The organism is Halomonas sp. THAF5a (assembly GCF_009363755.1).
Classification (GTDB): Bacteria; Pseudomonadota; Gammaproteobacteria; order Pseudomonadales; family Halomonadaceae; genus Halomonas.
On record NZ_CP045417.1, the window covers coordinates 2,996,677 to 3,053,243 of the forward strand.

Annotated in this window: 51 protein-coding genes (2 of these 51 only partly in view); 16 read left to right on the top strand and 35 right to left on the bottom strand. The window is 69.7% G+C overall.

Annotation, left to right across the window (positions count from 1 at the left end; all coding sequences use genetic code 11):
• A protein-coding gene (locus FIU83_RS13575) for an arylesterase (RefSeq protein WP_152485372.1) crosses the window boundary here: on the top strand, positions 1–116 show its 3' end. 493 nt of this gene lie to the left of the window's left edge; the window shows 116 of its 609 coding nt (coding positions 494–609); its start codon lies off the left edge, out of view; it ends in the stop codon at positions 114–116.
• Here the strand turns inward: FIU83_RS13575 and FIU83_RS13580 are convergent.
• Both FIU83_RS13580 and FIU83_RS13585 read right to left on the bottom strand, forming a co-directional pair.
• Positions 107–1,012, bottom strand: coding sequence for a DMT family transporter (locus FIU83_RS13580; protein ID WP_253939476.1), 906 nt, complete (start codon positions 1,010–1,012; stop codon positions 107–109). The two genes, FIU83_RS13575 and FIU83_RS13580, sit on opposite strands and share 10 nt — an antisense overlap.
• The gene (locus FIU83_RS13585) at positions 1,009–1,278 is read right to left on the bottom strand and encodes a SelT/SelW/SelH family protein (protein WP_152484541.1); all 270 of its coding nucleotides are present in this window, start codon (positions 1,276–1,278) and stop codon (positions 1,009–1,011) included. Before FIU83_RS13585 ends, FIU83_RS13580 begins: the two co-directional genes overlap by 4 nt.
• Positions 1,279–1,518: 240 nt before the next feature.
• Here FIU83_RS13585 and FIU83_RS13590 point away from each other — a divergent pair, with 240 nt between their 5' ends.
• The 5 genes from FIU83_RS13590 (at position 1,519) to FIU83_RS13610 (ending at position 7,007) form a co-directional block, all read left to right on the top strand.
• Entirely contained in the window at positions 1,519–2,832 is a 1,314-nt protein-coding gene (locus FIU83_RS13590; RefSeq protein ID WP_152484542.1) for an MFS transporter, read from the top strand.
• A gap of 110 nt (positions 2,833–2,942) precedes the next feature.
• On the top strand, positions 2,943–3,377 hold the full coding sequence (locus tag FIU83_RS13595; protein ID WP_108445778.1) for a PAS domain S-box protein: 435 nt from the start codon (positions 2,943–2,945) through the stop codon (positions 3,375–3,377).
• 195 nt (positions 3,378–3,572) lie between these two features.
• Positions 3,573–3,797 carry a PA3496 family putative envelope integrity protein gene (locus FIU83_RS13600; protein WP_172976087.1) on the top strand — a complete coding sequence of 75 codons (225 nt, stop codon included), beginning with the start codon at positions 3,573–3,575 and terminating at the stop codon, positions 3,795–3,797.
• A gap of 89 nt (positions 3,798–3,886) precedes the next feature.
• A complete protein-coding gene (gene ettA / locus FIU83_RS13605) occupies positions 3,887–5,548 on the top strand; it encodes an energy-dependent translational throttle protein EttA (protein WP_152484544.1) in 1,662 nt (553 codons plus the stop codon).
• 130 nt (positions 5,549–5,678) lie between these two features.
• The gene (locus FIU83_RS13610; protein ID WP_152484545.1) at positions 5,679–7,007 is read left to right on the top strand and encodes a DUF2254 domain-containing protein; all 1,329 of its coding nucleotides are present in this window, start codon (positions 5,679–5,681) and stop codon (positions 7,005–7,007) included.
• Positions 7,008–7,017: 10 nt separating this feature from the next.
• Here FIU83_RS13610 and lpxL read toward each other — a convergent pair whose 3' ends face one another.
• From lpxL to FIU83_RS13700, 19 genes are all read right to left on the bottom strand, one after another.
• Positions 7,018–7,935, bottom strand: coding sequence for an LpxL/LpxP family Kdo(2)-lipid IV(A) lauroyl/palmitoleoyl acyltransferase (lpxL, locus tag FIU83_RS13615; RefSeq protein ID WP_152484546.1), 918 nt, complete (start codon positions 7,933–7,935; stop codon positions 7,018–7,020).
• A 21-nt stretch (positions 7,936–7,956) separates the two neighbouring features.
• Entirely contained in the window at positions 7,957–9,060 is a 1,104-nt protein-coding gene (gene alr / locus FIU83_RS13620) for an alanine racemase (protein ID WP_152484547.1), read from the bottom strand.
• A 169-nt stretch (positions 9,061–9,229) separates the two neighbouring features.
• Positions 9,230–10,243: an RNA polymerase sigma factor RpoS gene (rpoS, locus tag FIU83_RS13625; protein ID WP_152484548.1), complete on the bottom strand. Its 1,014-nt coding sequence runs from the start codon at positions 10,241–10,243 to the stop codon at positions 9,230–9,232.
• A gap of 124 nt (positions 10,244–10,367) precedes the next feature.
• Complete coding sequence (locus tag FIU83_RS13630; protein WP_152484549.1) at positions 10,368–11,510, bottom strand: peptidoglycan DD-metalloendopeptidase family protein; 1,143 nt, start codon at positions 11,508–11,510, stop codon at positions 10,368–10,370.
• A complete protein-coding gene (locus tag FIU83_RS13635; protein ID WP_152484550.1) occupies positions 11,503–12,507 on the bottom strand; it encodes a DUF368 domain-containing protein in 1,005 nt (334 codons plus the stop codon). The genes FIU83_RS13630 and FIU83_RS13635 overlap by 8 nt, the downstream gene beginning before the upstream one ends.
• 31 nt (positions 12,508–12,538) lie before the next feature.
• Positions 12,539–13,207, bottom strand: a complete 669-nt coding sequence (locus tag FIU83_RS13640) for a protein-L-isoaspartate(D-aspartate) O-methyltransferase (protein ID WP_152484551.1) — start codon at positions 13,205–13,207, stop codon at positions 12,539–12,541.
• Complete coding sequence (gene surE, locus FIU83_RS13645) at positions 13,194–13,940, bottom strand: 5'/3'-nucleotidase SurE (protein ID WP_152484552.1); 747 nt, start codon at positions 13,938–13,940, stop codon at positions 13,194–13,196. The genes FIU83_RS13640 and surE overlap by 14 nt, the downstream gene beginning before the upstream one ends.
• A complete protein-coding gene (gene truD, locus FIU83_RS13650; protein WP_152484553.1) occupies positions 13,940–15,055 on the bottom strand; it encodes a tRNA pseudouridine(13) synthase TruD in 1,116 nt (371 codons plus the stop codon). Before truD ends, surE begins: the two co-directional genes overlap by 1 nt.
• Positions 15,048–15,539, bottom strand: a complete 492-nt coding sequence (gene ispF, locus FIU83_RS13655) for a 2-C-methyl-D-erythritol 2,4-cyclodiphosphate synthase (protein WP_152485374.1) — start codon at positions 15,537–15,539, stop codon at positions 15,048–15,050. The genes truD and ispF overlap by 8 nt, the downstream gene beginning before the upstream one ends.
• A complete protein-coding gene (gene ispD, locus FIU83_RS17655; protein ID WP_301538562.1) occupies positions 15,539–16,291 on the bottom strand; it encodes a 2-C-methyl-D-erythritol 4-phosphate cytidylyltransferase in 753 nt (250 codons plus the stop codon). The genes ispF and ispD overlap by 1 nt, the downstream gene beginning before the upstream one ends.
• Positions 16,288–16,638 carry a cell division protein FtsB gene (gene ftsB / locus FIU83_RS17660; protein WP_253939477.1) on the bottom strand — a complete coding sequence of 117 codons (351 nt, stop codon included), beginning with the start codon at positions 16,636–16,638 and terminating at the stop codon, positions 16,288–16,290. Before ftsB ends, ispD begins: the two co-directional genes overlap by 4 nt.
• 189 nt (positions 16,639–16,827) lie before the next feature.
• Positions 16,828–17,934 (bottom strand): hypothetical protein, encoded by a 1,107-nt coding sequence (locus FIU83_RS13665; RefSeq protein ID WP_253939478.1) that lies wholly within the window; start codon positions 17,932–17,934, stop codon positions 16,828–16,830.
• A gap of 181 nt (positions 17,935–18,115) precedes the next feature.
• Positions 18,116–18,931: a hypothetical protein gene (locus tag FIU83_RS13670; RefSeq protein WP_152484555.1), complete on the bottom strand. Its 816-nt coding sequence runs from the start codon at positions 18,929–18,931 to the stop codon at positions 18,116–18,118.
• Between the two features lie 32 nt (positions 18,932–18,963).
• Positions 18,964–19,671, bottom strand: coding sequence for a C39 family peptidase (locus tag FIU83_RS13675; protein WP_152484556.1), 708 nt, complete (start codon positions 19,669–19,671; stop codon positions 18,964–18,966).
• Between the two features lie 70 nt (positions 19,672–19,741).
• Positions 19,742–20,629 (bottom strand): hypothetical protein, encoded by an 888-nt coding sequence (locus tag FIU83_RS13680; RefSeq protein ID WP_152484557.1) that lies wholly within the window; start codon positions 20,627–20,629, stop codon positions 19,742–19,744.
• 61 nt (positions 20,630–20,690) lie between these two features.
• Positions 20,691–21,434, bottom strand: coding sequence for a hypothetical protein (locus tag FIU83_RS13685; protein WP_152484558.1), 744 nt, complete (start codon positions 21,432–21,434; stop codon positions 20,691–20,693).
• 106 nt (positions 21,435–21,540) lie between these two features.
• Entirely contained in the window at positions 21,541–21,957 is a 417-nt protein-coding gene (locus FIU83_RS13690; RefSeq protein WP_152484559.1) for a hypothetical protein, read from the bottom strand.
• 892 nt (positions 21,958–22,849) lie between these two features.
• Positions 22,850–24,235 (bottom strand): sigma-54-dependent Fis family transcriptional regulator, encoded by a 1,386-nt coding sequence (locus FIU83_RS13695; protein WP_253939479.1) that lies wholly within the window; start codon positions 24,233–24,235, stop codon positions 22,850–22,852.
• Between the two features lie 209 nt (positions 24,236–24,444).
• Positions 24,445–25,578 (bottom strand): GNAT family N-acetyltransferase, encoded by a 1,134-nt coding sequence (locus FIU83_RS13700; protein WP_152484560.1) that lies wholly within the window; start codon positions 25,576–25,578, stop codon positions 24,445–24,447.
• Between the two features lie 111 nt (positions 25,579–25,689).
• Here FIU83_RS13700 and FIU83_RS13705 point away from each other — a divergent pair, with 111 nt between their 5' ends.
• The 5 genes from FIU83_RS13705 to FIU83_RS13725 all read left to right on the top strand — a co-directional run bounded on the left by FIU83_RS13705 (position 25,690) and on the right by FIU83_RS13725 (position 31,991).
• Complete coding sequence (locus FIU83_RS13705; RefSeq protein ID WP_152484561.1) at positions 25,690–27,084, top strand: aldehyde dehydrogenase family protein; 1,395 nt, start codon at positions 25,690–25,692, stop codon at positions 27,082–27,084.
• Positions 27,085–27,185: 101 nt separating this feature from the next.
• Positions 27,186–29,072, top strand: coding sequence for a phosphogluconate dehydratase (gene edd, locus FIU83_RS13710; protein WP_152484562.1), 1,887 nt, complete (start codon positions 27,186–27,188; stop codon positions 29,070–29,072).
• Entirely contained in the window at positions 29,073–30,041 is a 969-nt protein-coding gene (glk, locus tag FIU83_RS13715; RefSeq protein WP_152484563.1) for a glucokinase, read from the top strand.
• Between the two features lie 16 nt (positions 30,042–30,057).
• Positions 30,058–31,038 (top strand): D-hexose-6-phosphate mutarotase, encoded by a 981-nt coding sequence (locus FIU83_RS13720; protein WP_172976089.1) that lies wholly within the window; start codon positions 30,058–30,060, stop codon positions 31,036–31,038.
• Positions 31,035–31,991, top strand: coding sequence for a carbohydrate kinase (locus FIU83_RS13725; RefSeq protein WP_152484564.1), 957 nt, complete (start codon positions 31,035–31,037; stop codon positions 31,989–31,991). Before FIU83_RS13720 ends, FIU83_RS13725 begins: the two co-directional genes overlap by 4 nt.
• A gap of 101 nt (positions 31,992–32,092) precedes the next feature.
• Here FIU83_RS13725 and FIU83_RS13730 read toward each other — a convergent pair whose 3' ends face one another.
• From FIU83_RS13730 to cra, 10 genes are all read right to left on the bottom strand, one after another.
• Positions 32,093–33,568, bottom strand: coding sequence for a mannitol dehydrogenase family protein (locus tag FIU83_RS13730; RefSeq protein ID WP_152484565.1), 1,476 nt, complete (start codon positions 33,566–33,568; stop codon positions 32,093–32,095).
• Positions 33,569–33,665: 97 nt separating this feature from the next.
• Positions 33,666–34,298, bottom strand: a complete 633-nt coding sequence (locus tag FIU83_RS13735) for a nucleoside triphosphate hydrolase (protein ID WP_152485378.1) — start codon at positions 34,296–34,298, stop codon at positions 33,666–33,668.
• A gap of 121 nt (positions 34,299–34,419) precedes the next feature.
• Positions 34,420–35,106 carry an HAD family phosphatase gene (locus FIU83_RS13740; RefSeq protein WP_016856509.1) on the bottom strand — a complete coding sequence of 229 codons (687 nt, stop codon included), beginning with the start codon at positions 35,104–35,106 and terminating at the stop codon, positions 34,420–34,422.
• A gap of 10 nt (positions 35,107–35,116) precedes the next feature.
• The gene (locus FIU83_RS13745) at positions 35,117–36,262 is read right to left on the bottom strand and encodes an ABC transporter ATP-binding protein (protein ID WP_016856510.1); all 1,146 of its coding nucleotides are present in this window, start codon (positions 36,260–36,262) and stop codon (positions 35,117–35,119) included.
• A 104-nt stretch (positions 36,263–36,366) separates the two neighbouring features.
• Positions 36,367–37,245: a carbohydrate ABC transporter permease gene (locus FIU83_RS13750; protein ID WP_026068621.1), complete on the bottom strand. Its 879-nt coding sequence runs from the start codon at positions 37,243–37,245 to the stop codon at positions 36,367–36,369.
• 15 nt (positions 37,246–37,260) lie between these two features.
• On the bottom strand, positions 37,261–38,151 hold the full coding sequence (locus FIU83_RS13755; protein ID WP_026068622.1) for a carbohydrate ABC transporter permease: 891 nt from the start codon (positions 38,149–38,151) through the stop codon (positions 37,261–37,263).
• Between the two features lie 65 nt (positions 38,152–38,216).
• Positions 38,217–39,527, bottom strand: coding sequence for a sugar ABC transporter substrate-binding protein (locus tag FIU83_RS13760; RefSeq protein WP_152484566.1), 1,311 nt, complete (start codon positions 39,525–39,527; stop codon positions 38,217–38,219).
• Between the two features lie 241 nt (positions 39,528–39,768).
• Complete coding sequence (locus tag FIU83_RS13765) at positions 39,769–41,529, bottom strand: cytosine permease (RefSeq protein ID WP_152484567.1); 1,761 nt, start codon at positions 41,527–41,529, stop codon at positions 39,769–39,771.
• A 158-nt stretch (positions 41,530–41,687) separates the two neighbouring features.
• Positions 41,688–42,644, bottom strand: a complete 957-nt coding sequence (locus FIU83_RS13770; protein ID WP_152484568.1) for a sugar-binding transcriptional regulator — start codon at positions 42,642–42,644, stop codon at positions 41,688–41,690.
• Positions 42,645–42,680: 36 nt separating this feature from the next.
• Positions 42,681–43,694, bottom strand: a complete 1,014-nt coding sequence (gene cra / locus FIU83_RS13775; protein WP_152484569.1) for a catabolite repressor/activator — start codon at positions 43,692–43,694, stop codon at positions 42,681–42,683.
• A gap of 215 nt (positions 43,695–43,909) precedes the next feature.
• Between cra and ptsP the strand changes: the two genes are divergently transcribed.
• From ptsP to FIU83_RS13790, 3 genes are read left to right on the top strand one after another with little or no spacing between them, the layout of a single operon-like run.
• Positions 43,910–46,801 (top strand): phosphoenolpyruvate--protein phosphotransferase, encoded by a 2,892-nt coding sequence (ptsP, locus tag FIU83_RS13780; RefSeq protein WP_152484570.1) that lies wholly within the window; start codon positions 43,910–43,912, stop codon positions 46,799–46,801.
• Positions 46,801–47,775: a 1-phosphofructokinase gene (gene pfkB, locus FIU83_RS13785; protein WP_152484571.1), complete on the top strand. Its 975-nt coding sequence runs from the start codon at positions 46,801–46,803 to the stop codon at positions 47,773–47,775. Before ptsP ends, pfkB begins: the two co-directional genes overlap by 1 nt.
• A complete protein-coding gene (locus FIU83_RS13790; protein WP_152484572.1) occupies positions 47,772–49,535 on the top strand; it encodes a PTS fructose-like transporter subunit IIB in 1,764 nt (587 codons plus the stop codon). Before pfkB ends, FIU83_RS13790 begins: the two co-directional genes overlap by 4 nt.
• Positions 49,536–49,669: 134 nt before the next feature.
• Here the strand turns inward: FIU83_RS13790 and gap are convergent, their stop codons facing one another.
• A complete protein-coding gene (gene gap / locus FIU83_RS13795; RefSeq protein ID WP_152484573.1) occupies positions 49,670–50,692 on the bottom strand; it encodes a type I glyceraldehyde-3-phosphate dehydrogenase in 1,023 nt (340 codons plus the stop codon).
• 385 nt (positions 50,693–51,077) lie between these two features.
• Between gap and pyk the strand changes: the two genes are divergently transcribed.
• The gene (gene pyk, locus FIU83_RS13800) at positions 51,078–52,544 is read left to right on the top strand and encodes a pyruvate kinase (protein ID WP_152484574.1); all 1,467 of its coding nucleotides are present in this window, start codon (positions 51,078–51,080) and stop codon (positions 52,542–52,544) included.
• Between the two features lie 165 nt (positions 52,545–52,709).
• Positions 52,710–54,353, top strand: coding sequence for a glucose-6-phosphate isomerase (pgi, locus tag FIU83_RS13805; protein WP_253939480.1), 1,644 nt, complete (start codon positions 52,710–52,712; stop codon positions 54,351–54,353).
• Between the two features lie 185 nt (positions 54,354–54,538).
• Here the strand turns inward: pgi and FIU83_RS13810 are convergent, their stop codons facing one another.
• The 3 genes in view from FIU83_RS13810 to zwf are tightly spaced (at most 28 nt apart) and all read right to left on the bottom strand, a layout consistent with a single transcriptional unit that may run on beyond the window.
• Positions 54,539–55,201, bottom strand: coding sequence for a bifunctional 4-hydroxy-2-oxoglutarate aldolase/2-dehydro-3-deoxy-phosphogluconate aldolase (locus FIU83_RS13810; protein ID WP_152484575.1), 663 nt, complete (start codon positions 55,199–55,201; stop codon positions 54,539–54,541).
• Positions 55,202–55,229: 28 nt separating this feature from the next.
• Positions 55,230–55,907, bottom strand: a complete 678-nt coding sequence (gene pgl / locus FIU83_RS13815; protein WP_152484576.1) for a 6-phosphogluconolactonase — start codon at positions 55,905–55,907, stop codon at positions 55,230–55,232.
• A 1-nt stretch (position 55,908) separates the two neighbouring features.
• A protein-coding gene (gene zwf / locus FIU83_RS13820) for a glucose-6-phosphate dehydrogenase (RefSeq protein ID WP_152484577.1) crosses the window boundary here: on the bottom strand, positions 55,909–56,567 show its 3' portion. 853 nt of this gene lie beyond the right edge of the window; the window shows 659 of its 1,512 coding nt (coding positions 854–1,512); its start codon lies beyond the right edge, outside the window; its stop codon occupies positions 55,909–55,911.

Sequence of the window (56,567 nt, forward strand, 5' to 3'; positions counted from 1 at the left end):
ATGGCATCCACCCCACCGCCGAGGCCCAGCCGGTGATCCTCGCCAACGTCTGGCCGGCGCTCGCGCCGCTGCTCGAGGAGAACGGCGTGGCGCTGGCCGCGCTCGCTCAGGACTGAGGCGCCGGCACCGGGCTCTTCTGCCACTGCTGCAGCCCCAGGCCGCCCAGGATCAGCACCAGCCCCACCAGGGTGGAGGGCAGGATCGGCTCGCCCACCACCAGGTAGAGCAGCAGCAGCGAGACCGGCGGCGAGAGGAAGATCAGGTTCGAGACCTTCGCCGTGCGCGACACCCGGTGCACGGCGAGCTGCCAGAGCACGAAGGCGATGCCCATCTCGAAGAGCCCCACGTAGGCCCCCGCCCCGAGACCCGCCCAGCCGTGCCACTGGAGGCCGGGGCCGGCCAGCAGCAGGAGCGTCAGCACCGGCACGCCGACGCTGAAGTTCTGCCACTGGGCCACCAGCGGTGCCCGGTGATCCCTCGCGTTGAGCAGCCAGTAGAGCGCCCAGAGCAGCGTCGAGGCGAGCGCCAGGCCGACCCCGAGTGGATCCGCGAAGGCGACGTCGAACACCGCGCCGCGGGTGGCGATGACCCACACCCCGGCGTAGGCGATCAGCCCGGCGATCACGTCCATGCGGGTCAGGCGCTGGCCGAGCAGCGGCACGGCCAGGAAGGCCATGGCCAGCGCCCAGGTGTAGTTGAGCGCCATCGCCTCCTGGCCCGGCAGGCGGTCGTAGGCGGCGAAGAGCACCAGGTAGTAGGCCACCGGATTCATCAGCCCCGCCCAGGCCGCGGTGCGCCAGCCGCGCCTGAGCGCCTGGCCGAGCAGGCCCTGGCGCGCCACCAGCGCGCCCATCAGCGCCCAGGAGACCAGCGAGGCGAGCCACATCAGCTCCAGCGGTGTCATGTAGGCGAGCGCGACCTTGAAGGCGGTGGCCACGGTGGACCAGAGCGCCACCGCGCCCAGGCCGAAGAGCATCGCCTGGCGATCCGAGTGGGCGGTCGACGGGCTCATCGGTCGATGTGCCCGAGGTCGCGGTCGGGGTCGAGGCGGTCGCGCACCGCCTGCTTGAGCGACTTGACGTCGGGAAAGCCGCCGTCGCGCTTGCGCTCCCAGAGCGAGGCCTCGTCGAGGAAGATCTCGAAGTAACCGCCGTGGGAGGGGACCAGCTCGACCCCGTCGAGGGCCTCACCGAAGGTGGAGAGCAGCTCCTGGGCGTACCAGGCGCTGCGCAGCAGCCACTGGCACTGGGTGCAGTAGTGAATTCTGATACGTGACACGATCCTTCCCTGTCGCAACGCTGAGTATGGACACCTCATCCTAAGGCAAGCGTGCGGCACTGTCTGCGCCACCTGCCCTGCCACGCCAGGCCGCCTGCCGTTCGCGACCCGGCACGTTTGGCCCCGGGGCCAGGGTCCGGCCGATCCGACCGCCAGGACCTTCGATGCCTGCCCTCAGGGTGACAAGCGCCGGCGATGCCGCAACAATGTCGTATATTACCGACGGCGAAAGGAGCAAGCATGGCCGGCCCCGAGATCAGCCAGACCCGGCTCTATGAGTGGCTCACCGGCGACGACGACAGCCGGATGTGTCGGGACATTCCCGATGAGGCCTGCCAGGAGCAGCCGCGCAATTTCTTCCTGCACCTCAGCGCCTCGCTCGGCAACAAGCTGGCCGACGAACTCTCCAGCGCCCGGCTGGTGCTGCCCTGGCTCCTCGGGCTGATCGGCGCGCCGCTGTGGATGGTCGGCCTGCTGGTGCCGATCCGCGAGGCCGGCGCCCTGCTGCCCCAGGTGTTCATCGCCGGTTTCATTCGCCAGAAGCCCGAGCGCAAATGGGTCTGGGTGCTCGGCGGCGCCCTTCAGGCACTCGCCGCGGCCCTGCTGTCCCTGCTGGCCCTGTTCGGCAGCGGCGGGCTGGGCGGGGCGCTGGTGCTCGCCGTGCTGGTGGCGCTGTCGCTGGCCCGGGGCCTGTCGTCGATCGCCACCAAGGACGTGCTCGGCAAGACCATCGCCAAGCAGCGCCGCGGAACCCTGATGGGCTGGAGCGGCAGCGTGGCGGGAGGCGTCACCCTGGCCGCCGGCGGCGTACTGGTGCTGCTCGGTGACCGTCCGGGTGAGCTGGCCCTGGCCGCCCTGCTCGGCGTCGCCGCCCTGGGCTGGGCCGTCAATGCGCTCTGCGCGGCCCGCATCGAGGAGGTGCCCGGCGCCGTCGAGGGCGGCCAGAACGCCTGGGAGAGCATCCGGCAGGGCCTGCACCTGCTGCGCGACGACCGCGACTTCCTGCATTTCAACCTCGCCCGTGCCCTGCTGCTGGCCAGCGCCCTGGCGCTGCCCTATGTGGCGCTGCTCGGCCAGGAGCAGAGCGGCACCGAGCTCGGCGGGCTGGGCATCCTGATCGTCGTCTCGGGGGTCGCCGGCATGCTGGCGAGCCCGGTATGGGGCAAGCGGGCCGACGCCTCCAGCCGCCGGGTGATGCGCGATGGCGGCCTCGGCACCGCCGCCGGCTGCCTGCTCGGCGCGGCCTTCGCCTGGTGGCCGGCGGCCTGGAGCGAGACCGTCTGGCCCTACGCGCTGGTCTATGCGCTGCTGGTGATCGTCCACGCCGGCGTGCGGCTGGGGCGCAAGACCTACGTCGTCGACATGGCCGGGGCCGACAACCGGGCCCTCTATGTGGCACTCTCCAATACGCTGACCGGCGTGCTGATGCTGGCGCTGGGCGGCCTCGTCGGCCTGCTGGCCCAGTGGCTCGGCAGTGCCGGGCTGCTGGCCGTGCTGGCCCTGATGGGCCTGGCCGCCGCCGCGAGTGCCCAGCGCCTGCCCGACGTGGAGTGACCGGCGCGGCGCGCGTTGAAATCCGCCCGCCGGCTGGCCATGATATGGCAAATATTCCCCCCCGTGGCGCCTGGAGTGGCGACGCGGGCATCGCGACAGGAAGCCCCTGCATGAAACGATCCCCGTTGATCAGCCCGGAACTGCTGGAACGCATCGTCGATGCCTCGGAGGACGGCATCGTGGTCGCCGAGCAGGAGGGCGACGAGAACATCCTGATCTACGTCAACCAGGGGTTCGAGCGCCTCACCGGCTACAGCGCCGACGAGATCCTCTACCAGGACTGCCGCTTCCTGCAGAACGAGGACCGCGACCAGCCCGGGCTCGATGCCATCCGCCTCGCCCTCAAGGAGGGGCGCCCCTGCCGCGAGGTACTGCGCAACTACAGGAAGGACGGCACCCTCTTCTACAACGAGCTCTCCATCACCCCGGTGCACGACGAGGACGACAACCTCAACTACTACATCGGCGTGCAGAAGGACGTCACCGAGCGCGTCGAGGCGCAGCAGGAGCTCGAGCGGCTCAAGGCCGAACACGGCCTCTCCTGATCCCCGCCGGGCGTCCGCCCGCGGCCCGCGAAAAAACTCCCGCCAGGGGCTTGTTCTCCACCCGCCGTGACGATATATAGCCAGCAGGCAAGAGGCTTTGCCGCTGGCGCTTCCAGCTCCCTGCCGGAGACGCGAAGCGATCGATCGCTGTGCCGACGGCAGCGGCCGTCGGCCCGGGCCATGGGAGGAGATCGCATGAGCCATGAACCCCTTCTCGATACCCCCTTCGACGACGATCAGGACTACCTGAGCGCCGACAATGACGAACCCGCCCAGACGCGCCCGACGAGTCGTGCCGATGCCCTGCGGGCCCGCCGACGCGTGGAGGCGCTGATCGAGGAGCGCCGGCTGCAGCGCGCCATCGTCGACGACTGGTCCCTCGACGGCGGCTTCGAGGAAGAAGAAGAAGAGGAAGAGTAGCCCGCGCCAGCGCCCGCGGGGAGGCTGGCCTTTGCCGCCCCCGGGCTCTATCATCGTGCCACCGAAATCCCCCAACCAAGTGGCTCTACATGGCGCAATACGTCTACACCATGAACCGGGTGGGCAAGGTCGTGCCCCCCAAGAAGCAGATCCTCAAGGATATCTCGCTGTCGTTCTTCCCGGGCGCCAAGATCGGCGTGCTGGGCCTCAACGGCGCCGGCAAGTCGACGCTGCTGCGCATCATGGCCGGCGTCGACACCGAGTTCGAGGGTGAGGCGCGCCCCATGCCGGGCATCAACGTCGGCTACCTGCCCCAGGAGCCCGAGCTCGACGACGACAAGAACGTCCGCGAGACCGTGGAGGAGGCACTGGGCGAGGTCAAGGCCGCCCAGGAGCAGCTCGACGCCGTCTATGCCGCCTACGCCGAGCCGGACGCCGACTTCGACGCCCTGGCCGCCGAGCAGGCGCGCCTGGAGAACATCATCGAGGCCTCCGACGCCCACAACCTCGACCGCAAGCTCGAGGTCGCGGCCGAGGCCCTGCGCCTGCCCGCCTGGGACGCCCGCGTGGGCCACCTCTCCGGGGGCGAGCGCCGCCGCGTCGCGCTCTGCCGCCTGCTGCTCTCCAACCCGGACATGCTGCTGCTCGACGAGCCCACCAACCACCTGGACGCCGAGTCGGTAGCCTGGCTGGAGCGCTTCCTGCACGACTACAGCGGCACCGTGGTGGCGATCACCCACGACCGCTACTTCCTCGACAACGTGGCGGGCTGGATCCTCGAGCTCGACCGCGGCCAGGGCATCCCCTTCGAGGGCAACTACTCCGGCTGGCTGGAGGCCAAGGAGAAGCGCCTCGAGCAGGAGGCCAAGCAGGAGGCCTCGAAGAACAAGGCCATCAAGCAGGAGCTGGAGTGGGTGCGCTCCAACGCCAAGGGCCGCCAGGCCAAGAGCAAGGCGCGCCTCAACCGCTTCGAGGAGATGCAGTCCGGCGACTTCCAGAAGCGCAACGAGACCAACGAGATCTACATTCCGCCCGGTCCGCGCCTGGGCGACAAGGTCATCGAGTTCCACGACGTGGCCAAGGCCTTCGACGGCAAGCTGCTCTACGAGAACCTGGACTTCGCGGTGCCGCCCGGCGCCATCGTCGGCATCGTCGGCGGCAACGGCGCCGGCAAGTCGACGCTGTTCAAGCTGATCACCGGCCAGGAGCAGCCCGACCGCGGCGAGGTGGTGCGCGGCGAGACCGTGGACATCGCCTACGTCGAGCAGCTGCGCGACGCCCTCGACGACAAGCAGACGGTGTGGGAGGCGGTCTCCGACGGCCAGGATATCCTCAACATCAACGGCTATGAGGTCTCCTCGCGGGCCTACGTCGGTCGCTTCAACTTCAAGGGCAACGACCAGCAGAAGCGCCTGAACGAGCTCTCCGGCGGCGAGCGCGGGCGCCTGCAGCTGGCCCAGACCCTCAAGCAGGGCGCCAACGTGCTGCTGCTCGACGAGCCGTCCAACGACCTGGACATCGAGACCCTGCGCGCGCTGGAGGAGGCGCTGCTGGCCTTCCCCGGCTGCGCCCTGGTGATCTCCCACGACCGCTGGTTCCTCGACCGCATCGCGACCCACATCCTCGCCTTCGAGGGCGACTCCCACGTGGAGTTCTTCGCCGGCAACTACACCGAGTACGAGGCGGATCACAAGAAGCGCGTCGGCAACGACACGCCGCACCGCATGAAGTACAAGCGCATCGACGCCTGATCGACGCGCGACCGCGATCTCACCGCCCCCTCGCCCGCCGGCAGGGGGCGGTTTGCGTTGGGGACGATGCAGGGCTTGCTCCCGGCGCCCGGGCAGGCCATAAGGGGACTCGTCCCGCGAGGAGCCGCCCATGAAGCGCTCGATGATCTGGCCCCTGCGCCTGCTCAAGGCCTTCCGGCAGAGCATTGCCTACCTGCCCACCCTGCTGGCACTCGCCTACGGCCTGGCGAGCCTCGCCGCCCTGCTGCTGCCGATCTCCGACGAGCGGCTGCCGACCCTGCTCACGCTGCTCGGCCTCGAGGCCCCGGGGAACACCCGGGCGCTGCTCGCCGCCCTGCTCGGCGGCATGATCTCGCTGATGGTCTTCAGCTTCTCCATGGTGATGTCGGTGCTCTCCCAGGCCGGCGGGCAGTTCTCCCACAAGCTGGTCTTCGGGCTGATCTCGGAGCGGGCGCACCAGTGGGTGCTCGGCCACTACCTCGGCACCATCCTCTTCATCCTGATGCTGCTGATGGTGCCGGAGGTCGCCGAGGGCCAGGCGACCTGGCGCTCGCTGGCGATCTACCTGGCCTGCGCCATGGTCATCCACTGCCTGGCGCTGTTCGTCTACTTCATCCACAACGCCTCGATGTCGATCCAGATCGACGCCGTGGCCACCGACCTGCACCGCACCACGCTCTCCTCGATGCACGCCCTGCAGCGCCGCCAGCAGGGCCGGGAGTGGCGCCTGCTCGGCGATACCCCGCCCTCGAGGCATCCGTCCCATCCGGTGACCGCTCGCCGCGCCGGCTACCTGCAGAACGCCGACCTCGCCGCCCTGGCGGCGCTGGCGCGCCGGGTCGACGGCGTGGTGCACCTGCACTTCCGCTTCGGCGACTACGTGGTGGAGGGGCTGCCGATCCTGACGCTTCAATCCGCGAGCCCGCCCGAGACGGCCTGGTGCGAGGAGGCCCGCGCCGCCCTGGTCTACATGGAGGGGGAGGCGATCACCGAGCACCACGTGTTCGGCATGACCCAGCTGATGGAGATCGCCCTGAAGGCGCTCTCACCGGGCGTCAACGACCCCGGCACCGCCCGGCTCTGCCTGCATCGCCTGACCGACCTGCTGCGCCGGCGCCTCGAGTGGCAGCCCTGCAACGCGCGCTTCGATGACGACGGCCGCTGTCGGGTGACCTGGCAGGTGGAGGACTTCGAGAGCCTGCTCTATCGGCTCTTCCAGCCCATCCTGCACCACGGCCGGGACGACCTGAGCATCGGCCTGGGGGTGCTCAAGGCGCTGAAGACGCTGTCGCTGTTCGCCGAGCCCCGGGAGCTCGCGCTGCTGCAGGACCATGCCGACCGGGTGCTGGAGACCCTCGCCGAGGCGGTCCGCCATCCGCTGGACCGCGACTTCGTCTCGGCGCGCCTGGACGACGGCCTGCACCGGCTCCGGCTGCCGGCCGCCCTGCCCGGCGGCTGAGCCCGCGGCCTCAGTAGGGCTTGGCCTCGCCGCGCGGGCGGGTCTTGAAGCGCCGGTGCAGCCACAGGTACTGCTCCGGGTGGCGGCGGATCGCCGCCTCGATCACCGCGTTGATGCGGGTGGCATCGGCCACCTCGTCGCCGCAGGGGAAGTCCTCGAGGGGCGGCAGGTACTCCAGGGTGTAGGTGCGATCGTCCGGATTGCGGTGGTAGATCAGGGGTAGCACCGGCGCCCCGGTCATGCGCGCGATGCGTGCCGTCATGCGCACCGTGGCCGCCTGAACGCCGAAGAAGGGGGCGAAGACGCTGGCCTCGCGGCCGAAGTCCTGGTCCGGCGAGTACCAGACCGCATGGCCCTCCTTGATGCGGCGCACCACGCCGCGCAGGTCATGGCGCTCGATGATGGTATCGAAATAGCGCGCCCGGGCCCGCGCCATGAAGCGGTCGAACAACGGGTTGTCGTGGGGGCGCTGGACGGCATCGACGCGGAAGTAGAGCGCGTGCAGGGCGCCGCCCAGGTCGAGGGTGGAGAAGTGGATGCCGAGGATCAACGCGCCGCGGCCCTGGGCCTGGAGCCTTGCCATGTGCTCCTGCCCGCGGAAGGTCACCCGGTGGCGCAGGTGCTCGTGGTTCCGGCACCAGCCGGTGGCCGTCTCGACCAGGCCAATGCCGTTGGCGATGAAGCTCTCCCGCACCAGGGCGGCCTGCTGGTCGGCATCGCGCTCCGGGAAGCAGAGCCGGATATTGGTCTCGGTGATGTGTCGGCGGCGTCGGGCGAAGCGCCAGGCGGCGAGGCCGATGGCCTTGCCCACCGCGAGCTTCACCCGCCAGGGCAGCCAGGCCACCGCGTGCATGGCGCCGATGGCGAGCCAGGTCGGCCAGTAGCGCGGGTGGGCGAAGGAGGTCTGGGGGGTGTCGTCCGTGGACATGCGGCTTCCCTGGGGCGGCGATCAGTGCGCGCCATGATAGCGCCTGGGCACCCTCGGCAGCACCCCCGTGAGCAGGGTGTAGCTGATGGTGTCGCAGTGGCGGGCCACCTCGTCCACCGAGAGCACCTCGCCGCTGGCCGCCCGGCCCCAGAGCACCACCTCGCTGCCGATGTCGGCCTCGGGGAGATCGGTGAGGTCCACGGTGAGCATGTCCATGGAGACCTTGCCGGCGATCGCCGTGCGCCGGCCGTCGACCAGCACCGGGGTGCCGTCGACCGCGTGCCGGTCGTAGCCGTCGCCGTAGCCCGCCGCCACCACGCCGATCCGCGAGGGGCGCGACGCCCGCCAGCGCCCGCCGTAGCCCACCGGCTCGCCCGCGGCGATCTCGCGCACGGCGATGATCGCCGAGCGCAGGGTCATCACCGGAGCGAGTCGCCGGCTCACCGCGTTGGCGACCTCCAGCGGGTCGCTGCCGTAGAGCATCACCCCGGGGCGGTTCCAGGCGCCGTGGGCGGCGGGCCGGGACAGGGTGGCGGGCGAGTTGGCCAGGCAGGTGGGCGCGTCGAGCCGCGCCGCCAGCGCCGCCAGCAGCCCGAGCTGCCGCTCGAAGTAGGCCGGCTCCCGGGCGTCGGCGGTGGCGAAGTGGCTCATCAGGTGCAGGTCGCAGGCGTGGGCGGGTGCCGCGGCGAGCCGCGCCCAGGCCGCCTCGGCCCGCTCCGGCGGGAAGCCCAGCCGGTGCATGCCCGAGTCCACCTTGAGCCAGACCGGGATGGGGCGGGCCGGTCGGTAGGCGAGCAGCGCGTCTAGCTGCCACTCGCTGTGCACCGCCATCCACAGCCCCAGCGCCTCGACACGCTCGAGCTCGGCGGCCTCGAAGATGCCCTCGAGCAGCACGATGGGGGCGGTGATGCCCCCCTCGCGGAGCGTCTCGGCCTCCTCGAGGCAGGCCACGGCGAAGGCCGGCGCCAGGTCCTCGAGGGCGCGGGCGCAACGCAGCGCGCCGTGACCGTAGGCGTCGGCCTTGATCACGGCCACGGAGCGACTGCGGGGGGCCTGGTCACGGGCCAGGCGGTAGTTGTGACGCAGGGCGTCGAGGTCGATATCGGCAATCAGCGGCCGGGCCATGATCGGTATCCTGTCGCGTCGTGGGATAGACGATAATTATCCCTCAATCAGGCCGGGAGTTCATGGCAAAAGGCGCTGCATGGCGCCATGCAGCCAGACATTCCTCTGGCCGAATGGCGTAAGGGCAGTGAAATCGACTGGCCCGAATCGAACGCGGGCCGCCGGGGGATCACTCGAAGATGGCGTCCAGCGATAGACCCTGCTTGTCGAGCATGCGGCGCAGCTTCTTCAGGGCCTCCACCTGGATCTGGCGGACCCGCTCGCGGGTCAGGCCGATCTCCTCGCCGACCTGCTCGAGGGTCGCGGCCTCGTGGCCCCGCAGGCCGAAGCGGCGCACCACCACCTCCATCTGCTTCTCGGTGAGCTCCGCCAGCCACTCGTCGACATGCTGGCGAACGTCGCCGTCGACCAGGGTCGACTCGGGGCCCATGTCGTTGTCGTCGGCCAGGGTCTCGATCAGCGGCTTGTCGCTCTCGGTGCCCATCGGGTAGTCGACGGAGGAGACCCGCTCGTTGAGGCCCATCATCTTCTTGACGGTCTCCACCGGCTTGTCGAGATAGTCGGCGACCTCCTCGGCGGTGGCCTCATGGTCGAGCTTCTGGGTCAGCTCGCGGGCCGCCCGCAGGTAGATGTTGAGCTCCTTGACCACATGGATCGGCAGGCGAATCGTGCGGGTCTGGTTCATCAGGGCCCGCTCGATGGTCTGGCGGATCCACCAGGTGGCGTAGGTCGAGAATCGGAAGCCGCGCTCGGGGTCGAACTTCTCGACGGCGCGGATCAGGCCCAGGTTGCCCTCCTCGATGAGGTCGAGCAGGGTGAGGCCGCGGTTGAGATAGCGCCGGGCGATCTTCACCACCAGGCGCAGGTTGGACTCGATCATCCGCGAGCGGCCCAGCGGATCGCCCTTGCGGGCCAGCCGCCCGAAGTGAACCTCCTCCTCGGGCGTCAGCAGCGGCGAGAAGCCGATCTCGTTGAGATAGATCTGGGTGGCATCGAGGCTGTGCCGGTGATGGCGATCCTCGCGGCTCAGGGCCTTCTCGAAGGCGTCCTCATCACCGCTCAGGGTCTCCTCTTCCTCCTCGTCGATCTCCTCGCGTTCGTCCTCCGCCTCGACGGTGTCGTCGTCCGCCTCTTCGGCGGACGCCAGATTCACATCCTGAAGGTCCCGTTCAAGCATGCTCATCGATTTCTACCCCATGGTTGCGACCGGGCGCCGTAGGTCCAAGGCCGGACGATCGACGCACGAGATTATTATTGTTGAGTGTCCCGGACCCTCTGCCCTGGGTGATGGCCGCCGCCGACCGGGATCAGCGAGGCGGCAGATACTCCAGGGGATCCTGAGGCTGGCCGTCCTTGCGCACCTCGAAGTGCAGCCTGACATCCTCGGCATCGCTGTCACCCATGGTGGCGATGACCTCGCCGGCCTCGACCACGTCGTTCTCCTCGACGTGAAGGGCCTGATTGTGGGCGTAGGCGCTGAGGAACTGGTCGTTATGCTTGAGCAGGATCAGGTTGCCGTAGCCCCTGACACCGCTGCCCGCGTAGACCACGATCCCCGGCCCGGCTGCCTTGACAGACTGCCCCTTTTGCCCCGCGATATCAATGCCGGCGGTGATGCTGCTGCCCTCGCCGAAGCGTCCCACCACCTCGCCGGGTGCGGGCCACTGCCAGGGGACCTCGTCCACCGGGGTGTAGCGCCGCTCGTCGCTCGCCGGAGCGTCGGGCTCGCCGGCCACCGAGGCGCCCTCGTCGGCGGCCGCCGGGGCCTCGCCGCTCGGCTCGGACGGCGCCTGGGCGGCCTGCTCGGGCTCCTGCTCGGCGGCCGGCTCGGTGCCCTCGGCGGCCACCTGCCGGGACTCGGCATCCCGCTCGCGGCGTTCGGCCAGGTCGCGCTCGCTCAGCTCGCCATCCGCCCCGGGGCTGTCGTAGCTGTAGACCGGGCCCGGGCCCTGATCGGCACCCGATACGGCATCGGCGCTCTCCATGGCCGTCTGGCTGGGGCCCTGTGACGGATCGTCCTGCTGGCGATCGGCCGAGAGGCGCCGGTTGCGCTCGATGGCGCTCTCGTCGGGCATCAGCCAGTCGAGGTCCTCGCCGCTGGCCGAGGCCGCGCCGCCGAGGCCGGTGGCCACCACGCCGCCGCCCTGGGACTCGGCCTGGGCGGACGCCGCGGCGCCCGCTCCCTCGCCGCCGAGGGTCAGCGTCTGGCCGGGCTCGATGCGGTAGGGCGGGCCGATGCGGTTGAGGCGCGCCAGGTCGCGATAGTCCATGTCGTGGCGCCAGGCGATGCCATAGAGGGTATCCCCCGCCTCGACGGTGTACTGGGCCGGGCGCGTCTCCGCGCGGGCGGCCGAGAGGTCGCGGACCTGGACGGGACCGCTCGCGCCCTGCTGGGCGGCGCAGCCGGCCAGCGCCAGCGCCAGCCCGGAAATCAGAAATACCTTATGCATCGGAGCCTTCCTCCTTGTCAGCACCTTGTCGGGGGCCGGCGATCGCCGCGCGGCGGGCGACCGGCCGCGCGGCCTCGGCGGAACGGTTGGCCCAGGCGAGCAGCAGCACCAGGGCGGCACCGGCCAGCATCAGGGCGATCACCGCCAGCAGCTGGGCGGGCTCGCCGGTCAGCTCGGCGAAGTCGGCCGGGGTCAGATAGCGATAGTCGAGGGGGATCATCTGGCCCTCGGCGCCCAGCTGGTAGCGTACCAGTTCGCGCCACGGCCAGAGTACCGGCAGCGAGCCGATGATGAAGCCGACCAGCAGCTGCAGGGTCGGGGTATGGTGATGGCGCAACAGCCAGGAGAGCAGCCGCGAGAAGCCGAACAGGCCGACCAGGCAGCCCGCGCCGAACAGCGCCATCAGCCCCATGTCGAAGCCGCGGATCCCCTCCATCACCGTGCCGTAGAGCCCCATGGTCAGCAGCAGGAAGCTGCCCGAGACCCCGGGCAGCAGCAGCGCGCTGATGGCGATGGCGCCCCCCACCACCAGCACCAGGTCGGGATGGCCGAGCCCCGCGACCAGCGGCATCAGCGACGGCAACCCGTGGGCCAGCAGCAGGCCGACGGCCAGCGGCACCAGATGCCACCAGCGCCAGTCCTCCGGGTGGCGACTGACCACCACGGCGGAGGCCGCCACCAGGCCGAAGAAGAAGCCGTTGAGCAGCAGGGGGTAGTCGTCGATCAGCCAGACGACCAGGTGCGCCACGCTGAACAGGCTCAGCAGGATCCCGGCCAGCAGCGGCAGCAGGAAGGCCAGGTTGAGGTGCCGCGCCAGGCGCGCGAGCCCGCCCGTTCGCCACGCCACGAAGGCCCCCGGCCCGAACTGCTTGATGGTGTGGATCAGCTCCTCGTAGATGCCGGTGACGAAGGCGATGGTGCCGCCGGAGACGCCGGGGACGGCATCGGCGGCCCCCATGCCCGCGCCCCTGAAGAAGATTCCGAGATGACGCTTCACAGCCGTCTCCTTTCCACGAATGATGCCCTGCTCACCGGATGACGCCCTCGAGCAGGGGCACGAAGCGCACCGGCTCCAGCCGCTCGCTGGCGAAGCCGTCGCCGCGCCGGCGCACCCGGGTCAGCCACTGGCTGCCGTCGGGCTGGGCCAGGGGGGCGATCAGCACCCCCTCCTCGCCGAGCTGGGCGAGCAGCGGGCCGGGCAGCTCGCTGGCGCAGGCGGTCAGCAGGATGACGTCGAAGGGCGCCTCCTCCGACCAGCCGTGACCGCCATCGGCCAGGCGCAGCCGCACGTTGCTCGCCTCGAGCCCGCGCAGCCGCTCGGCGGCGCGGCGCTGCAGGGCATTGATCCGCTCCACGGACCAGAGTTCCGCGACCAGCCGCGACAGCACCAGGGTCTGGTAGCCGGAGCCGGTGCCGACCTCCAGCACCCGCGACGGCGCCTCCTGGATCACGAGCTCGGTCATCCGCGCCACCATCCAGGGCTGGGAGAGGGTCTGGCCGTGACCGATGGGCAGCGAGGAGTCCTCGTAGGCGCGGTGCGACAGCGCCTCGTCGAGGAAGAGGTGGCGCGGCTCTCGGGCCATGACCTCCAGCACGCGGCGGTCGCGCACCCCCTGGTTGGCCAGGCGGCGCACCATGCGATCGCGGGTGCGCTGCGATGTCATGCCGACACCGCGCAGCAGTTCAGATGAGGGCATCCAGCCAGTCCTGCACGTCGTCGCGCGCTGCATGCCGGGTCAGGTCGGTCTGCAGCGGCGTGATGGAAACATAGCCCGCCTCGACGGCGGCGAAGTCGGTGTCCGGGCCGTCGTCGGCGTTCTCGCCCGCGGCGGCGATCCAGTAGCGCAGCCGACCGCGGGGATCGCGCACCTCGAGGGGGCGGGCCGCCGGGCCGCGATGGCCCATGCGGGTGACTCGGAAGCCGCGCAGCTCCTCCCAGGGCAGGTCCGGCACGTTGACGTTGAGCAGGCTGCGCGGCGGCAGCGAGAGCCGGTCCGCCGCCCCCACCAGGCTCGCCGCGACCCGCCCGGCGGTCGCGAAGTGGCGCGAGCCGACCAGCGACATGGCGATGGCCGCCGTGCCCAGGGTGCGCCCTTCCATGGCGGCCGCCACGGTGCCGGAATAGAGCACGTCGTCGCCCAGGTTGCCGCCGTGGTTGATGCCCGAGATCACGAGGTCCGGCCGCTCGTCCCAGACGCCGTTGACGCCCAAGTAGACGCAGTCCGCCGGGGTGCCGTCGACGCTGTAGAAGCCGTTGTCGAGGGACGACAGCGACAGCGGCCGACTCAGGGTGAGCGAGTTGCTCGCCCCGCTCTTGTCGCGGTCGGGCGCCACCACCCGCAGCCTGGCGTAGGGCAGCAGGGCATCATAGAGGGCGCGCAGCCCCGGCGCATGAACGCCATCGTCGTTGGAAAGCAGCAGTCGGCGCATCAGGAGCTCCTGTCGGGGGACGCGGGATCGAGAGTCGGATGGGCGATCAGCTCGCGCAGCACGGCGGTGGCGAAGGCCCCCCGGGGCAGGCTGAACGAGAGCCACAGGGCGCCGTCGCAGCGGGCGAGCGACGGCTCGCCGAGACGCAGTCGCAGCGCCCGGCGCCCCAGGCGCACCCCGGCCCGCTCGAGGCCGTCGCAGAGATGCGGATAGCGCGCCATGACGGCGGCCTCCCGCGCACCCGCCTCGCCGGCGGCCCGGGAGTCGCCCGAGCCCCACAGCGCGCCGGCCGGGTGCAGGTCGAGGCGCGCGGCCCGCTCGCGTAGCTCGACGAGCCCCTCGGCCTCCTCCGGCGCGACGCCGAACTGGCTGGCGCTGCCGTCGAGCATCACCACCTCGCCGGGCAGCGGGGTCGCCCAGCTGCCGTCGCGGATCCGCGCGGCGAGCAGCTCGTTGAACAGGAAGCTGCGCGCCGCCGAGAGCAGCATGCCGTCGCGATCGTCGCGCTTGCGCCAGCCACGCGCCAGCACGCCCCGAGCGCGCTGCAGGTTGCGCCCGTGGGGGCCGAAGCGCTGGGGGCCGAAGTAGTTGGCGACCCCCTCCTGGCAGAGCCGCGCCCAGCGCGCCTCGAGGCCGGGGTCCTCGACCGCCGCGCCGGTGAGGCGCAGCGAGAAGCGGTTGGCGCGATGCACGCCGCGCTTGAGCTTGCGGGGATGGCGGGCCTGCTCGAGCACGTGGATGCCGCGCCCGGCGAGCCGCTCGACGAGCCCCTCGGGGGCCTCGCGGCCCGGCAGCTGCACCGAGAGCCACTGGCGGGTCACCGCCACGCGATCCTTCATGCCGGCATAGCCGACCGCCCGGGGGGAGGCCTCGCAGAGCCGCGCCAGCTCGCGCACCGCCATGGCGGTGGTCAGGTCGCGCTTCTCGACAAACAGCCACAGGTGCTCGCCCTCCCCCTCCGGGGCGAAGTCGAGGACCTCCTCGACCCTGAAGTCCTCGGGCGCGGCGCGGTAGTCGCCGGCCGGCGGCGGGCCGAGGGCGTCGTCCAGCACCCGCGGCCAGGCCAGCGGCCAGTCGATGGCGTCCTGGGCGTGCGTCGCCGTGGCCTCATGCATCGGCGCCGGCCCCCTCGCGCATCAGCAGCACCACCGCCTCGGCGGCGATGCCCTCGCCGCGGCCGGTGAAGCCGAGCCGCTCGGTGGTGGTGGCCTTGACGTTGACCGCCGCGGCCGCGACGCCGAGGTCCTCGGCGATGCGTTCGGCCATGGTGGCGACATGGGGGGCGAGCTTCGGCGCCTGGGCGAGCACCGTGGCGTCCAGGTTGCCGACCCGGTAGCCGGCCTCCCGGGCGAGGCCCGCCACATGGCGCAGCAGCGCCCGACTGTCGGCGCCGGCCCAGGCCGGGTCGGTGTCGGGGAAGTGGCGGCCGATGTCGCCGAGGCCGCAGGCGCCGAGCAGGGCGTCGCAGACCGCGTGCAGCAGCACGTCGCCGTCGGAGTGGGCCACGAAGCCGTGGTCGAAGGGCACGGCGACGCCGCCGATCATCAGGTGGTCGCCCTCGCCGAAGCGATGGACGTCGAAGCCATGGCCGATTCGCATCATGCGCTGTCTGCCCCCGCCGGGGGCACCTCGGGTGTCGATGAGGCGTCCTGGGCGGCCTGCCGCTGGGCCAGCAACACCAGCTCGGCCAGGGCCAGGTCCTCGGGATGAGTGATCTTGAGATTGTCGCGCCGTCCGGCGACCAGCCGCGGCGCCTGTCCGGCGGCCTCCACCGCCGAGGCCTCATCGGTGACGCGAGCGCCCCCGGCGAGGGCGTCATGGAGAGCCCGGCGCAGCGGACCGAAGCGGAAGCCCTGGGGGGTGAAGGCGTGCCAGAGCCCCTCCCGGGACTCGGTGGCGGCCACCCGCCCGGCGCCGTCGTCGCGCTTCATGGTATCGGCGACCGGCGCGGCCAGAAGCCCCCCCACGGGGTCGTCGGCCAGGGCGGCCACCAGGCGCTCGAGGTCCTCCACAGTGACGCAGGGCCGGGCCACGTCGTGGACCAGCACCAGGTCGTCGTCCGCGGCGTCCGGGGCGATGGCCGCCAGGGCCGCGATCACCGAGTCGACCCGCTCGGCGCCGCCGGGCGTTCGGCGCCAGTCGGCGAAGGGCACCCAGGCGGGGTCGAAGTGGGCGTCGTCCGGGTCCAGGCAGAGGCAGAGCCGCGCCTCGGGCAGGGCCTCGTGGAGCCGCGCCAGGGTACAGGCCAGCACCGGGCGGCCGGCCAGCGTGAGGTACTGCTTGGGGCGGTCGGCGCCCATCCGGCGTCCCTGCCCCGCCGCGGGCACCACGAGCCATGGTCGGTCGCTCACGGGCGCCCCTCCGTGCCCGGCGCCGGCAGGCCGATCAGCCCGGCGTTGACCGCCTGGCCGCTGGCCTCCACCGCCACGCCGGGCACCCAGAAGAACTGCTCGTCGCTTCTCACCATGCCGATATCGCTGCGCGCCCGCTCCTCGATGGCGTCCAGCCCGGTCTTGAGGTCGACGACCTCGGCGGCGAGACGGGCGTTGCGGTCGCGCAGCGGCTGGTTCTCGGCCTCCAGGGCCGCGACGCGCGCGCGCACCTCGGCGAGCTCGCGAAGACCGCCCTCGCCGAGCCACAGGCGAAACTGCAGCAGGGCGATCAGCAGGGTGAGCACGATGGCCAGCCACTTCAACATGCGGGAGCATCCGTCACGAGGGGATCAATGGCGGCATTATGCCATCTTGTGGTGCAAAGCGGCGAGGCGAGAGCGCGACACGATAGCGGCCATGCCCCGAGGAGGCGACGCGGCGCCGTGGGCATCGACCGCAATGCCCTCCTCCTCACGCGCGGAAAGGCCATGAAAAGGAGGGAAGCATACAGGAAATTACATTTGGAAGGGCAGCCTGAAATCCAGGGTGAGGTCGGGCGCATCATCCGTCATCCCGACGCCCACGTTGGTCACGATAGACGTCGAATCCGTGAGGCCATAGGTGGCGCCGAAGTTGACGGACGCCGCGTTGGCGCCGCTGCCGATCACTTCCTGCTCCCGACCGCCGGAGGTGATTTTCGTTTCGAAGGAGTGCTGATGCGACAGCGACATGGAGAGGCTGAAACGCTGATTCAGAGCGAAGGCCGTGCCGAAGCCCATGCTGATGGTGTCGCCAAGATTCACGTCGCCGGGCACGGCTTCCTCACCCGAGCTGATATCGTCGAAGCTGCGCTCGATGTTATGGGTGTATCCCACGTTGGCAAAGATAATCGCCGGATCGACGGTTTTCAGAAACGACAGCCCCGTGCTCACTCCCCACACGCCGTTGCCCGAGGGCAGATCCTTCGGCACGGTGAGGTTCTCCAGCTCACCGTCTCCACGGTCTATCGTGGTGGTGCGGATGTCGTAGGGGTGCTTGCCGGTGGGCGCCCGAACGGACAGGTTCCAGACGACATCGGGACGCACCTCGGCCTCTGGCAGCACACGGTAGTAGAGTCCGGCGCTGACGTCTCCCAGACGCCCCTGTTCGACGGTGGCATCGACCGGGGCGTCAGGGTTCCCCCCCGCGCCGCCCGTTTCGTAACGGCTGTTGCGGTAGACATAGGGGATGGAGAGCTCCACCTCCAGGCGATCCGTGATGCCGTAGCGCGCGGTCACGTCGAAAGTCGTCGTATGACTCTCGACGTTATCGACGCTGATGTTGCCCAGAAAGATGGCATCGAGGGCGAGGAAACCGCTCAGCCCCAACTCGCTACGGTCCGAATAGGAGTAGCTAATGCCGGGCTCGATCGTCAGGCGCCGGGAAAAGAGCGCGTGCTCCTCACGTAGGACGTCTTTCACGCTCTGGCTGGGCTGCGCCTCGCGAATGCGCTCGTCATTAGCGCCTCCCTGCGCCACGGCGAGTGGCGAGATAAAAGCGGCGAGCAGCAGCAGCGCCGAGCCGCGGCACGCGGCGCTTTGCAAGTTGTTGTAAACCCTATTGTAAACATTATTATCCGGCATCGTTAACTCCCCTGAGTGCATGAACCCGGTAAGGCGCATCTTGCCCGTCGAGCCGTGAAAAGAAAAGGTGAGGCGGCGCGTCACGCTGCATCAGGGAAGCCAGCCGATCCGAACGGACCGGACAATAAGAAAAAAGGCCGAGTAAAATCGGCCATTTGGATTCGTAACGTCGGTAAACGCGTTACTGGATGCGCTCGAGCACGCGGATGGATTCCAGCATGCGCTGCATGTCCTGCCGGCTCGTGGCGCCGGTGGCCTCGCCCAGCTGAATACGCAGCCGTGTCATGTTGCGGACCTGCTGCCGGTTGCTGGAGAGCTGAATGGACTGACGCAGCCCGCGACGCGAGACGATCTCCTGGCGCGCCAGGCCCGCCCCCGGCAGGTCAAGCGTCATGCCCAGACGGCCGGATTGCCGGTCGATCGACACCTGGGCGCCGCCCGGCGTCGTCATCCCGAGCGCGTTGTTGGCCGCCGGCATCTCGCCACGGCCCACCTCATGGCCGACGTCGATCCAGAAGGCGTTGTTGGCGCTGTTGAAGTCGCCGCCGGCCTGAACCAGCTGCACGACCCCCGTGCCGTTGGCAGTGCCCCCGTCGATCACGGCTCCCTGCCCCACCGTCGACTGCCGATAGGCCGCATACTCTTCCGGGGTGGTCGCAGTGATGTGGGAGGAGAAGGTCGGCGACGGCTGACCGCTGGCCATGTCAAACCCCAGGTTGGCCCGGGCGTGGACCTTCTCCCCCGCGGCCGTGCTCCAGTCCATGGACATCTCCACGCCGAAGAACAGCACCTCGCGGCTGTTGACGGCCTTGCCCCGCAGCTGGGCGAGCTCATGATCGGACAGCTGACGGCTGTGCTGGAAGACCGGACTGCTGAAATCGGTCGCCACCGTGGCCGCTCGCGCCGCCAGGGGAGCAGAGAGCACCAGCGATGCGCCGATCAGCGAGACGCCGAACGTTCCGCGACACCGCCACCATTGGCTTTTCAAGCGGTTCATGACTTGCCCCTCGTGTGTAGCCTTGCGAATCTTCAGAACACTTCGGCATGACGAAACCCGAAATCCAGCAGCCGCTGTTTCGGGACCGGTGAGAAGACGTCGGCCAGCCGGCGCGCCGTCAGCGGCTGCTCCGGGTCCAGCAGCACCGTGTGGGTGTCGAAATTCTCGCCCACCACGGCGAAGATGATGTTGTTCCAGGCCGCGAGGAACTCATCCCGCGGCATGACCTTGTTACCCAGCGCCGGGTCGCCGATATAGACCCGATCGCCGGCCACCTTCTTCATCACCACAAAGTGCTGATAACCGTCCAGGTCCAGCAGGACGATGACGGGAATCGAGACTGTATCCAGGGCGGGCTCGTCGATCCTGTAGCCGCGGCCGCGCAGGCCGACGGTCTGGACGTAGTTGTTGAGATCGAGCAGCGAGAAGCCCAACTTCCTCGCCTGGTCGGCGTCGGCGATCTCGAACATGCCCTCGAGCACCGCCGCCTCGGTCACCTCGGAACGCCCGTAGGCGTACTTCAGGATGGTCGCCAGGGAGGCGGCGCCGCAGGAGAAGTCGGTCTCCTGGGCCACCAGGTTCGCGAAGCGACGCTCCTGAATGCTCTGCACCGGCTTGACGACGCTCGTCCCGGGCACGACGTTGCCCAACCGCACAGGCGCGGCCTCGGCCACGAGGGCGCCGGTGGTCATAAAGGCTGCCGTCAGCAGCCCCGTGAGGGTGGTGTGTAGCCCTGGCATCGTGATCCCCCTGCCGAAGCGGAAATACCCGGCCCGCCAGGGGCGGACCGGGTAGGGCCGTGGCATCGGCTCACTGGGCGCGAGCGATGGAGAGCGTGTTGCTCTGCAGGTTGGCATTGCCGGCGGCGATGTTGACGCCGACATTGCCGGTCGCGTTGTTGAAGCTGTTGGTAAGCGAGGCGGTGTTGGTATTGACGGTGCAACCGCAGGCCACGTCGTTGTCCAGCTCGTTGCCGTAGACGGTCTGGACGCCGGCCACCGTCGCCTCGGCGGAGCTGTTCTGGCCCACCGCCAGTGTCATGCCGTTGTGCTGGCCGTTGCCGAAGCCTGCGGCCATGTTCACCCCCAGGTTGCCCGAGGCGGTGTTGAACGAGTCGCTGGCGCCGGCGCTGTTCGTGGTGCCATCGTTGTCGTAGCTGTTGTTCGAGCTCGACTGGATCGAGAAGGTCGCGGCCTTGGCAAAGACCATGGACTCGTAGGTCTTCTCTACCTCTTTCTCACCAAAGATAGTATCAACGGTATATGTTTCGGTGGTTTCCCCCTCGCTGCCCTTGGAGATGGCGGCGTCGTTGGCCTGGCCGTTCAGGCCGCCGCTGGCGATGTTGACCCCGATATTGCCCTGGGCGTTGTTGCCGGAGTTCAGGGTCCCGGCACTGTTATTGCTCAGATCGTCGTAGACGGTGTTACCATCCATGTACTGCTTGCGATCCACGGTCGCGGTGGAGAAGTGGTCGGGATCGTGCACTGTGGCATCCAGCGTGAGATCCACGTCGATATCGTTGTCGACCTTGTGGTTGACCTCGACGTCGATCGAGTTTTCGACGGTGACATCGAGGGCGGCACTGGTGGAGAACTCATTGTCGCTGTCGCCACCGCCAGTGTTCGTTGCCAGCGCATAGGGTGCGGCGAGCAGGGCGGTGATGGCCAGGGCGAGCGGAGTCTTAGCGAAGGTTTTCATGGTCTTTCTCCTGAATGAACCTGAGGTTCTTGCTCTTGGTATTGTTAAGGCACGCCTACCGCTATCTGCGAGCATCGGATGTCATGCGGACACCGACATGGTTCCCGGTAGCGTTGCCCCTTCCTGCCGACTGATTCACCTGGATGACGCCGCGCGACCCGGCAAAGGCCGTCTCGTCGATGGCGACTCGCCGTGACGACGCGGTATCTTCCGACTCCTCCGTCGGCTCCTGCGTGCGGGACAGCACCTGGCCCAGCGTCTCGCTGCTCAGGGAGCTGCCCCTTATGCCCAGAGCCACACTCAGGGTGTTGCTCTGCACATTCTCCTGCCCCGCGACCTGGTTGACGGAAATCCAGCCAACCGCCTGACTCAGCGCGTGGTCTTCGATGACGGCGCTGGCCTGTTCCGGCACGAGGCGATTATTGGTCGTGACGATTTGCACCACGATGTTGCTGGCCAGGGCGTTCTCGCCCATGGCGATGACGCCGGCGTTGCTCTGCAGGTTTTGACTGCCGGCGGCCATGTTGACGTTTATGGCGCCCTGAACGTTGCTCAGGGAGCTGCCGTCGATGATCGAAGCGGCGCGGTAGCTGGTGAAGACCCGATGATGGACCTCATCCGAAAGGCTCTCCTGCCCCCAGGCCAGCGCCCCGCCGCCGACCGTGACGAGCGTCGACAGCCCCGCGGCCATCAGGGCGGCGGCCGCCCCGCGGGCCCGATGTCGAGCGGTCAGGCGCTTCGGGGCGAAGCCCTCGAAGGCGCCTTTCCGGCTCGATACGGCTGTCTTGTCGTTAACGCTCATCATCGAATTCACCTGGCGCTATTTGTCTTGAGAATTAGCAATGCATCCATGGAGCCATCGCCGGTCGTATTTTTTACGATTACTGCTTTTTTCGTTACGGCTTTTATCGTTACTGCCCGACCCTGACCGTCTGACTCTGATGGTTGCGATGTCCGGACGCTTCATGACGGCGATTGGTATCGCTGCCACCCCCTTTGCGAACGGAACGCCCCTCGTCCCAAAGAATGACCCCGAGCCCTTCGTCGATCGCCGAGGCCGACTCGCGGGCGTAGCGCCCCCTGATCTCGGCCAGCGTTTCTGGGGAAAGCGCTTCCACCCGCGTACCGCCTTGCCGCTTAAATGCCTGTCCGTCGACGTCCCGCCGGGTTGCGTCATCGGCAAGAGCCGCGGCAGACACCAGCACGCCGGTCGTGATCGCCACCGCGATGATTAACGACCGAGCAGCGCGGGACTGCTGAGTGCGGCTTGACCCGGTGCAGCTCGCCGTTTCGAGCGTGGTCGCTGTGTGCTGGTGGCGTGTCGGCATGTCCGATCCCCTTTTTGTTTCAAAATGTATATGGCAATACCCGTGCCAAAATTATCAAATCTATGATTTTCCGAGTTTTTTATAAAAATCGTCCAAATGTGTGCGCGGAAAACTGTTGCTTTTGCGTAACAATATTTACCTTTACCACCGATACCGAGTCGCTCGATGGGCCTGGACCGCTGCCGCCGGGCCTTTGTCGCTCTCTGCGGAAAAGTGGAAACAAGATGTAACATTTGCTGACAAAAACACCTTGAAGACATGCAGACCACTGTTTTTATGGCTAAAAGAACTTTGTTTGATCGTGACGTCGAACGCGAGGCGCGCTCTTTTCGCGCGTCGAAGCGACCCGTATCGGTGTCTGAACCCGCGATTTGCCGCCGGCTGAACACCGGCCTCGCGACTCGGGCGACAGACGCGACGGCCGCGCCCTCGGCGAGCGCAACGTATTCGGTCAGCGATCAAAAGGGCGTCTGGCACCGTTACGCCGTCTTCGGATCGGCGCAGGCGGAAAATCGGGGCGTGCGTGCCTTGCACGACCAAGGATGGATACCGTGTCGCCCCCCCCTCCCCGGGGAGAGTCCCATCGGCGAGCCGCCTGCGGCGCCGAGCGGGACACGGCGCTGCGGGCAGCGCCGGCATGAAGCCACGTGTTGGAGAGCCACTTGCTTGAGAGCCACGTGCCGGAGAGCCACGTGCCGAAGCGTCGGTGTCGCGACGATATTCGTGTTTGGGAGGAAGGATAGGCGGCAGGCGCGGACCTGCGCCGGCCGCAAAGCGTCATGAAGCATGCCTCATGGCGCATCGAGAGGGGCAGCGAGTCCTGTCCGCCATCAGCCGATTCGGGAATCGGCCCTGCCCCGCCTATTCCTGGAACGGCGCCTCGACACAGGGATTAGGGGGTCGGCTGGACGGAAGACTCCGGCCGAATCACTCCGTGCTTTTCCATCAGCCGATAGATGGTGACGCGAGATACGCCCAGCTCCTTGGCGGCCGGATGGATCTTGTTCTTGTTGCGCCCCAGGGCGGCGATCAGCGCCTCGCGCTCGGCCCGATCCTTGGCCTGCTCCAGGGTGAGAATCTGGCGCGACATCTTGCGCCGCTCGATCCCCAGGTCTTCGGGCTGGATGAGGCGGTGTTCACACATGATCATGGCGCGACGCATGCGGTTGATGAGTTCCCGCACGTTACCCGGCCAGGAATACTGCCGCATGACCAGCAGGGCTTCCCGGGATATGCCCCTGAGATGGCTGGGCTTTTCGCCGGCGAAACGCTCGAAGAAGTAGCGGGCCAGTATCTCGATGTCCTCCTGATGCTCGCGCAGCGGCGGCACCTTGATCTGCAGGACGTTCAGGCGGTGATAGAGATCTTCACGGAATCGCCCCTCCTCGACGGCCCGCTCGAGATCGACGTGGGTCGCCGCGACAATGCGCACGTCGACGGGAATATCCTCCAGGCCGCCCACTCGCTGGATGGTACGGGTTTCGAGAAACCGCAGCAGGTTGACCTGCAGCTCGAACGGCAGGTCGCCGATCTCGTCGAGGAAGAGGGTACCGCCATCGGTCGCCTCGATCCGTCCGATCTTTCTCTGCACCGCCCCTGTGAAGGCCCCCTTCTCATGGCCGAAGAGTTCCGACTGGATCAGGTGATCCGGTAGGGCGCCACAGTTGATGGCATGGAAGCAGGCAGAGGCGCGGGGCGAACGCTCGTGAATCGCCTGGGCGGTCAGCTCCTTGCCGGTTCCCGACTCGCCGCTGATGAACACCGGCGCTTCCACGGCGGCCACCTTGCGTATCATTTGAAACAGCTTCCACATCACGGGCGTGGAACCCACCATCTCGTATTCCGAGTCGTCGTTCGACGCAGCCCCGGACATGCCTCGCTGCTCCACGTCGTGTCGTTGAAGAGTCGACATCATATGGGCCTGCTGCATCAGACAGCTAAGCTCCTGGCTCTCGACGGTCGGTGCGACCACCCCGTGGCACAGCGTGGCAATCAGCTTGCGGCTTTCCGCCGCTTCCAGGGTGTCTTCGGCGGCCACGGCCAGCCACAGGCACCGACTGCGTAGAATCAACGATTCGAGCTGACCAAGATGGTCGGCCGACAGGCCATCGACATGCACCACGCCAATGCGGCACCCGGAGTCGTCCTCGAGACAGCAGCCGGACCACGGGGGCGAGAGCCGTGTCACGTCCCAACCAAGAGTACGAATCGTTGCTTCCAACCGCTCCGCTTCGCCCGGTGCCTCGGCGATCATCCAACAGCCCTGCTTGACTTCCATTGCGCGTCTTCCCTCCCTCTCCGGCGGCGTTCCGCCGACAAGGCATGGTGGGCGGCAGAATCTATGCACCTGATAGAAATTGCAGCATTGCTTCGCGTCGCTCGAACACGACGCAACGTCCTGATGCAGTGTTCATATCAACGAATCATGGTGTAACAATCTGATACATCATAATTACAAACAGGGTTGAGTATAGCAGTCTTCCAGAATTAGCCACGAAACGGCAGCGCCGTCTCGGCCGCCGCGACATAGGCCTCGACGTGGCGGCGCTCCTCGGCGCAGAAGCGTGCCACGCCGTCGCGCAGCCGGGCATCGGCGATGTGATGCAGCGAGGTGAGCCGCTGGGGCGCGAAGCCCCGGGCGAGCTTGTGCTCCCCCTGGGTGCCGGGGTCGAAGCGGGTCAGACCCCGCGACAGGCAGTGCTCGATGCCCTGGTAGTAGCAGGCCTCGAAGTGCAGGCAGTCGGCGGCCACCTCGCTGCCCCAGTAGCGCCCGTAGAGGGTGCGCGCGCCCTGCAGGCAGAGCGCGGCGGCCACCGGCCGCCCCCGGTGGCGGGCCTGGACCAGCACCAGCGCATCGGGCAGGGTGCGGCGCAGGCGCTCGAAGAAGTCGAGGCCGAGATAGCCGTGGCGGCCGCGCTCGAGGTAGGTGATCTCGTAGCAGCGAAAGAAGTGCGCCATGGCGTCCGCGTCGATGGCCGCGCCTTCCAGGCGGTGCAGGGTCAGCCCCTGCTCGGCCACCAGGCGACGCTCGCGGCGGATCGCCTTGCGCCGCTTGGCGGTCAGGGCGGCGAGAAAGCCCTCGAAGTCGCCGTAGCCGGGGTCCCGCCACTGGAACTGCACGCCCCGGCGCGCCAGCAGCGCGGGGCACGCCTCGCGCCAGGCCGCCACCTCCTCCGCCTCGGCGAACAGCAGGTGCCAGCTCGAGCGCTCCCCCGCCTCCCAGGCCCGGGCCAGCAGGCGACGCGCCGCTAGCGGATCGACATGGGACGCCAGCGCCAGACGCGGCCCCGGCGCCGGGGTGAAGGGGATCGCCGAGAGCCCCTTGGGATAGTAGTCGCCACCCACGCGCTCCCAGGCCTCGGCCCAGCTCCAGTCGAAGACATACTCCCCGTAGGAGTGGTGCTTGTGGTAGTGGGGCAGGATGCCGACCAGCGCCTCGCCCTCCCACAGGGTCAGGTGGTGCGGCACCCAGCCGGTGGCCGGGCTCGCCGCGCCGCTGGCCTCCAGGGCGTGCAGGAACTCATGGCGCAGAAAGGGATGATCGTCGCCCACCAGGGCGTTCCAGCGCGCCGCCGGCACCGCCTCGATGGCGGTCAGCTCGCTCATGACCAGTTCCGGCATGGGGCCTCCGGGGAAAGCGGGGCCGGCGGCTGACAAGCCACCGGCATTGCGCCTACATTGTGCGCAGACCCAACCCCCGATGCCACCGCCATCACCGACAGGGAGACGCGCATGGCCGACGCCCGCGCACTGCTGGCGCGCCTGGAGCGGCAGCGCCACGCCTTCACCGCCGAGCCTTACCCCTCGGCGGCGACTCGACGCGACCGCCTCAAGCGGCTTGCGACCATGACGCGCCAGCACCGCGACGAGATCGTCCGCGCGATCCGCCAGGACGTCGGCCATCGCGCCGAGGCCGAGACGCGCCTGGCCGAGATCGCCACCCTGCTGCAGGCCGTGCGTCATGCCCGGCGGCGCCTGAAGCGCTGGATGAGGCCGCGCCGCGCGGCCCTGCCCTGGCGCCTGGCGCCCGCCCGGGCGCGGGTGCATCGCCAGCCGCTGGGTGTGGTGGGGATCATCGCCCCGGCCAACTACCCCTGGCAGCTGGCGCTGCTGCCGGCGGTGGACGCCCTGGCCGCCGGCAACCGGGTGATGATCAAGCCGAGCGAGCACGCCCCGACCACCGCCGCGCTGATGGCACAGCTGGCGGCGCGCTACTTCGCCCCCGAGGAGCTCGAGGTGGTCGAGGGCGACGCCGACGTGGGCCGCGCCTTCGCCGCCCTGCCCTTCGACCACCTGCTCTTCACCGGCCCGACGTCGATCGGGCGCGACGTGGCGGCCGTCGCCGCGAAGCGGCTGACCCCGGTCACCCTGGAGCTCGGCGGCAAGGCGCCGGCCATCGTCGCCGACGACGCCGACCTGGCCCACGCCGCCCGACGCATCGCCGTCGGCAAGTGGCTCAACGCCGGCCGGACCTGCATCGCTCCGGACCACGTGCTGATCGATGCCGCGCGCCTGCCGGCCTTCATCGAGGCGCTGAGAGAGGCGGTGGCGGCCTTCTATCCCCGGGGCACGGCCAGCGACGACTATTCGGCGGTGCCCGGGGAGGCGGCGCGAGGCCGCCTCGAGGCGATGCTCGCCGAGGCCCGGGACCACGGCTGCCGGGTGATCGAGCTCGGCGAGCGCGTGGAGCTCACCCGCGGCGTGAAACTGCCGCCGACCCTGGTGGTCGACCCCACCGCGAACCTATCGATCATGCGCGAGGAGATCTTCGGCCCCTGGCTGCCGGTGATCGGCCTGGTCGACTTCGAGGCCGCCCTGGCCCGGGTGGCCGAGGGGCCGCGGCCACTGGCGCTCTACGCCTTCACCGACGACCCGACGCGGCGCCGGCGGCTGCTGGAGGAGACCCGCTCCGGCGGCGTGACCTTCAACGACACCCTGTGGCAAGGCGCCGTGCCCGACCTGCCCTTCGGGGGCGTAGGCGAGAGCGGCATGGGCGCCTACCATGGCGAGGCCGGCTTCCTGCGCTTCAGCCACCAGCGCAGCGTCTTCGTGCAGGCCAGGCGCAGCGCGGTGGGGCTGCTGAACCCGCCCCATCGACAGTGGCTGATCAGGCTGCTCGGCCTATAAAGTAATAAAACTACAAATAAGGCGAAACAGCGGCTACTATAGGCAAGATTTCGCAGATTAGATTGGTAAACTTACCAAATAAAACCGAGCCGAGGTGCTTCATGGCCAGCCAGACCCCCGCCCTCCACGCCACCGTCGCCGGCGTCACCCGCCGCATCCGCGAACGCTCCGCCGAGCGACGCGCCCTCTACGAGACGCGGATGGCCGACCAGCATCGCCGCGGCGTGCACCGCGGCGAGCTCTCCTGCGGCAACCTGGCCCACGGCTTCGCCGCCTGCGGCGCCACGGACAAGAATTCGCTGAAGCTGATGAACGCGGCCAACCTGGGCATCGTCTCGGCCTACAACGACATGCTCTCGGCCCATCAGCCCCTCGAGACCTTCCCGGAGACCATCAAGGCCGCCGCCCGCGCCATGGGGTCGACCGCCCAGTTCGCCGGCGGCGTGCCCGCCATGTGCGACGGCGTGACCCAGGGCCAGCCGGGCATGGAGCTGTCGCTGTTCTCCCGGGATGTGATCGCCATGGCCGCCGCCGTGGGGCTTTCCCACAACATGTTCGACGCCGCGCTCTACCTGGGCGTATGCGACAAGATCGTGCCGGGGCTCTTCATCGCCGCGGCGCGCTTCGGCCACCTGCCGGCCATGTTCGTGCCCGCCGGCCCCATGCCGAGCGGCCTGCCCAACAAGGAGAAGGCGCGCATCCGCCAGCTCTTCGCCGAGGGCAAGGCGAGCCGCGAGGACCTGCTCGAGGCCGAATCCGCCTCCTACCACAGCCCCGGCACCTGCACCTTCTACGGCACCGCCAACTCCAACCAGCTGATGATGGAGATGATGGGCCTGCACCTGCCCGGCACCTCCTTCGTCAATCCCGGCACCGAGATGCGCGAGGCGCTGACCCGCTTCGCCACCGAGCAGGCGATCCGCAACACCGAGCAAGGCGGCGACTACCGCCCCTTCTACCAGCAGATCGACGAGCGCGCCATCGTCAACGCCGTGGTGGGCCTGCTGGCCTCCGGCGGCTCCACCAACCACACCCTGCACCTGATCGCCATGGCCGCCGCCGCGGGCATCACCCTGACCTGGGACGACTTCACCGAGCTCTCGGCGGTCACGCCGAGCCTGATGCGGGTCTATCCCAACGGCCAGGCCGACATCAACCATTTCCAGGCCGCCGGCGGCATGAGCTTCCTGTTCCGCGAGCTGCTCGACGCCGGCCTGATCCACGGCGATATCCCCACGGTGTTCGGCACGGAGCTCTCCGCCTACACCCGGGAGCCCTTCCTGGAGGACGGCAAGCTCACGTGGCGCGAGGGCCCCGAGGCCAGCCTCGACACCGAGGTGCTGCGCGCCGTGAAAGAGCCCTTCGCCCCCACCGGCGGCCTCACCGTGCTCGACGGCAACCTGGGCCGAGGCGTGATCAAGGTCTCGGCGGTGGCCGAGGAGCATCGCGTGGTGGAGGCCCCGGTGCGCCTCTTCGAGGACCAGAACGAGATGAAGGCGGCCTTCGAGGCCGGCGAGCTCGACCGCGATGTCATCGCCGTGGTGCGCTTCCAGGGCCCCAAGGCCAACGGCATGCCGGAGCTGCACAAGCTGACGCCCTACCTCGGCGTGCTCCAGGATCGCGGTTACCGGGTGGCGCTGGTCACCGACGGGCGCATGTCCGGCGCCTCCGGCAAGGTCCCGGCGGCCATCCACATGAGCCCCGAGGCGCTGGATGGCGGCCCCCTGGCCAAGCTGCGCGATGGCGACGTGGTGCGCCTGGACGCCAACGCCGGCACCCTGGAGGCCAAGGTCGACGCCCACATCTGGGCCGACCGTCCGCTGCACGTCGCCGAGCTGGACCACTATCACGTCGGCCTGGGCCGCGAGCTCTTCGCCGGCTTCCGCCACCTGGCCATGCGCGGCGAGGAGGGCGCCGGGGTCTTCGGGGGCTTCGAGGCCGACGACCTGGCCCGCCAGGAGGGACAGATCCACGACGAGGATGCCTGAATGACCCGCCCTGCCCTGATCGGCGATATCGGAGGCACCAACGCGCGCCTTGCGCTGGTCACCCCGGACACCTTCGCGCCCCATGACATCCAGAGCCTGCCCTGCGCGGACTACCCCGGCCTGGTGGAGGCGGTGCGCGACTACCTGGCGCGGGTCGGCCTGACCGGGGACGACGCCCCGCAGGAGGCCTGCCTGGCCTTCGCCTGCCCGATCCGCGGCGACAAGGTGACCATGACCAACAACCACTGGACGTTCTCGCGCCGGGCGGTCCAGGAAGCGCTGGGGCTGCGCCTCTTCAAGGCGATCAACGACTTCACCGCCCAGGCCCTGGGCGTGCCCCACGTGGCGGCCGACGACCTGGCGGAGGTCCAGCGCGGCGAGGCGATCCCCCACGCGGCGCGGCTGGTCATCGGTCCCGGGACGGGGCTGGGCGTGGCCGGGCTCTTCCCCGGCCGCCGGGCCTGGATTCCGCTGCCCACCGAGGGCGGCCACGTGACCTTCGCTCCCACCGACGAGCGGGAGCAGAACCTGCTGCGCCACTTCCGCAACCGTTATGGTCGCGTCTCGGTGGAACGCCTGCTGTGCGGTCAGGGCCTGCTCGATCTCTACCTGGCGCACTGCTCCCTCAAGGGCGCCCCGCCCCGACTGAAGAGCCCGGCCGAGGTCACCGAGGCGGCCGGCAGCGGCGACGGCGTGGCTCGTGATACCCTGCTGCGCTTCCTGAAGATCCTCGGCGACGTCAGCGGCGATGCCGCCCTGACCGTTGGCGCCCGCGGCGGCGTCTACCTGTGCGGCGGCATCCTGCCCCGCCTGCTGGACTGGCTGCCGCAGAGCCGCTTCCTGGAGGCCTTCGCCGACAAGGGGCGCATGAGCGCCTACACCGGGCAGATTCCCGTCCGGGTCGTGACCGCCCCCTGGCCGGGCCTGCTGGGCGCCGCCGAGGCCCTGCACAACCCTGAGGTCGACTGACCACGGAGAACATCGCATGATTCCTGCATCCCTGCGCCGCCTGCTGGACGCCACCGACGGTCAGCGCCGTGTCGACTGGGCCGGCCGAGAGGTCTGGCTGGCCCGGGAGGCCTGGGGCGAACTGGCCGTCTCCCTGCAAGGCGCCCAGGTGCTCCACTATCTTCCGGTCGGCGCTCCGGCGGCCGGCGCCCCGGACGCGACCGATGCCACGCGCGCCGCAGGCGCGTCGGCGGCGCCCGACGACGCCTCCCCCTACGGCGAGGATCCCCTGGTGCCCGGTGGCTGGCTGTGGGTCACCCCCACCCCCCAGCACCGCCCGGGAGCGATCCGCGGCGGCATTCCGCTGTGCTGGCCCTGGTTCGCCGACGAGCACACCGCCGACGAGTCTCCGGACCGGTCCGGCCCCCTGCACGGTCCGGCCCGCAAGGCCGACTGGCGCCTCGATGCCGTCGACGAGCACGAGGAGGGCGTGGAGCTGCACCTCTCCCCCCTCGAGCGACTGCACTCCCAGCTGGTGCCGCGCGCGGTCATCCAGGCCAACGCCCATCGCCTGCACGTGGAGCTGATCACCGAGCATGTCGGCGAGACCCCGGTGAAGATCACCGGCGCCCTGCACAGCTACCTGGCGGTTCATGATGCCTTCGCCTGCCGGGTGGAAGGCCTGGCCGGCGCCCGCTACCTGGACAAGCTCGCCGATTTCGCGGAGTGCGAGCAGCAGGGCGAGCTGGGCGTGCGCGGCGGACTCGACCGTCTCTACCACACCAACGCCGAGCTCACCCTGGACGATGGCGCGCAGCGCCTTCGCATCGCCCGCCAGGGCAGCGATTCGGCGGTGATCTGGCACCCTGCCGACGCCCCGCCCCCCGACACGGCCGTCGCGGCCGCCCGGCACTTCCTGTGCATCGAGTCGGCCAACACCCGGCTCGACCCCGTATGGCTGGTGCCCGGCGCGCAGCACCTGCTGGGCACCACCCTGAGCCTGGAGACTGAGACATGATTCCCGTGATCGCCTTCGGTGAAGCCCTCGTCGACATGCTCTCCAGCCGCCTCGGCGCGGCCGACGAGGGCGCGACGGAGACCTTCACCCCTTACGCCGGCGGCGCGCCGGCCAACGTCGCCGTGGCCTGCGCGCGACTCGGCGTGCCCAGCCGCTTCCTCGGCATGCTCGGCGACGACCACTTCGGCGACTTCCTGGCCGAAGAGCTCACCGCCCAGGGCGTCGACATCTCCGGCGTGACGCGCACCCGCGAGGCGCGCACCGCGCTGGCCTTCGTCTCCCGCGATGCCGCGGGCGAGCGCACCTTCGACTTCTACCGGCCGCCCGCCGCCGACCTGCTCTACCGCCTGGAGCACCTGCCGGCCGGCGTGTTCGCCCAGCCGGCGATCCTGCACCTGTGCAGCAACAGCCTGACCGACCCGGAGATCGCCGAGACCACCCTGGCGATGGCCGAGATGGCGGCCCGGGCCGGCTGCCTGATCAGCGTCGACGCCAACCTGCGCCACAACCTCTGGGCCGAGGGCCGCGCCGACAGCGCCCTGGTCACCCGGTTGCTCGACAGCGCCGACCTGCTCAAGCTGTCCCGCGAGGAGGTGGACGACCTGCGCGGCGACCATCCCGAGGAGGCCTGGCTGGCCGAGCGCCTGGCGGCCGGCGTCAAGCTGGCGGTGATCACCGACGGCGGCGAGCCGGTGCGCGCCCTGGGCGCCGGGCTCACGCTGGCGGTCGCCCCGCCGCCGGTGCAGGCCGTGGACACCACCGCCGGCGGCGACGCCTTCATCGGCGGGCTGCTGGCGGCGCTGGCCGAGGGCGGCTTCGCCGAGGGCTGGCATCAGGACACCGAACGCCTGGAGGGCGCGCTTGCCTTCGCCTGCCGCTGCGGCGCCCATGCCGTGACCCGCCCGGGCAGCTACGTCGCGCTGCCGACCCGGGCCGATCTCGTCGAGGCCTGATCCTGCCCGACACGAAGACGCCCGATGATGCCGGTCATCATCGGGCGTCTTCGCGCATGCAAGCCGCCTTGGCGCCGAGGCCTCCCGGCGACGGCGCCGCCTCAGGCCGCGACCAGCGCCTCCAGGGTGGCCCGGGCGCCGCGCCGATGCAGGCTCTCAAGCGCCTGGAGATAGGCCTCGCGGAAGCGCGCATTCTCGGCCAGATCGCCGAACAGCTCCTGGTTCTCGATGAAGGCGGTGGGATGCTCGTGGTTGCGTGCCGCGATCGCCATCAGCTCGTCCTTCAGGCGGTCGACCACGGTGATCGGCTCGCCCTTCTCGTCGACCCCCTCGTCGTAGCGCGCCCAGCTCGCCACCACCGCCGCGCAGCGATGGACATCGCCGCCGCTCTCGAGCTGCTGGCGAATCAGCGGCACCATCCATTTCGGGATGCGATCCGAGCTCTCGGCGCACAGCCTGGCCAGGGTGTCCCGCACCTCGGGGTTGGCGAAGCGGCGGATCAGGGTGCGGCGATAGGCATCCAGGTCGACCCCCGGCAGCGGCGACAGGGTGGGGGTCGCCTCGTGGGTCATGTAGTCGAGCAGGAAGGCCTCGAACAGCGGGTCGGCGCTGGCCTCGTGGGCGTAGCGGTAGCCGGCCAGGTAGCCGAAGTAGGCCAGCGCCTGGTGGCCGGCATTGAGCAGCCGCAGCTTCATCAGCTCATAGGGCACCACGTCCTCGACCAGCTGGACCCCGACCCGCTCGAGGGCGGGACGGCCGGCGACGAAGTGATCCTCCAGCACCCACTGGGAGAAGGGCTCGCAGACCACCGGCCAGGCATCCTCGACGCCGAACCGGCTGCCGAGCTCGGCGATGTCCTCGGGGGTGGTGACCGGCGTGATGCGATCGACCATGGAGTTCGGGAACGGCACCTCGGCCTCGACCCAGGCGCCGAGCTCGGCATCCCGGGCATGGGCGAAGGCGGTGAACATCCTGCGGGCGACGTCGCCGTTGCCCTGGATGTTGTCGCAGGACATCACCGTGAAGGGCGTGAGGCCCCGCTCGCGGCGGCGGCGCAGGGCCTCGATGACCAGGCCGAAGGAGGTCCTGGGCGCGGCCCCAGGCACCAGGTCATGCTGGACGTCGGGATTGTCGAGGTCGAACTCGCCGCTGATCGGGTGGAAGTTGTAGCCGCCCTCGGTGACGGTCAGGGAGACGATGCGGATCGCCGGGTCGGCCATCGTCTCGATCACCGCCTCCGGGTCCGCCGGGGCGAACAGATAGTCGAGCATGGCGCCGATCACCCGCGCCTCGCGACGGCCGTCGGGGTGCTTCACCACCAGGGTGTAGAGATGATCCTGCGCGGCCAGGATCTCCTGCATGCGCCGATCGCCGGGCATCACGCCGACCCCGACGATGCCCCAGTCCAGCGCCTCGCCCCGGTTCATCAGCTCGTCCAGGTACATGGCCTGGTGGGCGCGATGGAAGCCACCGACCCCGATATGGACGATGCCCGCGGTGACCGCCTGCCGGTCGTAACTCGGTGTGGCGACATCGGGCCCCAGGTCCGTCAGGTGGGCGTTGTCGAGTTGGGTCATGCTGGTTGCTCCTGAGAAGCGTCATTCCCGCCGGGATCGGGCGGTGTGAGTAAGGTACCGGGAGGCTTCCCGGCCAACGAAGGTGGATCGCAAGCGGCTACACGATCGCTTGCCAGTGCAGGTCGGCGGGCATTGAGGCGGCCTTGATCAGGCGGGCATTGAGCATGTCCTTGTGACGGGTGCGCTCGATGGCACCCGCCGGGTCCTGCCCCATGCCCAGCCAGCGCTCGATCAGCCGCGCCTCGAGCACCTCGTCGGGCACCTCGAGGAACAGCGTCAGGTCGAACAGCGACCGCAGCCCCGGCCAGTCGCCCTGATCGAGCAGCAGGTAGTTGCCCTCGACGATGATCACCCGGTGCTCGGGGGTGATCAGTCGGCCGCCGGCCCGCGCCAGGTCCAGGGGCCGGTCGAAGACCGGCACGGCCACGGTGCGGTCGGCCCGCCGGATCCGCGCCAGGTCGTGCCGGAGGCCGTCGATATCGAAGGTCTCCGGGGCGCCCTTCACCGGCACCAGGCCCTCGGGGGCGAGCACCGCGTTGTCGTAGTGATAGCCGTCCATGGGCACCACCGCGGCGATGCCGGGCCGTCGCTCGTTGAGCTCGCCACACAGCCGGCCCGAGAGGAAGGACTTGCCTGCCGCCGGTGGCCCGGCCAGGGCCACGATGAAACGCGCCTTGCCGCTCGCCGCCTCGAGGAGCCGCTGGGCCATGTCGTGGATAGGGGGAATCATGGTCGTCATTCGGGTCTTCGCTCGTCACGTCGGTTCATCCAGTCTTCATCATCGACGCTTGATGCCGGTGACACCACCGGCGGCTCACGAACGCCCTCACGCCTGACATGTCCCACGCCCCTCAGGAACCGACGGCGGGGGCGCGCGCGGCCCGCCACTGCTGCACCAGGGCCTCAAGGCCCCGCATGTGATCGAGCACCTGCCAGGCCCCGGCCGCGCGCAGCCGCTCGGCCTGCCCCGCCGGCACATGGCTGGCGCCGACGAAGCCGATCACCGTCATGCCGGCCGCACGGGCCGCGGTAACGCCGGCCACGCTGTCCTCCACCACCAGGCAATGGTCCGGCGCGCAGGCGAGCTCGGCCGCCGCCAGGCGATAGAGCGCCGGGTCCGGCTTGGGCGCCGCCACCTGGTCGGCGGTGAAGATCGGCACCCCGTCCAGCCGCGCCTCGAGCCCGGTGGTGGCAAGGGACGCCAGCACCCGCTGGCGTCGGCTGTTGGAGACCACCGCCAGCGGCAGCGTGAGCCCCGCGAGGGCCTCGGCGACGCCGTCGATGGCGGTCAGTTCCCGGCCCAGCCGCGCCTCGATGGTCTCGTCGACCCGTTCCGTGGCGTCGGGCGGCAGGCGATGGGCGCTGCGGGCCTCCAGGTGCGCGAGGATGTTCGCCGTGGTCATGCCGAGCGCCGCCTTCAGCTCGGCCTCGGCGGCCAGGTCCGGCAGCCAGGCCCCCAGCAGGTCGATCAGGGTGGCCTCGGCGATCGCCTCGCTGTCCACCAGCACGCCGTCGCAGTCGAAGATCAACCGATGCATGGGCGTGTCCTCACTGACCGACGGCATCGGAGGCCGCCCGGTTGTCCTGGCGCTTGAGGCCGGCCAGGGGATGCTGGTTCAGGCTCGGCAGCGCCAGGCCCTGCTCGTCGAAGAGATGCGCCCGCCCCGGGGCGAAGCCGAAGCGCACCTTGTCGTGGACCCGATGCGCCACGTCGCCGTCGGCCATGAGGGTGATCATCGCCTCGCCCATCTGCACGTACAGCGAGGTCTGGCCGCCCAGGCGCTCCAGCACCTGGATGCCCCCCTCCAGCGGGCCCTGGTCGTCCAGCGCCAGATGCTCGGGTCGGATGCCGAGCTCCAGGGCGGTCCCGGGGCGCAGGTCCTTGCCCTCGGCCGGCACCTTGGTGATGCCCCCACCCGGCAGCCTGACGCTGACGCCCTCGGCGTCGGCCTCCACCACCTCGACCGGCAGGAAGTTCATCTTCGGCGAGCCGATGAAGCCGGCCACGAAGCGGTTGCGTGGGTGGTGGTAGAGCTCCATCGGCGAGCCGACCTGCTCGATCTCGCCGCCCTGCAGCACCACGATCTTGTCGGCCATGGTCATGGCCTCGATCTGGTCGTGGGTGACATAGATCATGGTGGCATCGAGTTCCTCGTGGAGGCGGGCCAGCTCGATGCGCATCTGCACGCGCAGGGCCGCATCGAGGTTGGAGAGCGGCTCGTCGAACAGGAAGATGCTCGGGTTGCGCACGATGGCCCGACCGATCGCCACGCGCTGGCGCTGGCCGCCGGAGAGGGCCTTGGGCTTGCGGTCCAGCAGCGGCTCGAGCTGCAGGATCCTGGCCGCCTCGAGCACCTTCTCGCGGCGCTTCTCCTTGGGGACGCCGGCCAGGCGCATGCTGAAGCCCATGTTGTCCTCGACCGTCATGTGCGGGTAGAGGGCATAGCTCTGGAAGACCATGGCCAGGCCACGATCGGCCGGGCCCACCTCGTTCATGCGTTGGCCGTCGATGAGGATGTCGCCGCTGGTGGCGCTCTCGAGCCCGGCGATCATGCGCATCAGGGTCGACTTGCCGCAGCCGGAGGGCCCGACGAAGACCACGAATTCCCGGTCGTTGACCTCGAGATCGACGCCCTTGATCACGTGGGTGTCGCCGAAGCTCTTGGTGATCTGCTTGAGTTCTAGCGTTGCCATAATGAGATTCCTTTACCCGGCGGCGCCGGGGCGCCGAAAAGTAGCTATTTCTTGTCGTTATGCCAGGGCAGCGGCCGATGACGTGTCGTCGGCATCGTCACCATTCATTTGACCGCACCGAAGGTCAGGCCGCGCACCATCTGTTTCTGGGTGAGCCAGCCGAACACCAGGATGGGGGCGATGGCCATGGTCGAGGCCGCGGAGAGCTTGGCCCAGAACAGCCCCTCGGGGCTCGAGAAGGAGGCGATGTAGGCCGTCAGCGGCGCCGCCTGGGACGAGGTCAGGTTGAGACTCCAGAAGGCCTCGTTCCAGCTCAGGATCACCGACAGCAGGCCCGTGGAGGCGATGCCGGGCAGGGTCAGCGGCAGCAGCAGGTAGAGCACCTCCTGCACGGTGCCGGCGCCGTCCATGCGGCCCGCCTCGAGGATGTCCTTGGGCATGTCCTTGAAGAAGGTGTAGAGCATCCACACCACGATCGGCAGGTTCATCAGGGTGTAGACGATGATCAGGCCGGTGCGGGTGTCCAGGAGCCCCACATCGCGGAACAGCAGATAGATCGGCACCAGCACGCCGACCGGCGGCAGCATCTTGGTGGACAGCATCCACAACAGGGTGCCCTTGGTGCGCCTGGTGGGCAGGAAGGCCATCGAGTAGGCCGCCGGAATGGCGATCACGAGCGCCAGCAGGGTCGAGCCGAAGGCCACCACCACGCTGTTGATGGCGAACTTGGCGTAGCCGGCGCGGCTCTGCACCTCGGCGTAGCTGTCGAGGGTCGGCGAGAAGATCAGGCTCGGTTCGGCGATCGCCTCGGCCTCGGTCTTGAAGCCGGTCAGCACCATCCAGAAGATCGGGAAGAAGATCACCAGCGCCACGCTCCAGCCCAGCACGCCGAGCCACAGGCGCCGGTTGAGCAGGGCCTCGGTCAGGGCCGATCGCTTGGCCGGCGGAGCCGAAGCCACGGAGGGGGTTCTTGCAGTCGTCATGGGCGCGCTCCTGCGTCAGCTTTCCAGGTTCTTGGCCACCATGCGGACCAGGAAGATGGCAACGATGTTGGCGAGGATGATCGCGACCACCCCACCGGCGGAGGCCATGCCGACGTCGAAGTCGAGCAGGGCGCGGATGTAGATCAGGTAGGCCAGGTTGGTGGTGGCAAGCCCCGGGCCGCCGGAGGTGGTGACGAAGATCTCGGCGAAGATGGTCAGCAGGAAGATCATCTCGATCATGATCACCACGCTGATCGCCCGTTTGAGGTGCGGCAGGGTGATGAAGAAGAAGATCGCGATCGGCCCGGCGCCGTCCATGCGGGCGGCCTCGACCTGGTCCTCGTCCAGCGACTGCATGGCGGTGAGCAGGATCAGCAGCGCGAACGGCAGCCACTGCCAGGCCACGATGATGATGATCGAGGTCAGCGGCAGCGACGAGAACCAGTCCACCGCCGGCAGGCCGAAAAGCTCGGCCACCCAGGACAGCACCCCGTTGGCCGGGTGCATCATCATGTTCTTCCATACCAGGGCGCTGACCGTGGGCATGACGAAGAAGGGCGAGATGGCGAGCACCCGGGCGATGCCCTGGCCGAAGAACTCCTGCTGGAAGAGCACCGCCAGCAGGGTGCCGCCGACCACGGTGATCACCAGCACCCAGCCCACCATCAGCAGGGTGGTGCCCATCGCCGACCACAGGGCGGGATCGGTGAACAGGTACTCGTAGTTCTCGAGGCCGGCGAAGCCGGTCATGCCCGGCATCAGCAGGTTGTAGCGCTGCAGCGAGAACCAGACGGTCATCGCCAGCGGCACGATCATCCACAGGAAGAGCAGGGAGACGGCGGGCGCCTGCAGCGAGAGGGTTCTCAATCCGCCGATGGTGCGCCCGGACGTTCTGGTCTTGTTCATACTCGGTCACCGTGAGGGGTCGCGAAGAAGGCGCCGGCCGGGGCTTCCCGGTCGGCGCACACGGATCAATCCAGGTAGCCGGCGCGCTTCATGGTGCGCTCGGTGGCGCGTTGCGCCGCCTGCAGGGCCTGCTCGACGGAGGTCTCGCCGGTCAGGGCCGAGGCCACCATCTGGCCGACCTGGGTACCGATGGACTGGAACTCCGGAATGCCGACGAACTGCACGCCAATGTAGGGGCTCGGCTCCAGGGTCGCGTCGGTGGGATCGGCGCCCTGGATGGCGTCCAGCACGAAGCCGGCGAAGGGCGCGGCCTCCTGGTAGTTCGGGTTCTCGTAGGTGGACTTGCGGGTGCCCGGGGGCACGCTGGTCCAGCCCTCACGCTCGCCGACCAGGTTCACGTACGCCTCGGAGGTCGCCCAGGTGATGAACTCCCGCGCCGCGTCCTTGGACTCTGACGAGGCCGGGATCGCCAGGGCCCAGGACCACAGCCAGTGCGAGCCCTTCTCCGTCTTCGCGACCGGTGCCGGGGCGAAGCCCAGCGCGTCGGCGACCTGGGACTCGTCGGTGTCGAACAGCTTGCCCGCCGCCGAGGTGGCGTCGACCCACATCGCGCAGTTGCCGCGGGAGAACAGCGCCAGGTTCTCGTTGAAGCCGTTGGAGCTGGCGCCCGGGGGGCCGAAGTCGTTGAGCAGGTCGACATAGAAGCCGATCGCTTCCTGCCAGGCCGGGGAGTCGATCTGCGGGTTCCAGTCCATGTCGAACCAGCGCCCGCCGAAGCTGTTGACCATGGTGGTGGCCAGCGCCATGTTCTCGCCCCAGCCCGGCTTGCCGCGCAGGCAGATGCCGTAGCGCTCCTGGTCGGCATCGTGCAGCTGACCGGCCCATTCGCGCACCTGGGGCCAGGTCGGCTGCTCGGGCATCGTGATGCCGGCCTCCTCGAACAGGTCCTTGCGGTAGTACATCATCGAGCTCTCGGCGTAGAACGGCAGCGCCTGTAGGGTGCCGTCCTGGCTCAGGCCGTCGCGCACCGACTGCAGCAGGTCGTCGACCCGGTAGTCGGCGGGCAGGTCGTCGAGCGGCGCCAGCCAGCCACGCTCGGCCCAGATGGGCACCTCGTAGGTGCCGATGGTCATGACATCGAACTGGCCGCCGCCGGTGGCGATGTCGGTGGTCAGGCGCTGGCGCAGCACGTTCTCCTCGAGGACCACCCAGTCGAGCTCGATGTCCGGATGCGCCTGCTCGAAGGCCTCGGTGAGGCCCTGCATGATCACCATGTCGTTGTTGTTGACGGTGGCCACGGTCAGGGTCTCCGCCTGGGCGGCGGTGGCGCCGAGGGCCGTGAAGCCGGCCAGGGGGAGTGCGCGTGAAAGCGTCATGGCTTGCTCCTTGGGAAGGTTGTTGTGTTGTTATCGGGTCACACGAGAAAATGATCATTTCAATCATTCAACGATCAAATGATCGGATAGCGACCCCGAAAAGGCAAAGCCACCGGGCTTATACTTTAGGCGCAAGACAGGGTGCGGAAGGAGCGACGCACCGACGGGAAGCCCATGGGGGGCGCCCCGCCGGCCGCTCGGGCCACCCGGGCCATGCCGGCCGCATGGCCCGAGCGGGAGATCAGCGACTCGACGCCTGCAAGGCGAAGGCGGCCCGCCCCTCCTGCACGGCCTTGGCGCGCTTGAGGCCCCAGTAGGCGAACACGAAGTAGGCCAGGGTGCACCAGATGGTGATGTCGTAGAACAGCTCGCGGTTCGCCTGGTAGCCGGCCAGGTCGGCGCTGAAGAAGAGCACCTTGACGGCCAGCAGGCTCGGCACCACCAGGCCCAGGATCCAGACGGCCTTGATGACCCGGCTGAGCGTGCTGGTGTCCCTGGTCGGGCCCGCGGGCTCCTGCGCCCCCTGCCTGGCATGGAAGGCCTCCACCCGCGCCTGGAAGTCACGCTCGGCCGCTTCCGCCTCGGGGTAGGCCTCGGCGGCACCGAAGCGCCTGGCCAGCAGGGTGTAGGCGGCGATCGACACGCACCAGGTGGGCACGAACAGGTAGTAGAAGGGCATCACGTCGCTCAGGTTCAGGACGCAGGCGAACGCCAGTGACAGCGCCCAGGTCGCCAGCGCCGGCACGTTGTGGGCGAGCCCCTTGTAGCGCGCCCAGAAGCGGCTGAAGCCGAGCCGGGGGAAGAGGTGGTGCTCGGCGAAGATGATGCCGCCGATCGGCACCAGCAGCAGGCCCGCGTAGGTCAAAAGCGGCAGCATGCTGCGATAGATGAACGGGAAGCAGCTGATCACGGCGACCCCGAGCCCCACCAGCAGCGTGGCCTTGTTGCGCGAGAAGCGGGGCATCACCGCCTGGGCCGCGAGGCCCGCCCGGTAGAGGTTGGAGTTGGCCGTGGTCCAGCCGGCGACCACCACGATCACGAAGCCGGAGGCACCCAGCGCATGCCAGGCGACTTCGCCGGGCTCCAGCACGGCGATGCTCGTCTGGGTCACCGCCGCGGTCGCCGCGCCCATCAGGCCGGCCGAGATCCAGGCGACATAGTGGCCGAACATCATGCCGGTGCTGGTGGCGAGGCCGGAGCGCTTGCGCTTGGCATAGCGCAGCAGCGCCATGTCGATGAGGCCGAAATGCGAGAAGGTATTGGCCGCCCAGGCGAAACCGATCACCTCCCAGATGCCGATGCCCGGCTCGCCGTCGACATCGGTGCCGGTGAAGACGGTGCTGCCGGCGACCTCGATGAAGGTGGAGACATCGCCAAGGGTGGTGGTCCCGGTGACCGACTCGGCCAGTTCCGGGAGCAGCACCATGCCCCCGGCGGTGAACATCACCATCAGCCAGGGCGCACAGATGCTGGCGAACTCGGTCAGCGCATTGAAGCCGTAGACCGCGATCAGCACCACGATGGCGGCGACCGCCAGCGCCAGCACCACGAAGGCGGGATCGGTCGGATAGGGCTGCGCCTGGGCCGGAATGTCGAACAGGATGCGTACCGCCGTGGCCGAGACCGTGATCATCGCCGCGGAGATGACGCTGAAGATGATGACGTTGGCCCAGTTGTAGAGCCAGGCCATCGAATCGCCGGCGATGCGGTGCAGGTAGGTGAAGAGGCTCAGGCGGGTCTCGATGGCGATCGGGGTGGTGATCAGCCAGAAGCTGAGCACGGCCAGGGCATTGCCGATCAGCAGGCCGATCAGGATGTCCCAGATGCCCGCGCCGAGGGCGACGAAGGTGGCACCGATCACGAACTCGGTGGCGGCGACATGCTCGGCGGCGTACAGGCCGGCGAAGTGCGGCCAGCGGTGCAGCTTGTGCGGCGGAACCGGCAGCTGTTCATCGTCCATCTGGGCGATGTGCCGGTCCAGGCCTGGCCCGGTGGTGGCCATAGGAAACTCCTCATGATGACTCGGGCCACGATGACGCGCCCCTAGCAGTGATCATTTGTTCAAACAGAAAGCAAATGATCATTTGTGCGCCGACAAAACGCAAAATTGCGGCCTTAGACTTTAGCCGTAGCGTGGAGGATCGAGGCCGAAGGCGGCGCTTATGGCCCCGCCTCGATGATGGCCCGCGCCGCGCCTTCGTCGGTGACCAGCCCCTGGAGCCAGCCGCCGCGCAGGGCGGCCAGGATCGCCGTGCCCTTGGCGCGTCCCCCCGCCACCGCCACCAGCGGGCGGTCGCGCAGGATCTCGAGGGGCAGACTGGTCATGCGGCGAGTGATGGAGCAGTCGATGACCCGGCCGTCGCGGCTCAGCGGCCAGCCCAGGAGCTCCCCCACCGCCTCGCCGGCCAGCAGCTCGTCGAGCTCGACCTTGCTGATGAAGTGATCCTGGAAGAGGTTGGCGCGGCGGTCGATGCGCCCGACGCCGACGAAGGCCGCCTCGGCTTCCCGGGCGACCCGCTCCACCGACTGATAGAGCCGCTGGCCGCAGAGTGCCCGCTTCTCCTCCACGCTGTCGGCCACCACCGGCGCCGGCAGCAGGAAGCGACCGCCGCCGGTCTTGTCCGCCAGCACCATCACGCCATCGTAGCGGTTGGAGGAGCCGTCCCGGGCCACGTTGCCGACCAGCGACACGAAGCGGTGCTGGGGCCGGTCGATGCGACTGAGCGCCTCGACCATGGCGCGCACCGCGCGGCCGGTGCCCAGCGACAGGGTCAGGGGGTCGCTGCGCTCCAGGTACTTGGCCAGCCGGTCGGCCGCCGCCACTGCCAGGTAGGGCGTGCTGGCATCGGCATCGGTGTCCGGCGCGGTGGGCACCACATCGCAGAAGGCAAGCCCGTAGCGCTCGCACAGGGCCTCGGAGAGCGCCATGCAGCCGGCGATGGGGTGGTCGATATGCACCTTGATCAGGCCTTCCTGGCGCGCCAGGGCCAGCAGGCGCTGCACGCCGGGACGCGACACGCCCAGCTGGCCGGCGATCTCGTCCTGGGTGCGTCCGCCGACATAGGAGAGCCAGGCCGCACGGGCAGCCTGGTCCAGGCGTTGTTCGAACTTGTCCACGTGCGGGCTCTGCTCAGATGGCTGCGATGCGGGAAATCATCGCAAGCCTGGCGCGTCGGCACAATCGTGCCCCGCTCGCCAGCGCATTCGCCGGGGCACCGTCCGCCGCCCCGGGGCGCCCTCGCCCCGGGCCGCAGCCAGCGCGCTCTCCAGCGCCGCCTCGGCCATGCGGTCGTGGTCCTGCTCGGCGGAGTTGACCGCCACCGGCAGGAACTCCAGCAGCCGGCTGTCGCCGAAGGTAGCCAGCCGCAGCGAGGCCGGCAGCCCGCCGGCCTCGAGCAGGGTGTCGAGCACGCCGTCGAACAGCGAATAGGACGCCGTGACCAGCGCGTCCGGCAGGCCATGCTCGTCGAGGACCCGGCGCATCAGCCGCGCGCCCTCGGCGCGATCGTAGCGCTCGCCGGACAGCACCAGGGCCGCCGCCTCGCGCCCGGCCAGCGCCCGCTCGAAGCCGCTGCGCCGCTCCTCGGTGATCGACAGCCAGGGCACCGCGTCCAGCCACACCACCCGCGACATCCCGGGCGACAGCACCGAGGCGGCGAGCCGCTCGGCGGCCTCGGCGTCGTTGCTGACCACGCTTGGGAAGCGCGCGGCATCGAAGCCGCGGTCGACGGCCACCACCGGCAGCCCCTCGGCCTGCAGCTCGGCGTAGAAGGGATCGTCCATCGGCAGGCTGCTGGCGGTGATCAGCACCTCGCAGCGCCGCGCCCGCAGCGCCAGCGCCAGGTCGCGCTCGACCTCCGGCCGGTCGTCGGAGCCGGCGATCAGCAGCTGATAGCCCGCCTCCCGGGCGCCGCGCTCCAGCCGCTTGGCCAGCCGCGCGTAGGTCACGTTCTCCAGGTCGGGTACGATCAGCCCCAGGGTGCGGCTGGAGCCGCGACGCAGGGCCGCCGCCTGGGGATCGACCCGGTAGCGATGATGTTCGACCACCGCCATCACCCGGTCGACGGTGTCCTGGCTGATGCGCCGTTTCTCGGCCTGGCCGTTGATGACATAGCTGGCCGTGGTGCGCGACACCCCGGCCAGTCGAGCGATTTCCGCGAGCGTCATGGATCCCCCCTGAACTGGACCTGGCATTCTACGCGGGAGCCTCCCGCCACCATCCCCTGCCAAAGTCGTAGCCTCGAAGCCTTGCCAAGCCGGATGAACCGATTCAGCATTCGTCCTGTCGAAGGTGACACGATTCACCTTGCCCGCACAAGCCACCGCTGCGCCCCGGGAACCATGGAGTGGCCCGGCGTCGCCCCGACGAACCGGAGACATCGATGTTGACCCTACGCCAGGATGACGTCCTGCTCGGCTGCCGGGCCGAGCACTGGCGCGATGCGCTGGATCAGGCCGCCGAATCGCTGCACGCCGCCGGGCTGGTCGCCCCCGAGTATCGCGACGGCCTCCACGCTCGGGAGGCCCAGTCCTCGACCTTCCTCGGCAACGCCATCGCCATTCCCCACGGCACCCCGGAGAGCCGCGAGCACGTGCGCGCCACCGGCGTGCGCGTGCTGCAGTTCCCCGAGGGCATCGAGTGGCACGACGGCCAGCGCGTCCACGTGCTGGTAACCATCGCCGCCCAGAGCGACGAGCACCTCGACATCCTGCGCCAGCTGACCCACGTGCTCGACCAGGACGGCATCGCCGAGCGCCTGGCCGGCGCCGAACGGGCCGCCGAGATCGCCGAGCTGCTGTCGAAGGCGGTAGTCGAGGCCCGGCTCGACACCGACACCCTGTGCCTGGGCTTCCCTGCCCGCGACCATCACGAGCTGGCGCTGGCCGGCGCCGCCCGGCTTCGCCAGGCCGAGTGCGTCGACGCCGCCTTCGTCGCCGCCGTGGCCGAGGCCGCTCCGCGCGCCCTGGGCCGCGGCCTGTGGCTGGTGGCCAGTGACCGCGGCGTCGGCGTGCCGGCGCTGGCGCTGGCCACCCCGGCCGAGCCGCTCACGGCCGACGGCGCCCCGGTGCAGGGCGTGTTCTGCCTGGCGGCCCAGGGCCAGGCCCACCGCGGCCTGCTCGAGCGCATCCTGGCGCTGCTCGAGAGCGACGCCCCCGAGACCCTGCACCGGCTCGACGCCGACGCCCTGCTGGCGCGGCTGGCCGGCGAGTCCGCCGCCGCCCGCCAGCGCCTGGCCACGGTGCTCAACGCCCACGGCCTGCACGCCCGCCCGGCCAAGCAGCTGGTCCAGGTCGCCCGCGCCCAGGGCACCACGGTGCGCGTGCGCCTGGCCGAGGGCGGCTTTGATGCCGTCTCGGCCGCCAGCCTGACCAAGGTCATCAACCTCGGCGCCCGCCGCGGCCAGCAGCTGATCTTCACCGCCGAGGGCGACACCGCCGAGGCCGCGCTGGACGCGGTCTGCCGGGCCGTGGAGGACGGCCTCGGCGAGCACGTCGAGCCCTTCGATGCCTACCGCGAGCCGGTGGCCACGGCGCCGGAGAACGCCCCGGCGCTGGCGCCGCTGGCCGACGACGTCGCCCACCCGGCGGTGGCCGCCTCGCCGGGGCTCGCCATCGCCCCGGCCTTCGTGCTGACCACGCCGAGCTTCGACTACCCGGCCCGCGCCGCCGACCCGGCCGCCGAGCGCCGCCGGCTGAATGAGGCCCTCCGCGAGGGCGGCGAGCAGCTCGAGGCGCTGATCCAGCACGCCCGCGGCGGCGAGGTCTCGCAGATCCTGTCGATGCACGAGGAGATGCTCGGCGACCCGGAACTCCATCAGGCCGCCCGCGAGGGCATCGACGAGGGCGCCTCCGCCGAGGCCGCCTGGTGGGAGGCGATCGACACCGCCGCCCAGGCCCAGGAACGCCTGGCCGACAAGCTGCTCGCCGAACGCGCCGCCGACCTGCGCGACGTCGGTCGCCGGGTGCTGGGCATCCTGTGCCGGGTCGAGCTGCCCGAGCCGCCGGATCATCCCTACATCCTAGTCACCGACGACATCGGCCCGTCCGACGTGGCGCGCCTCGACACCAGCCGCGTGCGTGGCCTGCTGACCGCCCGCGGCGGCGCCACCGCCCACAGCGCCATCCTGGCCCGGGCGCTGGGCATCCCCGCCGTGGTCGGCGCCGGCGAGCGCATCCTGTCGCTTTCCAACGGCACCGAGCTGATCCTCGACGGCGAGCGCGGACGGGTGACCCCGGCGCCCGCCGCCGAGCGCCGCCGGGCCGCCGAGCAGCGCCTGGCCGAGCGCCGCCGCCGCGAGGCCGAGGCCTGGGAGGCCCGCTTCGAGCCGGCCCGCACCCGCGACGGCCATCGCGTCGAGGTGGCCTCCAACCTCGGCAACACCGCCCATGCCGCCGATGCCGTGGAGCGCGGCGCCGAGGGCGTCGGCCTGCTGCGCACCGAGTTCGTGTTCATGGCCCACGCCTCGCTGCCGGACCTCGCGACCCAGATCGGCGAATACCGCGAGGCCCTCGACGCCCTCGACGGCCGCCCGCTGGTGGCACGCACCCTGGACGTGGGCGGCGACAAGCCGCTGCCCTACTGGCCGGTGCCCCAGGAGAGCAACCCCTTCCTCGGCCTGCGCGGCATCCGCCTGGCGCTGACCCGGCCCGAGGTGCTCGAGACCCAGCTCCGCGCGCTGCTGATGGCCGCCGCCCCCTCGGCCGAGCCGAAGCGCGACGCCCGGCCGCTGCGCATCATGCTGCCGATGGTCAAGGACGTGGCCGAGTTTCGCGCCGCCCGCGCCATCCTCGACCGGCTGCTCGAGGAGCTGCCGGCCGGCGAGCGCAGCGACGACGTCCAGCTCGGGGTGATGATCGAGGTGCCCTCCAGCGCCCTGCTGGCGCCGACGCTCGCCGCCGAGGTCGACTTCTTCTCGGTCGGCACCAACGACCTGACCCAGTACACCCTGGCCATCGACCGCGACCATCCCGAGCTCTCGGCCCAGGCCGACGGCCTGCACCCGTCGGTGCTCAGGCTGATCGAGATGACCGTGGCCGCGGCCCACGCCGAAGGCAAGTGGGTCGGGGTGTGCGGCGAGCTGGCCAGTGACGCCACCGCGGTGCCGGTGCTGGTCGGCCTGGGCGTCGACGAGCTCTCGGTCAGCGCCCGCCAGGTGCCGCTGGTCAAGGCGCGGCTGCGCGAGTTCGACCTCGAGGAGGCCCGCGCCCAGGCCGCGCTGGCGCTCGCTCAGGCCACCGGCGAGGCGGTCCGCGACGCTCTGGAGGCCCGCTGATGGCTCGCCTGCTGACCCTGACCCTGAATCCGGCCCTGGACCTGTCGATATCGCTTGTGCGCCTGGCGCCCGGCGAGGTCAACCGCACCAGCGCCACCCACCTCGCGGCCGCCGGCAAGGGCGTCAACGTGGCCCGGGTGCTGGCGGCACTCGGCCATGACGTCTGCGTCTCGGGCTTCCTCGGCGCCGACAACGACGGCCCCTTCCTGCGCGCCTTCGAGGCCGCGGGGCTCGAGGACGCCTTCCTGCGCGTGCCCGGCGAGACCCGCATCAACGCCAAGCTGGCCGAGGCCGACGGCCGGGTCACCGACGTCAACGGCCCGGGCCCGGCCATCGACGCCGAGGCCTGGCAGGCACTGCTCGACCGGCTCGAGACGCTGGCCGCCGATGACGCCCGCCGCCCCGAGGCGGTGGTGATCGCCGGCAGCCTGCCGCCCGGCGTCACGCCCGAGGCGCTGGCCGAGCTGATCGCGCGGCTGCGCGGCGCCGGGCTGCCGGTGTGGGTCGATACCAGCGGCCCGGCACTGGAAGCCGCCATCGCCGCCGGCCCCACCGCGGTCAAGCCCAACGAGCAGGAGCTCGCCGCCTGGGCCGGCATGCCCCTCGACGACGAGGCCGCCCGCCTGGCGGCCGCCCGCCGCCTGCACGAGGCCGGCATCGAGGAGGCGGTGCTCTCCGCCGGCGCCGACGGCGTGCTGTGGGTCAGCCGCCGCGGCGCCTGGCAGGCGCTGCCGCCGGCCATGACCGTGGCCAGCACCGTGTGCGCCGGCGACACCCTGCTGGCCGCGCTGCTGCACGGCGTGCTCGAGGGCCACGCGCCCGACGAGGCGCTGCGCCTGGCCACCGCGCTGTCCGCCGAGGCGGTCCGCCATGTCGGCGTGGGCGACGCCCGCGCCACCGATTTCCCGTCACTCCAACAACAGACGCGCGTCCACCGCCTTGGCGGCGACGACGCCGGGGGAGCCCTCGCATGAACGTTATCCTCATCACCGCCTGCCCCAGCGGCATGGCCACCACCTTCCTCGCCGCCCGGCGCCTCGAGCAGGCCGCCGAGCGGCTGGGCTGGCAGGCCACCGTGGAGATGCACGGCGAGCTTGCGCCGGTGCAGCCGGTCTCCGCCGAGGCCATCGCGGCCGCCGACCTGGTCGTCGTCGCCGCCGACCACGTGCCGGACCCGCAGCGCTTCAAGGGCAAGCCGCTGTTCCGCGCCACCATCGACCAGGCGCTGCCCGACCCGGGCGGCTTCCTCGAGCGCGCCCGGCGCGAGGCCGAGGCCTTCGTGCCCGGCGGCGAGACCCATGCCACGCCTGATTCCAGAACCGGGGCGGCGGCCGCCACGGCCGGCGGCCAATCCATCGTCGCCGTCACCGCCTGCCCCACCGGGGTCGCGCACACCTTCATGGCGGCGGAGGCCCTGGCCGAGGCCGGCAGGGCGCTGGGCCATCCCATCCGCGTCGAGACCCAGGGCTCGGTGGGCGCCCAGGACCAGCTGACCGAGGCGGAGATCCGTGACGCCGAGGTGGTGATCCTGGCCTGCGACATCGAGGTCGACCCGACCCGCTTCGCTGGCAAGCGGGTCTACCGCACCTCCACCGGCAGCGCGCTGAAGCAGCCGAAGCCGACCCTCGAGGCGGCGCTGGCCGAGGCCGCGGTGGAAGACGGCAGCGCCCCGGCGGCAGGCGGCGAGGCCAGGAAGAGCCTCAAGGAGCGCGGCGTCTACAAGCACCTGCTGACCGGGGTGTCCTTCATGCTGCCGATGGTGGTCGCCGGCGGCCTCTTGATCGCGCTGTCGTTCGTGTTCGGCATCGAGGCCTTCCAGGAGGAAGGCACCCTGCCCGCGGCGCTGATGCAGATCGGCGGCGGCACGGCCTTCGCACTGATGGTGCCGGTGCTGGCCGGCTATATCGCCTATTCCATCGCCGACCGACCCGGCATCGCCCCGGGCATGATCGGCGGCATGCTGGCCTCCGAGATCGGCGCCGGGTTCATCGGCGGCATCCTGGCCGGCTTCCTCGCCGGCTACGTGGCCAAGGCGGTGACCCGCTACGTCAGGCTGCCGGCCAGCGTCGAGTCGCTCAAGCCGATCCTGATCATCCCGCTGGTGGCGAGCCTGGTGACCGGCCTGACCATGATCTACGTGGTCGGCGAGCCGGTGGCGGCGAGCCTCTCCGGGCTGACCACCTTCCTCGAGAACATGGGCTCCACCAATGCCCTGCTGCTGGGCGGCCTGCTGGGCGCCATGATGTGCTTCGACATGGGCGGACCGGTGAACAAGGCCGCCTACACCTTCGGCGTCGGCCTGCTGGCCTCCGAGACCTACGCCCCCATGGCGGCGATCATGGCCGCAGGCATGGTGCCGGCGATCGGCATGGGCATCTCGAGCTTCGTCGCCAAGGCGAAGTTCTCCGAGCCCGAGCGCGAGGCCGGCAAGGCGTCGTTCGTGCTGGGCTTGTGCTTCATCAGCGAGGGCGCCATTCCCTTCGCCGCCAAGGACCCGCTGCGGGTGATCCCGGTCAGCATGGTCGGCGGCGCGGTGACCGGCGCGCTGTCGATGCTGTTCGGCGCCAAGCTGATGGCCCCCCACGGCGGCATCTTCGTGCTGCTGATCCCCAACGCCATCACCCCGGTGCTGCTGTACCTGGCGGCGATCGTCATCGGCTCGCTGATCACCGGCCTCGGCTACGCAGCGCTCAAGCGGGGCAGCCAGACGGTGGCGGTCGAGGCCGGCGCCTGACGCCTCGCTGCACGACACCCGACACGACAACGCCCCGGCAGGTCTTCCCTGCCGGGGCGTCAGCGTGTCGGACCCTGCGTGGTGCGCCCCTTCTCCGGGCATGCCACCAGGACGGGGACGATATCGCCTTCCCCTCAGGCGACCTGGCGGCGCCCCTGGCTCGCGGCCTGCATGGCCAGGGCGGTATCCAGCATCCGGTTCGAGAACCCCCACTCGTTGTCGTACCAGGCCATGACCTTCACCAGCCGTCCGTTCACTCGCGTGTGGTTGGCATCGAAGGTAGAGGAGTTGGCGTCATGGTTGAAGTCGATCGACACCAGCGGCTGGGCATTCACCGACAGCACCGGTGAGGCTTCGGCCGCCCGCGCCACGATGGCGTTGATCTCCTCCTTGGTGGTGTCGCGGCTCGCGGTGAAGGTCAGGTCCACCAGCGAGACGTTGATCACCGGCACGCGCACGGCCAGGCCGTCGAGCTTGCCATCCAGTTCCGGCAGCACCAGGCCCACCGCCGCGGCGGCGCCGGTCTTGGTCGGGATCATGGAGTGGGTGGCGCTGCGGGCCCGGTAGGGGTCCTGGTGGTAGACGTCGGAGAGGTTCTGATCGTTGGTGTAGGCGTGCACCGTGGTCATCAGGCCGTTCTCGATCCCCACCGCCTCGTGCAGCGCCTGGGCCACCGGGGCCAGGCAGTTGGTGGTGCAGGAGGCGTTGGATACCACCTTGTGTTCGGCGGTCAGCACGTCCTCGTTGACGCCGAAGACCACGGTGGCGTCGGCGTCCGGGCTCGGGGCAGACACCAGCACGCGGCCGGCACCGGCCTCGAGGTGCTTGCCGGCATCGGCACGCTTGGTGAACAGGCCGGTGCACTCCATCACCAGATCCACGCCCAGGCGCTCCCAGGGCAGCCGGGCCGGGTCGCGCTCGGAGCTGATCTCGATGCGATCGCCGTCGACCGTCAGGCTGCTCTCGTCGTGAGAGACCTCGAACGGGAAGTGGCCATGCACGGTATCGTGGCGCAGCAGGTGGGCATTGAGCGCCGGATCGCCCAGGTCGTTGATGGCGACGACCCGTACGCGGTCCCGGTAGCCACCTTCGTAGAGGGCGCGAAATACATTGCGGCCGATGCGGCCGAAACCGTTGATGGCGATCTTGAGCGTCATGATCTCTTCCTCTCGATCCAGACGTTGCCGTCTTGTGGGATGGGGGGAGCCGTAGAGCGACGGGGCACGCCGCCGGGTTCGGACCCGCCCGTCGGGCCGGTCGACGACTCATCTGCCCACGATCGTGGCGCAGGATGGCCGAGGAGACAAGTTTTTTGCGTAAATTTACAACATAAAGTTGACACAAAAAACTGAGCCTCCTCTACAAACCCTTGTTTTTAAGGGATTAAACCCCAAGACCTTGCCCCGTGGGCGCTCGAGGTAGACTTTCGTCTAAGACGTCATATTTAGTAAAATAACCACTACTGCAGTATCGTATTCGACAACCTCGCGATCGGCGACGTTCCGCCGCCGGCACGCTATTGTCGCTACAGGAGAGCCCGGCATGACGCACCGCCCCACCCCCATCCGCCGCACCAAGATCGTCGCCACCCTGGGCCCGGCCAGCGACCGGGAGGGCGTGCTCGAGGCCTTGCTCGAGGCCGGCGTCGACGTGGTGCGCCTCAACTTCTCCCACGGCTCCGCCGACGACCACCGCCAGCGCCTGGCGCGGGTGCGCGAGATCGCCGCGCGCCTGGGCAGGAGCGTCGCCGCCCTGGGCGACCTGCAGGGACCCAAGATCCGCATCGCCCGCTTCCAGGCGGGCGCCGTGACCCTCGAGGAGGGCCAGTCCTTCATCCTCGACATGGGCCTGGCCAGCGACCAGGGCGACGCCACCCGGGTCGGCTGCGACTACAAGACCCTGGCCGACGACGTCGCCCCGGGGGATCGCCTGCTGCTCGACGACGGCCGGGTGGTGCTCGACGTCAACCGGGTCGTCGACCACCTGATCCACACCAGCGTGGTGGTGGGCGGCAGGCTCTCCGACAACAAGGGCATCAACAAGCAGGGCGGCGGCCTCTCCGCCCCGGCGCTCACCGACAAGGACAGGGCCGACTTGAAGACCGCCGTGGACATCGGCGTCGACTACCTGGCGATCTCCTTCCCGCGCAGCGCCGCCGACATGGACGAGGCCCGCGAGCTGCTCGGCGAGGCCGGGGCCGAGATCGGCCTGGTGGCCAAGCTCGAGCGCGCCGAGGCGGTGGCCAGTGATGAGACCCTGGACGGCATCATCCGCGCCAGCGAGGCGGTGATGGTGGCCCGCGGCGATCTTGGCGTGGAGATCGGCGACGCCCAGCTGATCGGCACCCAGAAGCGCATCATCAAGCACGCCCGCACCCTGAACCGCGCGGTGATCACCGCGACCCAGATGATGGAGTCGATGATCGAGTCGCCGCTGCCCACCCGGGCCGAGGTGTTCGACGTGGCCAACGCCGTGCTCGACGGCACCGACGCGGTGATGCTCTCCGCCGAGACCGCCGCCGGCGACTTCCCGGTGGAGACCATCGCGGCGATGGACCGGGTCTGCCTGGGCGCCGAGCGCGAGCGCCGCGCCCAGGAGTCCGGCCACCGCATCCACGAGGGCTTCAGTCGCACCGACGAGACCATCGCGCTCTCGGCGATGTACGCCGCCAACCACCTGGCCGGGGTGGCCGCCATCGCCTGCATGACCGCCTCTGGCTACACGCCGCTGATCGCCTCGCGCATCAGCTCGGGGCTGCCGATCATCGGCCTGGCCCACAACCCAGTGGCCCAGCGGCGCATGGCGCTCTACCGCGGGGTGGTCTCGCTGCCCTTCGACACCAGCGAGATGACCGCCGCCGAGCTCAACGACCGGGCCCTCGCGCTGCTGGTCCGCCAGGGCATCGCCGAGCCGGGCGACCACGTCATTCTCACCCGGGGCGACCACATGAACGCCCACGGCGGCACCAACACCATGAAGATCCTCGATGTCGCGCCCTCCCATGCCTGAGGGCCGAGGGCGGCGCAGCGCCCGATGCCCCCTGCCGGCCGACACGCGTCCCTCTCGGAGCCCAGGCGGCGACAGGAGGAAGGGGGTGCGCGCCTGTACCGGACCCAGGAGTGCTGGCCGGGCCAGCGCCTGACCCTACCGCCCATACCATCCACGAGGCTCCCGATGTTCCAGCTTACCCGCAGCGTCACCTGGCAGGCCCTCACCCGCCTGCACACTCAGACCCGCGACGACCGCATTCGCGACTACTTCACCGCCAATCCCCAGCGCTTCGAGAAGATGAGCCTGCGCGTGGGGGGCCTGTTTCTCGACTACTCCAAGCACCAGATCTCCGACGAGGTGCTCGACAAGCTGATCGAACTCGCCGATCACTCGGCGCTGGTGCAGCGTCGCGCCCAGATGTTCTCCGGCGACATCATCAACGTCACCGAGGACCGTCCGGTACTGCACACCGCCCTGCGCAATCTCGGCGAGGGGCCGCTGATGGTCGACGGCCAGGACGTGATGCCCGAGATCCAGCGCACCCGCGAGCAGATCCGGCAGTTCTCCGAGGCGGTGCGCAACGGCGAGTGGACGGGCTTCGACGGGCAGCGCATTCGCGACGTGGTCAATATCGGCATCGGCGGCTCGGACCTGGGCCCCAACATGGCCTGCCGCGCGCTGCTCAAGCATCGCCATCCGGAGCTGAACTTCCACTTCGTCTCCAACGTCGACGGCGCCCACATCCAGAAGGTGCTCAGTCGCCTCGACCCGGCCACCACCCTGTTCATCGTCTCCACCAAGACCTTCTCGACCCAGGAGACGCTGCTCAACGCCAAGACCGCCCGGCGCTGGTTCGTCGAGCAGGCCGGTCCCGACGCCGACGTCGGCGCCCACTTCATCGCCGCCTCCACCAACCGCAAGGCGGCCATGGAGTTCGGCATCCGCGAGGAGAATGTCTTCGAGTTCTGGGCCTGGGTCGGCGGGCGCTACTCCATGTGGTCGTCGATCGGCCTGCCCATCGCGCTCGCCATCGGCTTCGAGGGCTTCATGGCGATGCTCGAGGGCGCCTACGAGATGGACCAGCACTTCCTGACTGCCCCCACCGACGCCAACATGCCGGTGCTGATGGCGCTGATCGGCATCTGGTACATCAACTTCCACGGGGCCGAGACCCAGGCCATCGTGCCCTATGATCAGGCCCTGCATCAGCTGCCGGCCTTCCTGCAGCAGCTCGACATGGAGTCCAACGGCAAGTCGGTGGATATCTTCGGCCGGCCGGTGGACTACAAGACCGGCCCCATCGTCTGGGGCCAGACCGGTTCCAACGGCCAGCACGCCTTCTTCCAGCTGCTCCACCAGGGCACCCGCTACGTGCCCATCGACTTCATCGCGTCGCTCAAGCCCGAACCCGGCATGGAGGACCACCACTTCGCCCTGCTCACCAACATGCTGGCCCAGGCCAACGCCTTCATGGAAGGCAGCGCCAAGGGCGGTGAACTCGACCCCTACAGCTGCCCCGGCAACCGTCCCTCCAGCACCCTGCTGCTCGACGAGCTGACGCCGAAGAACCTCGGCGCGCTGATCGCCCTCTACGAGCACAAGGTGTTCGTCCAGGGCGTCATCTGGAACATCAACTCCTTCGACCAGTGGGGCGTGCAGCTCGGCAAGCGGATCGCCGGCGAGATCAGCGAGCGCCTCGACGCCCACAGCCAGGACTTCGACCCGTCCACCCAGGGGCTGCTCCGGCTGGTCCGAGAGCAGCTGCATACGCACGACACCCCGTCGGATCCGCCCGCGGGACGCCGCAAGAAGCGCCGCAACGCCTGACCCCTGCCATCCCGCCGCCTGCCGGGCATCGTGATCGATGCCCGGCAGGCGCCGTGGGTACCGCGTTTCCATGCCCTTCGGGGAACGCTCCTGGAGGCAAGATGAAAAAGCCCCGGCAGGTGCCGGGGCAAGAGGACAGCGACGGGCCGTGGAGAGAGCAGGAGGGAAGAGGCCGCGGGGCGCTCTCAGTGATGGAAGCGCTCGGCCACCTCCCGCGCGAGCCGGCGAATGGCCCCCCAGTCGCCGGCATCCACCAGCGATTTCGGGGTCAACCAGGTCCCGCCGACGCACATCACGTTGGGCAGCGCCAGGTAGTCCGCGGCATTGTCCGGGTTGATCCCGCCGGTCGGACAGAAGCGGGCCTCGGCGATCGGCCCGGAGAAGGCCTTGAGGGCCCGGGTTCCGCCGCTCGCCTCGGCGGGGAAGAACTTGAAGCGCCGGTAGCCGAACTGCCAGCCCACCATCAGCTCGGAGACGGTGGCCACGCCGGGCAGCATCGGCACCGGGCTCTCCACGCCGTAGCGATAGAGCGCCTCGGTGGTGCCCGGGGTCACCACGAAGTCGGCGCCGACCTGCTCGGCCTGGCGATACTGGGAGGGGGTCAGCACGGTCCCCACGCCGATGCTGACATGGGGCAGCGCCGCCTTGATGCGACGGATCGCCTCCAGGGCGCAGTCGGTGCGCAGGGTGATCTCGAGGACGGTGATGCCGCCCTCGACGAGCGCCGTGGCCAGGGGCACGGCATCCTCGATGCGCTGGATGGCCAGCACCGGGATCACCTCGGCCTTGAGGCAGATGCTATCGAGTTCGGTGGTGCGGGTGGAGGGCAGCTGCTTGTCGATGGTCATGTCATGGCTCCAGAAGGTCGAGGCGGGATCAGGGGGCCCAGTAGATGGCGGCCGGGCAGGCCAGGAAGGCGCGGATGGGCAAGTCACGGGCATCATCGCCGGACAGGGCCCGGGCCAGGACGTCCCGCTTGTCATCCCCGGTGATGTGCAGGAAATGGCGCCGGGCCCGGTGCAGCCGCTCGGCACTCAGGGTGATGCGCGCCTGGGGCTGGCTCGGCGTGCGCACCGCCACCAGCGGCGCTTCCGTGGTCAGCGCCAGGGTAAGCTCCTGGCTATCGGGGAACAGCGAGGCGGTATGGCCGTCGCCCCCCATGCCCAGGATCACCACGCTGGCCGGCCAGCTCAGCGCCGCAAGGCGCTCGCTCACCTCGGCCACGCCCTCCTCGGGCGTCTCGGCCCCGCTGGTCAGGGGCACGAAGGTCGCCTCGGCGCCCCCACCCTGCAGCAGGTGCTCGCGCACCAGGCGGGCATTGCTGTCGGCGGCCTGCTCGTCCACCCAGCGCTCGTCGGCCAGGGTCACGTCGACGCGGGACCAGGGCAGGTCCATGGCGGCCAGGGCCCGGAAGAACGGCACCGGGGTCGAGCCGCCGGAGACCACCAGCAGGGCACGCTCACGCTCGGCCAGATCGGTGCGCAGCGCCTCGGCCACGGCCTCGGCCAGCTGACGGGCCAGGGCCTCGCGGGGGGCCAGTGTCGTCTCGCTCATGTCAGTAGTCCTCATACCAGCTGCGGCCATCCTGGGTGATCATCGCGATCGAGGCCACCGGCCCCCAGGACCCCGCCGGATAGCGCCGCGGCGGCTCGTCACGGTCGGCCCAAGCGGCGACCAGGCTGTCGCACCACTGCCAGGCGTGCTCGACCTCGTCGCGACGCACGAAGAGGTACTGCTGGCCCTTCATCACCTCCAGCAGCAGGCGCTCGTAGGCGTCCGGGATCCGGGTCTTGGGAAAGGCGCTGCTGAAGTCCAGGTGCAGCGGCCCCCGGCGCAGGCGCATGCCCTTGTCCAGGCCGCTGTCCTTGGTCAGCACCTCCAGGGCGATGCCCTCCTCCGGCTGCAGGCGGATCACCAGCTTGTTGGCGGCGAGCCCGCGCTGGTCGGGGTCGAAGATGTAGTGGGGCTGCTGGCGGAAATGGATGACGATCTGGGAGAGCTTCTCCGGCATGCGCTTGCCGGTGCGCAGGTAGAAGGGCACCCCGGCCCAGCGCCAGTTGGCGACGCCGGTCTTCATGGCTACGAAGGTCTCGGTATGGCTGTCGGCGTTGGCGCCCTCCTCCTCGAGGTAGCCCGGCACGGGCTGGCCGTCGTGGGTGCCGGCCATGTACTGGCCGCGCACCACGTCGCGCCCCAGCATGTCGTCGGTGAAGG

Excerpts from the sequence above, each read along its gene's own strand:
- glk (WP_152484563.1), top strand. The coding sequence starts at position 29,073 with ATGACCCGCCCTGCCCTGATCGGCGATATCGGAGGCACCAACGCGCGC.
- FIU83_RS13675 (WP_152484556.1), bottom strand. The coding sequence starts at position 19,671 with ATGCCAGGGCTACACACCACCCTCACGGGGCTGCTGACGGCAGCCTTT.
- FIU83_RS13700 (WP_152484560.1), bottom strand. The coding sequence starts at position 25,578 with ATGCCGGAACTGGTCATGAGCGAGCTGACCGCCATCGAGGCGGTGCCG.
- FIU83_RS13755 (WP_026068622.1), bottom strand. The coding sequence starts at position 38,151 with ATGAACAAGACCAGAACGTCCGGGCGCACCATCGGCGGATTGAGAACC.
- surE (WP_152484552.1), bottom strand. The coding sequence starts at position 13,940 with ATGCGCCGACTGCTGCTTTCCAACGACGATGGCGTTCATGCGCCGGGG.
- FIU83_RS13790 (WP_152484572.1), top strand. The coding sequence starts at position 47,772 with ATGAACGTTATCCTCATCACCGCCTGCCCCAGCGGCATGGCCACCACC.
- FIU83_RS13740 (WP_016856509.1), bottom strand. The coding sequence starts at position 35,106 with ATGCATCGGTTGATCTTCGACTGCGACGGCGTGCTGGTGGACAGCGAG.
- FIU83_RS13695 (WP_253939479.1), bottom strand. The coding sequence starts at position 24,235 with ATGGAAGTCAAGCAGGGCTGTTGGATGATCGCCGAGGCACCGGGCGAA.
- FIU83_RS13720 (WP_172976089.1), top strand. The coding sequence starts at position 30,058 with ATGATTCCTGCATCCCTGCGCCGCCTGCTGGACGCCACCGACGGTCAG.
- truD (WP_152484553.1), bottom strand. The coding sequence starts at position 15,055 with ATGCATGAGGCCACGGCGACGCACGCCCAGGACGCCATCGACTGGCCG.
- FIU83_RS13725 (WP_152484564.1), top strand. The coding sequence starts at position 31,035 with ATGATTCCCGTGATCGCCTTCGGTGAAGCCCTCGTCGACATGCTCTCC.
- FIU83_RS13685 (WP_152484558.1), bottom strand. The coding sequence starts at position 21,434 with ATGATGAGCGTTAACGACAAGACAGCCGTATCGAGCCGGAAAGGCGCC.
- FIU83_RS13640 (WP_152484551.1), bottom strand. The coding sequence starts at position 13,207 with ATGCCCTCATCTGAACTGCTGCGCGGTGTCGGCATGACATCGCAGCGC.
- FIU83_RS13595 (WP_108445778.1), top strand. The coding sequence starts at position 2,943 with ATGAAACGATCCCCGTTGATCAGCCCGGAACTGCTGGAACGCATCGTC.
- FIU83_RS13745 (WP_016856510.1), bottom strand. The coding sequence starts at position 36,262 with ATGGCAACGCTAGAACTCAAGCAGATCACCAAGAGCTTCGGCGACACC.
- FIU83_RS13730 (WP_152484565.1), bottom strand. The coding sequence starts at position 33,568 with ATGACCCAACTCGACAACGCCCACCTGACGGACCTGGGGCCCGATGTC.
- FIU83_RS13600 (WP_172976087.1), top strand. The coding sequence starts at position 3,573 with ATGAGCCATGAACCCCTTCTCGATACCCCCTTCGACGACGATCAGGAC.
- ftsB (WP_253939477.1), bottom strand. The coding sequence starts at position 16,638 with ATGTTGAAGTGGCTGGCCATCGTGCTCACCCTGCTGATCGCCCTGCTG.
- ettA (WP_152484544.1), top strand. The coding sequence starts at position 3,887 with ATGGCGCAATACGTCTACACCATGAACCGGGTGGGCAAGGTCGTGCCC.
- pyk (WP_152484574.1), top strand. The coding sequence starts at position 51,078 with ATGACGCACCGCCCCACCCCCATCCGCCGCACCAAGATCGTCGCCACC.
- ptsP (WP_152484570.1), top strand. The coding sequence starts at position 43,910 with ATGTTGACCCTACGCCAGGATGACGTCCTGCTCGGCTGCCGGGCCGAG.
- pfkB (WP_152484571.1), top strand. The coding sequence starts at position 46,801 with ATGGCTCGCCTGCTGACCCTGACCCTGAATCCGGCCCTGGACCTGTCG.
- rpoS (WP_152484548.1), bottom strand. The coding sequence starts at position 10,243 with ATGAGCATGCTTGAACGGGACCTTCAGGATGTGAATCTGGCGTCCGCC.
- cra (WP_152484569.1), bottom strand. The coding sequence starts at position 43,694 with ATGACGCTCGCGGAAATCGCTCGACTGGCCGGGGTGTCGCGCACCACG.
- edd (WP_152484562.1), top strand. The coding sequence starts at position 27,186 with ATGGCCAGCCAGACCCCCGCCCTCCACGCCACCGTCGCCGGCGTCACC.
- lpxL (WP_152484546.1), bottom strand. The coding sequence starts at position 7,935 with ATGTCCACGGACGACACCCCCCAGACCTCCTTCGCCCACCCGCGCTAC.
- FIU83_RS13765 (WP_152484567.1), bottom strand. The coding sequence starts at position 41,529 with ATGGCCACCACCGGGCCAGGCCTGGACCGGCACATCGCCCAGATGGAC.
- FIU83_RS13580 (WP_253939476.1), bottom strand. The coding sequence starts at position 1,012 with ATGAGCCCGTCGACCGCCCACTCGGATCGCCAGGCGATGCTCTTCGGC.
- FIU83_RS13690 (WP_152484559.1), bottom strand. The coding sequence starts at position 21,957 with ATGCCGACACGCCACCAGCACACAGCGACCACGCTCGAAACGGCGAGC.
- FIU83_RS13810 (WP_152484575.1), bottom strand. The coding sequence starts at position 55,201 with ATGACCATCGACAAGCAGCTGCCCTCCACCCGCACCACCGAACTCGAT.
- FIU83_RS13705 (WP_152484561.1), top strand. The coding sequence starts at position 25,690 with ATGGCCGACGCCCGCGCACTGCTGGCGCGCCTGGAGCGGCAGCGCCAC.
- ispF (WP_152485374.1), bottom strand. The coding sequence starts at position 15,539 with ATGCGAATCGGCCATGGCTTCGACGTCCATCGCTTCGGCGAGGGCGAC.
- FIU83_RS13630 (WP_152484549.1), bottom strand. The coding sequence starts at position 11,510 with ATGCATAAGGTATTTCTGATTTCCGGGCTGGCGCTGGCGCTGGCCGGC.
- FIU83_RS13680 (WP_152484557.1), bottom strand. The coding sequence starts at position 20,629 with ATGAAAACCTTCGCTAAGACTCCGCTCGCCCTGGCCATCACCGCCCTG.
- FIU83_RS13760 (WP_152484566.1), bottom strand. The coding sequence starts at position 39,527 with ATGACGCTTTCACGCGCACTCCCCCTGGCCGGCTTCACGGCCCTCGGC.
- FIU83_RS13670 (WP_152484555.1), bottom strand. The coding sequence starts at position 18,931 with ATGAACCGCTTGAAAAGCCAATGGTGGCGGTGTCGCGGAACGTTCGGC.
- FIU83_RS13590 (WP_152484542.1), top strand. The coding sequence starts at position 1,519 with ATGGCCGGCCCCGAGATCAGCCAGACCCGGCTCTATGAGTGGCTCACC.
- alr (WP_152484547.1), bottom strand. The coding sequence starts at position 9,060 with ATGGCCCGGCCGCTGATTGCCGATATCGACCTCGACGCCCTGCGTCAC.
- FIU83_RS13610 (WP_152484545.1), top strand. The coding sequence starts at position 5,679 with ATGAAGCGCTCGATGATCTGGCCCCTGCGCCTGCTCAAGGCCTTCCGG.
- FIU83_RS13735 (WP_152485378.1), bottom strand. The coding sequence starts at position 34,298 with ATGATTCCCCCTATCCACGACATGGCCCAGCGGCTCCTCGAGGCGGCG.
- pgi (WP_253939480.1), top strand. The coding sequence starts at position 52,710 with ATGTTCCAGCTTACCCGCAGCGTCACCTGGCAGGCCCTCACCCGCCTG.
- FIU83_RS13665 (WP_253939478.1), bottom strand. The coding sequence starts at position 17,934 with ATGCCGGATAATAATGTTTACAATAGGGTTTACAACAACTTGCAAAGC.
- pgl (WP_152484576.1), bottom strand. The coding sequence starts at position 55,907 with ATGAGCGAGACGACACTGGCCCCCCGCGAGGCCCTGGCCCGTCAGCTG.
- gap (WP_152484573.1), bottom strand. The coding sequence starts at position 50,692 with ATGACGCTCAAGATCGCCATCAACGGTTTCGGCCGCATCGGCCGCAAT.
- FIU83_RS13750 (WP_026068621.1), bottom strand. The coding sequence starts at position 37,245 with ATGACGACTGCAAGAACCCCCTCCGTGGCTTCGGCTCCGCCGGCCAAG.